At 63.4% G+C, this 53,739-nt stretch carries 57 protein-coding genes, 2 tRNA genes and 1 pseudogene (2 of these 60 running past the window's edge); 29 read left to right on the forward strand and 31 right to left on the reverse strand.

What is annotated here, in order from left to right; genetic code table 11:
• Positions 1–152, forward strand: partial view of a hypothetical protein gene (locus tag NKH71_RS02830; protein ID WP_031194293.1) — the 3' portion only. The gene continues 49 nt to the left of window position 1, outside the view; the window shows 152 of its 201 coding nt (coding positions 50–201); its start codon lies beyond the left edge, outside the window; the stop codon is at positions 150–152.
• A 132-nt stretch (positions 153–284) separates the two neighbouring features.
• Here the strand turns inward: NKH71_RS02830 and NKH71_RS02835 are convergent, their stop codons facing one another.
• On the reverse strand, positions 285–737 hold the full coding sequence (locus NKH71_RS02835; protein WP_023720000.1) for an Lrp/AsnC family transcriptional regulator: 453 nt from the start codon (positions 735–737) through the stop codon (positions 285–287).
• Between the two features lie 162 nt (positions 738–899).
• On the opposite strand from NKH71_RS02835, the gene putA reads away from it, so the two are divergent.
• Positions 900–4,511: a bifunctional proline dehydrogenase/L-glutamate gamma-semialdehyde dehydrogenase PutA gene (gene putA, locus NKH71_RS02840; protein WP_352852292.1), complete on the forward strand. Its 3,612-nt coding sequence runs from the start codon at positions 900–902 to the stop codon at positions 4,509–4,511.
• Between the two features lie 61 nt (positions 4,512–4,572).
• Here putA and NKH71_RS02845 read toward each other — a convergent pair whose 3' ends face one another.
• From NKH71_RS02845 to NKH71_RS02855, 3 genes are read right to left on the reverse strand one after another with little or no spacing between them, the layout of a single operon-like run.
• Positions 4,573–5,859, reverse strand: a complete 1,287-nt coding sequence (locus NKH71_RS02845) for an energy transducer TonB family protein (protein WP_352495976.1) — start codon at positions 5,857–5,859, stop codon at positions 4,573–4,575.
• A gap of 47 nt (positions 5,860–5,906) precedes the next feature.
• Complete coding sequence (locus NKH71_RS02850; protein ID WP_031194295.1) at positions 5,907–6,341, reverse strand: hypothetical protein; 435 nt, start codon at positions 6,339–6,341, stop codon at positions 5,907–5,909.
• A gap of 2 nt (positions 6,342–6,343) precedes the next feature.
• On the reverse strand, positions 6,344–8,503 hold the full coding sequence (locus tag NKH71_RS02855; RefSeq protein WP_352791376.1) for a TonB-dependent hemoglobin/transferrin/lactoferrin family receptor: 2,160 nt from the start codon (positions 8,501–8,503) through the stop codon (positions 6,344–6,346).
• A 255-nt stretch (positions 8,504–8,758) separates the two neighbouring features.
• Between NKH71_RS02855 and hemP the strand changes: the two genes are divergently transcribed.
• From hemP to NKH71_RS02880, 5 genes are read left to right on the forward strand one after another with little or no spacing between them, the layout of a single operon-like run.
• The gene (gene hemP, locus NKH71_RS02860) at positions 8,759–8,965 is read left to right on the forward strand and encodes a hemin uptake protein HemP (protein WP_352495978.1); all 207 of its coding nucleotides are present in this window, start codon (positions 8,759–8,761) and stop codon (positions 8,963–8,965) included.
• A 9-nt stretch (positions 8,966–8,974) separates the two neighbouring features.
• Positions 8,975–10,036 carry a hemin-degrading factor gene (locus NKH71_RS02865; RefSeq protein ID WP_023720006.1) on the forward strand — a complete coding sequence of 354 codons (1,062 nt, stop codon included), beginning with the start codon at positions 8,975–8,977 and terminating at the stop codon, positions 10,034–10,036.
• A gap of 11 nt (positions 10,037–10,047) precedes the next feature.
• The gene (locus NKH71_RS02870; RefSeq protein ID WP_352791377.1) at positions 10,048–10,956 is read left to right on the forward strand and encodes a heme/hemin ABC transporter substrate-binding protein; all 909 of its coding nucleotides are present in this window, start codon (positions 10,048–10,050) and stop codon (positions 10,954–10,956) included.
• Positions 10,957–10,961: 5 nt separating this feature from the next.
• Positions 10,962–12,065 (forward strand): FecCD family ABC transporter permease, encoded by a 1,104-nt coding sequence (locus NKH71_RS02875; protein WP_352484214.1) that lies wholly within the window; start codon positions 10,962–10,964, stop codon positions 12,063–12,065.
• A gap of 10 nt (positions 12,066–12,075) precedes the next feature.
• On the forward strand, positions 12,076–12,864 hold the full coding sequence (locus NKH71_RS02880) for a heme ABC transporter ATP-binding protein (protein WP_023720009.1): 789 nt from the start codon (positions 12,076–12,078) through the stop codon (positions 12,862–12,864).
• Positions 12,865–12,877: 13 nt separating this feature from the next.
• Here the strand turns inward: NKH71_RS02880 and rirA are convergent, their stop codons facing one another.
• A complete protein-coding gene (rirA, locus tag NKH71_RS02885; protein WP_023720010.1) occupies positions 12,878–13,339 on the reverse strand; it encodes an iron-responsive transcriptional regulator RirA in 462 nt (153 codons plus the stop codon).
• 191 nt (positions 13,340–13,530) lie between these two features.
• Between rirA and NKH71_RS02890 the strand changes: the two genes are divergently transcribed.
• The 3 genes from NKH71_RS02890 (at position 13,531) to NKH71_RS02900 (ending at position 15,984) form a co-directional block, all read left to right on the forward strand.
• Entirely contained in the window at positions 13,531–14,835 is a 1,305-nt protein-coding gene (locus NKH71_RS02890) for a DUF445 domain-containing protein (protein ID WP_023720011.1), read from the forward strand.
• A gap of 84 nt (positions 14,836–14,919) precedes the next feature.
• Entirely contained in the window at positions 14,920–15,348 is a 429-nt protein-coding gene (locus NKH71_RS02895; protein ID WP_023720012.1) for a phasin family protein, read from the forward strand.
• Between the two features lie 138 nt (positions 15,349–15,486).
• Entirely contained in the window at positions 15,487–15,984 is a 498-nt protein-coding gene (locus NKH71_RS02900; RefSeq protein ID WP_023720013.1) for a MaoC family dehydratase, read from the forward strand.
• Positions 15,985–16,229: 245 nt separating this feature from the next.
• On the opposite strand, the gene NKH71_RS02905 is transcribed toward NKH71_RS02900, so the two are convergent.
• A complete protein-coding gene (locus tag NKH71_RS02905) occupies positions 16,230–17,633 on the reverse strand; it encodes an aminotransferase-like domain-containing protein (RefSeq protein ID WP_352484216.1) in 1,404 nt (467 codons plus the stop codon).
• Between the two features lie 104 nt (positions 17,634–17,737).
• Here NKH71_RS02905 and NKH71_RS02910 point away from each other — a divergent pair, with 104 nt between their 5' ends.
• Both NKH71_RS02910 and NKH71_RS02915 read left to right on the forward strand, forming a co-directional pair.
• The gene (locus tag NKH71_RS02910) at positions 17,738–18,646 is read left to right on the forward strand and encodes a DMT family transporter (RefSeq protein WP_352484217.1); all 909 of its coding nucleotides are present in this window, start codon (positions 17,738–17,740) and stop codon (positions 18,644–18,646) included.
• Between the two features lie 181 nt (positions 18,647–18,827).
• The gene (locus NKH71_RS02915) at positions 18,828–19,685 is read left to right on the forward strand and encodes an alpha/beta fold hydrolase (protein ID WP_023720016.1); all 858 of its coding nucleotides are present in this window, start codon (positions 18,828–18,830) and stop codon (positions 19,683–19,685) included.
• Here NKH71_RS02915 and NKH71_RS02920 read toward each other — a convergent pair.
• Positions 19,654–21,090, reverse strand: a complete 1,437-nt coding sequence (locus NKH71_RS02920) for an MFS transporter (protein WP_502900336.1) — start codon at positions 21,088–21,090, stop codon at positions 19,654–19,656. The genes NKH71_RS02915 and NKH71_RS02920 overlap by 32 nt on opposite strands.
• A 140-nt stretch (positions 21,091–21,230) precedes the next feature.
• Between NKH71_RS02920 and NKH71_RS02925 the strand changes: the two genes are divergently transcribed.
• Entirely contained in the window at positions 21,231–22,124 is an 894-nt protein-coding gene (locus tag NKH71_RS02925) for a LysR family transcriptional regulator (RefSeq protein ID WP_352792007.1), read from the forward strand.
• Positions 22,125–22,144: 20 nt separating this feature from the next.
• Here the strand turns inward: NKH71_RS02925 and NKH71_RS02930 are convergent, their stop codons facing one another.
• The 4 genes from NKH71_RS02930 to NKH71_RS02945 all read right to left on the reverse strand — a co-directional run bounded on the left by NKH71_RS02930 (position 22,145) and on the right by NKH71_RS02945 (position 25,765).
• Entirely contained in the window at positions 22,145–23,185 is a 1,041-nt protein-coding gene (locus tag NKH71_RS02930; protein WP_352792005.1) for a zinc-dependent alcohol dehydrogenase family protein, read from the reverse strand.
• A gap of 34 nt (positions 23,186–23,219) precedes the next feature.
• Positions 23,220–23,870 (reverse strand): maleylacetoacetate isomerase, encoded by a 651-nt coding sequence (maiA, locus tag NKH71_RS02935; RefSeq protein ID WP_352792004.1) that lies wholly within the window; start codon positions 23,868–23,870, stop codon positions 23,220–23,222.
• Positions 23,871–23,874: 4 nt separating this feature from the next.
• Positions 23,875–24,585: a fumarylacetoacetate hydrolase family protein gene (locus NKH71_RS02940; protein ID WP_023720019.1), complete on the reverse strand. Its 711-nt coding sequence runs from the start codon at positions 24,583–24,585 to the stop codon at positions 23,875–23,877.
• Positions 24,586–24,778: 193 nt separating this feature from the next.
• A complete protein-coding gene (locus tag NKH71_RS02945) occupies positions 24,779–25,765 on the reverse strand; it encodes a methyltransferase (protein WP_352484221.1) in 987 nt (328 codons plus the stop codon).
• A gap of 479 nt (positions 25,766–26,244) precedes the next feature.
• Between NKH71_RS02945 and NKH71_RS02955 the strand changes: the two genes are divergently transcribed.
• Entirely contained in the window at positions 26,245–27,267 is a 1,023-nt protein-coding gene (locus NKH71_RS02955; RefSeq protein ID WP_352791762.1) for an acyltransferase family protein, read from the forward strand.
• Positions 27,268–27,284: 17 nt separating this feature from the next.
• Here NKH71_RS02955 and NKH71_RS02960 read toward each other — a convergent pair whose 3' ends face one another.
• Both NKH71_RS02960 and NKH71_RS02965 read right to left on the reverse strand, forming a co-directional pair.
• Positions 27,285–27,782, reverse strand: a complete 498-nt coding sequence (locus NKH71_RS02960; protein ID WP_023720022.1) for a GNAT family N-acetyltransferase — start codon at positions 27,780–27,782, stop codon at positions 27,285–27,287.
• A 23-nt stretch (positions 27,783–27,805) separates the two neighbouring features.
• Positions 27,806–28,570 (reverse strand): copper homeostasis protein CutC, encoded by a 765-nt coding sequence (locus NKH71_RS02965; protein WP_352791764.1) that lies wholly within the window; start codon positions 28,568–28,570, stop codon positions 27,806–27,808.
• 226 nt (positions 28,571–28,796) lie between these two features.
• Here NKH71_RS02965 and NKH71_RS02970 point away from each other — a divergent pair, with 226 nt between their 5' ends.
• Together NKH71_RS02970 and NKH71_RS02975 are read left to right on the forward strand one after the other, a co-directional pair.
• On the forward strand, positions 28,797–29,240 hold the full coding sequence (locus NKH71_RS02970) for an SRPBCC family protein (RefSeq protein WP_023720024.1): 444 nt from the start codon (positions 28,797–28,799) through the stop codon (positions 29,238–29,240).
• 119 nt (positions 29,241–29,359) lie between these two features.
• A complete protein-coding gene (locus tag NKH71_RS02975) occupies positions 29,360–29,815 on the forward strand; it encodes a carboxymuconolactone decarboxylase family protein (protein WP_023720025.1) in 456 nt (151 codons plus the stop codon).
• Positions 29,816–29,842: 27 nt separating this feature from the next.
• On the opposite strand, the gene NKH71_RS02980 is transcribed toward NKH71_RS02975, so the two are convergent.
• Entirely contained in the window at positions 29,843–30,751 is a 909-nt protein-coding gene (locus NKH71_RS02980) for a LysR family transcriptional regulator (protein ID WP_352484223.1), read from the reverse strand.
• A 127-nt stretch (positions 30,752–30,878) separates the two neighbouring features.
• Between NKH71_RS02980 and NKH71_RS02985 the strand changes: the two genes are divergently transcribed.
• The 4 genes from NKH71_RS02985 (at position 30,879) to NKH71_RS03000 (ending at position 33,552) form a co-directional block, all read left to right on the forward strand.
• Positions 30,879–31,382 carry a nuclear transport factor 2 family protein gene (locus NKH71_RS02985; RefSeq protein WP_023720026.1) on the forward strand — a complete coding sequence of 168 codons (504 nt, stop codon included), beginning with the start codon at positions 30,879–30,881 and terminating at the stop codon, positions 31,380–31,382.
• Between the two features lie 59 nt (positions 31,383–31,441).
• Positions 31,442–32,425, forward strand: a complete 984-nt coding sequence (locus NKH71_RS02990; RefSeq protein WP_023720027.1) for an alpha/beta hydrolase — start codon at positions 31,442–31,444, stop codon at positions 32,423–32,425.
• Entirely contained in the window at positions 32,422–32,976 is a 555-nt protein-coding gene (locus NKH71_RS02995) for a nuclear transport factor 2 family protein (protein ID WP_031194303.1), read from the forward strand. The genes NKH71_RS02990 and NKH71_RS02995 overlap by 4 nt, the downstream gene beginning before the upstream one ends.
• Before the next feature lie 129 nt (positions 32,977–33,105).
• Positions 33,106–33,552 carry a nuclear transport factor 2 family protein gene (locus NKH71_RS03000; RefSeq protein WP_023720029.1) on the forward strand — a complete coding sequence of 149 codons (447 nt, stop codon included), beginning with the start codon at positions 33,106–33,108 and terminating at the stop codon, positions 33,550–33,552.
• A 55-nt stretch (positions 33,553–33,607) separates the two neighbouring features.
• On the opposite strand, the gene NKH71_RS03005 is transcribed toward NKH71_RS03000, so the two are convergent.
• Positions 33,608–34,039: a cupin domain-containing protein gene (locus NKH71_RS03005; RefSeq protein ID WP_352791766.1), complete on the reverse strand. Its 432-nt coding sequence runs from the start codon at positions 34,037–34,039 to the stop codon at positions 33,608–33,610.
• 70 nt (positions 34,040–34,109) lie between these two features.
• Complete coding sequence (locus NKH71_RS03010; RefSeq protein ID WP_352894270.1) at positions 34,110–34,940, reverse strand: AraC family transcriptional regulator; 831 nt, start codon at positions 34,938–34,940, stop codon at positions 34,110–34,112.
• A gap of 90 nt (positions 34,941–35,030) precedes the next feature.
• Between NKH71_RS03010 and NKH71_RS03015 the strand changes: the two genes are divergently transcribed.
• Positions 35,031–36,218 carry an amidohydrolase gene (locus tag NKH71_RS03015; protein WP_023720032.1) on the forward strand — a complete coding sequence of 396 codons (1,188 nt, stop codon included), beginning with the start codon at positions 35,031–35,033 and terminating at the stop codon, positions 36,216–36,218.
• 113 nt (positions 36,219–36,331) lie between these two features.
• Here the strand turns inward: NKH71_RS03015 and NKH71_RS03020 are convergent, their stop codons facing one another.
• The 4 genes from NKH71_RS03020 to NKH71_RS03035 form a co-directional block, all read right to left on the reverse strand.
• Positions 36,332–38,554, reverse strand: a complete 2,223-nt coding sequence (locus NKH71_RS03020) for a xanthine dehydrogenase family protein molybdopterin-binding subunit (protein WP_352547296.1) — start codon at positions 38,552–38,554, stop codon at positions 36,332–36,334.
• Positions 38,551–39,540 (reverse strand): FAD binding domain-containing protein, encoded by a 990-nt coding sequence (locus NKH71_RS03025; RefSeq protein ID WP_023720034.1) that lies wholly within the window; start codon positions 39,538–39,540, stop codon positions 38,551–38,553. Before NKH71_RS03025 ends, NKH71_RS03020 begins: the two co-directional genes overlap by 4 nt.
• A complete protein-coding gene (locus NKH71_RS03030) occupies positions 39,537–40,022 on the reverse strand; it encodes a (2Fe-2S)-binding protein (protein WP_031194306.1) in 486 nt (161 codons plus the stop codon). Before NKH71_RS03030 ends, NKH71_RS03025 begins: the two co-directional genes overlap by 4 nt.
• Before the next feature lie 284 nt (positions 40,023–40,306).
• Entirely contained in the window at positions 40,307–40,561 is a 255-nt protein-coding gene (locus NKH71_RS03035; protein ID WP_352791768.1) for a hypothetical protein, read from the reverse strand.
• Between the two features lie 371 nt (positions 40,562–40,932).
• Between NKH71_RS03035 and NKH71_RS03040 the strand changes: the two genes are divergently transcribed.
• Positions 40,933–41,358: a hypothetical protein gene (locus NKH71_RS03040; protein WP_023720037.1), complete on the forward strand. Its 426-nt coding sequence runs from the start codon at positions 40,933–40,935 to the stop codon at positions 41,356–41,358.
• 598 nt (positions 41,359–41,956) lie between these two features.
• Here NKH71_RS03040 and NKH71_RS03045 read toward each other — a convergent pair.
• Positions 41,957–42,847, reverse strand: coding sequence for a LysR family transcriptional regulator (locus NKH71_RS03045; protein ID WP_352894272.1), 891 nt, complete (start codon positions 42,845–42,847; stop codon positions 41,957–41,959).
• 103 nt (positions 42,848–42,950) lie between these two features.
• On the opposite strand from NKH71_RS03045, the gene NKH71_RS03050 reads away from it, so the two are divergent.
• The 5 genes and pseudogenes from NKH71_RS03050 (at position 42,951) to NKH71_RS03070 (ending at position 45,991) form a co-directional block, all read left to right on the forward strand.
• Positions 42,951–43,814, forward strand: coding sequence for an SDR family oxidoreductase (locus NKH71_RS03050; protein WP_352894273.1), 864 nt, complete (start codon positions 42,951–42,953; stop codon positions 43,812–43,814).
• A 35-nt stretch (positions 43,815–43,849) separates the two neighbouring features.
• A pseudogene (locus NKH71_RS03055) lies at positions 43,850–44,127 on the forward strand (AtaL-like protein); the annotation flags it as partial.
• 928 nt (positions 44,128–45,055) lie between these two features.
• A complete protein-coding gene (locus NKH71_RS03060) occupies positions 45,056–45,187 on the forward strand; it encodes a hypothetical protein (RefSeq protein ID WP_280940424.1) in 132 nt (43 codons plus the stop codon).
• 49 nt (positions 45,188–45,236) lie between these two features.
• The gene (locus NKH71_RS03065) at positions 45,237–45,491 is read left to right on the forward strand and encodes a DUF982 domain-containing protein (protein WP_023720040.1); all 255 of its coding nucleotides are present in this window, start codon (positions 45,237–45,239) and stop codon (positions 45,489–45,491) included.
• A gap of 209 nt (positions 45,492–45,700) precedes the next feature.
• Positions 45,701–45,991 carry a DUF982 domain-containing protein gene (locus NKH71_RS03070; RefSeq protein WP_352894274.1) on the forward strand — a complete coding sequence of 97 codons (291 nt, stop codon included), beginning with the start codon at positions 45,701–45,703 and terminating at the stop codon, positions 45,989–45,991.
• A 1,651-nt stretch (positions 45,992–47,642) separates the two neighbouring features.
• Here the strand turns inward: NKH71_RS03070 and NKH71_RS03075 are convergent.
• Positions 47,643–48,284, reverse strand: a complete 642-nt coding sequence (locus NKH71_RS03075; protein WP_023720043.1) for a peroxiredoxin-like family protein — start codon at positions 48,282–48,284, stop codon at positions 47,643–47,645.
• Between the two features lie 334 nt (positions 48,285–48,618).
• Positions 48,619–48,693, reverse strand: a tRNA-Asn gene (locus NKH71_RS03080).
• A gap of 220 nt (positions 48,694–48,913) precedes the next feature.
• Here NKH71_RS03080 and NKH71_RS03085 point away from each other — a divergent pair.
• Together NKH71_RS03085 and NKH71_RS03090 are read left to right on the forward strand one after the other, a co-directional pair.
• A complete protein-coding gene (locus NKH71_RS03085) occupies positions 48,914–49,174 on the forward strand; it encodes a hypothetical protein (RefSeq protein WP_023720044.1) in 261 nt (86 codons plus the stop codon).
• A 491-nt stretch (positions 49,175–49,665) separates the two neighbouring features.
• Positions 49,666–49,739, forward strand: a tRNA-Cys gene (locus NKH71_RS03090).
• Positions 49,740–49,742: 3 nt separating this feature from the next.
• Here the strand turns inward: NKH71_RS03090 and NKH71_RS03095 are convergent.
• The 8 genes in view from NKH71_RS03095 to NKH71_RS03130 are tightly spaced (at most 14 nt apart) and all read right to left on the reverse strand, a layout consistent with a single transcriptional unit that may run on beyond the window.
• Positions 49,743–50,960, reverse strand: a complete 1,218-nt coding sequence (locus NKH71_RS03095) for a tyrosine-type recombinase/integrase (RefSeq protein WP_352894276.1) — start codon at positions 50,958–50,960, stop codon at positions 49,743–49,745.
• Positions 50,960–51,217, reverse strand: coding sequence for a hypothetical protein (locus tag NKH71_RS03100; protein WP_352853541.1), 258 nt, complete (start codon positions 51,215–51,217; stop codon positions 50,960–50,962). Before NKH71_RS03100 ends, NKH71_RS03095 begins: the two co-directional genes overlap by 1 nt.
• On the reverse strand, positions 51,214–51,570 hold the full coding sequence (locus NKH71_RS03105; RefSeq protein ID WP_352894279.1) for an HNH endonuclease signature motif containing protein: 357 nt from the start codon (positions 51,568–51,570) through the stop codon (positions 51,214–51,216). Before NKH71_RS03105 ends, NKH71_RS03100 begins: the two co-directional genes overlap by 4 nt.
• On the reverse strand, positions 51,570–52,076 hold the full coding sequence (gene ssb / locus NKH71_RS03110) for a single-stranded DNA-binding protein (protein WP_352894282.1): 507 nt from the start codon (positions 52,074–52,076) through the stop codon (positions 51,570–51,572). Before ssb ends, NKH71_RS03105 begins: the two co-directional genes overlap by 1 nt.
• The gene (locus NKH71_RS03115; protein WP_352894284.1) at positions 52,076–52,321 is read right to left on the reverse strand and encodes a hypothetical protein; all 246 of its coding nucleotides are present in this window, start codon (positions 52,319–52,321) and stop codon (positions 52,076–52,078) included. Before NKH71_RS03115 ends, ssb begins: the two co-directional genes overlap by 1 nt.
• Positions 52,321–52,578, reverse strand: a complete 258-nt coding sequence (locus tag NKH71_RS03120; RefSeq protein ID WP_352894286.1) for a DUF2312 domain-containing protein — start codon at positions 52,576–52,578, stop codon at positions 52,321–52,323. Before NKH71_RS03120 ends, NKH71_RS03115 begins: the two co-directional genes overlap by 1 nt.
• Before the next feature lie 14 nt (positions 52,579–52,592).
• Entirely contained in the window at positions 52,593–53,738 is a 1,146-nt protein-coding gene (locus NKH71_RS03125) for a DNA polymerase III subunit beta family protein (RefSeq protein ID WP_352894288.1), read from the reverse strand.
• Positions 53,735–53,739 carry the 3' end of a hypothetical protein gene (locus NKH71_RS03130; RefSeq protein ID WP_352894291.1) on the reverse strand. 250 nt of this gene lie beyond the right edge of the window, so 5 of the gene's 255 nt are visible here — the last part of the coding sequence; its start codon lies off the right edge, out of view; it ends in the stop codon at positions 53,735–53,737. Before NKH71_RS03130 ends, NKH71_RS03125 begins: the two co-directional genes overlap by 4 nt.

Genomic DNA, 53,739 nt, shown 5'->3' on the forward strand with positions numbered 1-53,739 from the left:
CCGCCAAGACCGCAGTTCTCGTCGTGGACATGCAGAATGACTTCGGCTCGAAAGGCGGGATGTTCGACAGAGCCGGAATCGACATTTCCGGGATTCAGCGGGCTGTCCGCCCCACCGCCCATCGCGTCGGATGCACCCAGGAGCAATCATGACGCCTCGATTACGCTCGTGCAGATACTCTTTGGATGGACATCGACGTCCGACCATTTCCTGAGGGCGATCGAGGAGCAATTTCAGGAGCGTCTTGAACGAGCCGGATGAGCTGACGAGATATCAGTGAGCGCCTACCGATCCTTCACCGTCTCCATCGCCACGAAGGTCGAGGTCTGGGCGACGTGCGGCAAGGCCGAGATGCGTTCGCCGAGCACGCGCCGGTAGGCGGCGATGTCGGTGGTGCGGACCTTCAGCAGATAGTCGAAGCTCGATGCCATCATGTGGCACTGCTCGATCTCCGGCACCGTCTGCACGGCGCGGTTGAAGGCGTCGAGCGCGGCCGAGCGGGTGTCGGACAGTTTCACCTGGACGAAGGCGACATGGCCTTCGCCCATGCGCTCGCGGTCGACGATCGCCTGGTAGCCCCTGATAAAGCCGTCCTTCTCCAGCCGCTTCACCCGCGCCTGCACCGGCGTCTTCGACAGGCCGACTTTTGCCGCCAGTTCCGACATGGAAAGCCGGCCGTTGCTGCCCAGGGCCGACAGGATGTTTCTGTCGATGCGGTCCAATTGGTCTTCTGCCATCGGATTCCTGGTCGAATTGGAGGTGATTGGCCATAATGATAGATCAATCGACCTGTCCTGTCGATTTCTTTGGACCGGACGAAATCCCTACTTATGTTAGCTTGCGCCATTCGGTCCGGTGACCGCCGGCCCGCTTCCTTATGCTCGCTCTACAGGACCGCCATGCCAGCGCTCGACACCATCCGCCAGCAAATCCGTGCCAATTATTTGCCCGACGAAGACCAGGCGGTGAAGCGGCTGGCCGAGGCGGCCGGGCTGTCCGTGCACGATCGCAAGGCGATTTCGGCCCGTGCCGCCGATCTGGTGCGGGCGGTGCGCGGCTCGTCCGATCCGCGGCTGATGGAAGTGTTCCTGTCCGCCTACGGCCTCTCGACCAAGGAGGGCGTGGCGCTGATGTGCCTGGCCGAAGCGCTGCTGCGGGTGCCCGACACCGAGACGATGGACGACCTCATCGCCGACAAGATTGCGCCGCACGACTGGTCGGCGCATTCGGGCGGTTCGAGCTCGATCTTCATCAATGCATCGACCTGGGCGCTGATGCTGACCGGCCGCGTGCTCGACGAAGGCGAGGGCGGCATCGAAGGCACGCTACGCGCCATGGTGCGCCGGCTGGGCGAGCCGGTCATCCGCAAGGCAGTCGCCGCCGCGATGCGCGAGATGGGCGAGCAGTTCGTGCTCGGCCGCACCATCGCCGAGGCCGTCAGGCGCGGCCGGCCGATGACGCAGAAGGGCTATCTCTATTCCTTCGACATGCTGGGCGAAGCGGCCCGCACCGAGGCCGACGCGCTGCGCTATCTCAAGGCCTATGCCGACGCCATCTCTTCGCTCGATGCCGGCGCCAACGGCCCCGACATCCGCCAGAACCACGGTATTTCGGTCAAGCTGTCGGCGCTGCATCCGCGCTATGAAGTGACCCAGAAAGAAAAGATGCTGCCGGTGATGGCCGAGCGGCTGTTGTCGCTGGCGCTGGCGGCGCGCCATTCGCGCATGGGGCTCAACATCGACGCCGAGGAAGCCGACCGCCTCGATTTGTCGCTCGACGTCATCGAGCGGGTGTTGGCCGAGCCGGAGCTTGCCGGCTGGAACGGTTTTGGCGTCGTCGTCCAGGCCTATGGACCGCGCGCCGCCTTCGTCATCGACTGGCTCTACGCTCTGGCCAGGAAATACGACCGCAGCATCATGGTGCGGCTGGTCAAGGGCGCCTATTGGGACACCGAGATCAAGCGGGCGCAGACGCTCGGGCTCGACGGCTATCCGGTCTTTACCCGCAAGGCCAACACCGACGTCTCCTACTTGGCCTGCGCGAAGAAGCTGTTGTCGATGACCGACCGTATCTATCCGCAATTCGCCACTCACAATGCCCACACCGTCGCCGCCATCCTGTCGATGACGACGGAGCGCGATACATTCGAGTTCCAGCGCCTGCACGGCATGGGCGAAGCGCTGCATGAGACGGTGCGGCGGGCCGAAGGCACGCGCTGCCGCATCTATGCGCCGGTCGGCGCGCATTCCGACCTGCTCGCCTACCTGGTCCGCCGGCTGCTGGAGAACGGCGCCAATTCCTCCTTTGTCCACCAGCTCACTGACGAGGAGGTCGAGCCCGAGGACATTGCCCGCGACCCGCTCGAAACGGTGGAGAAACAAGGCCCCGCCGCCAATCCGGCGATCGTGCCGCCGTCGGCGATCTTTGGCCCCGGCCGGCGCAACTCCAAGGGTTTCGATATCACCGACACGCTGACGCTGGCGGCGATCGACAAGGCCAGGGCCGAGTTCGCCGGGCCGGAGCGCTGGCACGCCAAGCCGGTCAGCCGCGCCGCCGGCTACGGCAAGCAGCGTCCGGTGGTCAATCCGGCAAAACCTTCGGAAGTGGTCGGCACGGTCAGCGAGGCCGGCGCCAAGCAGGTCGAGACCGCCGTGCGCATCGCCGTCGAGGCACAACCGGTATGGGCAAGACGCCCGGTCGCCGAGCGCGCCGCCATCCTCAACCGCGCGGCCGATCTCTATGAGGCGAACGCCGTCGAGTTCTTTGCGCTCGCCGCCCGCGAGGCCGGCAAGTCGCTGGCCGACGGCGTTGCCGAGGTGCGCGAGGCGGTCGATTTCCTGCGCTACTATGCGGCCGAGGCCGCCAATGCCGAGGCGGGCACCGAGGCGCGTGGCGCCATCGCCTGCATCTCGCCGTGGAACTTTCCGCTTGCCATCTTCACCGGCCAGATTGCAGCGGCACTGGTCACCGGCAATTCCGTTATCGCCAAGCCGGCCGAGCAGACGCCGCTGATCGCCTTCCGCGCCGTCCAGCTGCTGCGCGAGGCCGGCGTGCCGGAAGACGTCATCCAGCTTCTGCCCGGCGACGGTCCCTCGGTCGGCGGCCCGCTGACCGCCGATCCGCGCATTGCCGGTGTCTGCTTTACCGGCTCGACCGAGGTCGCCAAGCTGATCGAAAAGCAGCTGGCCGAGACCGCCGCGCCCGACGCCATGCTGATTGCCGAGACCGGCGGCCTCAACGCCATGATCGTCGATTCCACGGCGCTGCCCGAACAGGCGGTGCGCGACATCCTCGCCTCCGCCTTCCAGAGCGCCGGCCAGCGCTGCTCGGCACTGCGCATTCTCTACGTGCAGAAGGACGTCGAGAAGAAGATGCTGGAGATGCTGAAAGGCGCTATGGAAGCGCTCAGCCTCGGCGACCCCTGGCGGATCTCGACCGATGTCGGCCCGGTCATCGACGACGAGGCACAAGCGTCGATCCGCGACTATTGCACGAAAATGGGCCTGCAGGGCCGGCTGATCGCCAAGCTCGAAGCGCCGAAGGACGGCCGCTTCGTCGCGCCGCACGTCTTTCGGGTCAAGAGCATCGAGGAGTTGGAACGCGAGGTGTTCGGCCCGGTGCTGCACGTCGCCACCTTCGATGCCGACGAGATCGATGCGGTGATCGCCGCGATCAACCGCAAGGGCTACGGCCTGACCTTCGGCCTGCACACCCGCATCGAAGGCCGCGCGCAGCATTTCGTCGACGGCATCCATGCTGGCAACATCTACGTCAACCGCAACCAGATCGGCGCCGTCGTCGGGGCGCAGCCCTTCGGCGGCGAGGGGCTTTCCGGCACCGGACCGAAGGCGGGCGGGCCACATTATCTCCGGCGCTTCCGCAAGGGGCCGGAGGCCGGCACCCATCTTGCCGAAGGCCGCAAGGTGACGGCGACCGAGCTCGCCGACAATCTGCCGGACCCGGCCTTTGGCGGCTGGTCGACGCGGCCGGATCGCGTCGCCATCCTGAGGAAACATCTGCGCGGCAAGGGTGCCGCGGCCATCGGTGCCGCCGCCGGCATCGATTTCGGCCAGGTCGACCTGCCCGGGCCGACCGGCGAGGCCAACACGCTGTCGCTGTCGCCGCGCGGGCGCGTGCTGTGCCTCGGTCCCGACGCGGATACCCTGCTTGCGCAGACGATCCAGGCGCTGGCTGCCGGCAATGCCGTGCTCGCCGTCGCACCTGGCGCGCCTGCGGCACTGTCGGCGCTGACCGGCAAGGGCCTGCCGCTGGCGGCGATCGACGGCCGTCCGGACCCGGTCGAAGCGCGCTCGCTGCGGGTCGATGTCGTCGCCTTTTCCGGTATGCCCGAGGCCGCGCGCATCGTGCGCAAGGTCATCGCCGACCGCGCCGGCCCGATCGTACCGCTGGTCAGCGAAGTGTATTATCCGGCCGCCTATGCGCACGAGCGCGCCGTCTGCGTCGACACCACGGCGGCGGGCGGCAATGCCAGCCTGCTGGCCGCGGCATAGGGTTTCGCCAGGGCTCGCTCATCGCGGGCAGGGCGGCGCCGACTCTGCGTGGGGAGGGTCGCTACCTGATACCGAGCGGCACCTCGAACTGCCAGGCCGAGCGACCGGCTCCGTCTGGAATCGGGGGAAACGGAGAAGCCCGGCGGACCGCGTCGAGAGCGGCCTTGTCCAGCGCGGCAACGCCTGAACTGCCCGTCAGCCTGGCCGACCGGACGCTGCCGTTCGAACCGACGGTAAAGGCAACCGTGGCTGTGCCCGTGGCGCGCGTGCGTGTCGAATTGAAGGCCCGCACCAGCTTTGATCGGATCTTGCCGGGGTAGTTTGTGACGGCTGCATTGCCGATGCCGGACTTGCCGCCCCTGCTGGCAGTCAGGATCTTGCCGTCCTTCTTGCCGTCGGCCGTGCCGCGCGCGACATCCATTTCGTCACGGCCGCCGGAGCCGGTCTTTTTCTTCTTGGAATCGGCTTTGGCAAGTGCCTTGCCCGCCTTCTTGCGCGAGACCGGCTTTTCAGGCTCGTTTGGTTCGGCTTTCCTGGCCGGCTTGTTCTTTGCGGTTGCCTTCTTCGGCTGCTTGGGCTTCGGCCTTTCCGGCTTCGGTTCTTCCGCCGCGACGACGGTCTCGACCGTCTGAACCGTTTCGGCCGGCGCCGGGTCGGCTGGTGCCGGAGCACTCGTCTCGGCAGGATCGGCCCTTTCGACCGTGCTGACTGGCGGCGGCACGGCATTGTCGTCAGTGGGCACCAGCCTGTCGGTCGCGAGAATGTCGGGCGATGGATCCGGGCGCGCCGGCTCGACAGGCTGGGCAGGCGCGGGCTCGGGGCGATCGGCAAGAGGAGCAGTTTCCGTGACGGCCTCGCTAACCGGCTCGACCACATCTTTTTCCGATGCTTCCGCCACATCGGTGACCGGCTGGAGCGCCTCCTCTGCCGCGGTTGCCTGCGCCTCGACCGTTTCGACGGGCTTGGCGTCGAGCATGGTCACCATCGTTACGTTGGTCACTTCCGGGTCGTCTCCGACATCGCCGGCCGCCTGCTGCGGATCGGCGCCGAGCAGCATTTCGCCTTGCTGGTCGGCACCTTCGATGCTTGGCCTGTCGTCCGGCAGGGTGAGAAAGGCCAGCGCCACCGCTGCGTGAAATGCGCAAGAGCAGGCGATCGCCACCGTCCAGTTGTGGCGCCGCTGCATCTGTCGTGCCTGCCGCAATGGCTCCGCCGGCACCGCAGTCAATTCGCCGTCGGCATCGGCGATGCAACTGTCTTCCGGTCTGTCGCGCGGCGAAACATGCAGCACCCCGCGAGGGATGGCGAAATCGGGATCGTCCGGTTCCGGCGGCAGGAAACCGGCCAATGGCCACGCCAGGGTGTTTCGCGCGAATGCCGGTTCCAGTCCCAAATTCAGACCCCGAAGGCGATGCCGGTCCTGGTCTGCGTCTTCAGCCCGCGCATGCAGGCATTCGGCTCGGCGCCGGCGCATTCCGTGGCGCTGTTGATCAACACGCGGCTGACCTTGCCGCAATCGGTGCCGGCAAGGTCGAAACGCGTCACCTTGGTCTTGCCTGCAGGCAGCTCCTTGAAATCGAGCACGGTCAGCCGGTCGACGACGCCGGCCTCGTTGAACAACGCGATCTCGAACGCCGCCTTGGAAAGACCGGCGCCGAGATTGTTGGTGACCACGAAGGTTAGGCGGCAGCCCTTGTCGGATGGCTGCGCGCCGTTCAGCTCGAGGATCAGCGCCGGCGCTTGCTGCTGTGTCCATGCCGGAGCCGCCGCAAGCGACATAGCCACCGCCGCGGCCAACAGACGAAGGGATGCTGTCACGCCTTGCCTCATCGTCAGCCTCCAAACCGCATGGTCGCCGCCAGCTTCAGGGTGACGCCGGGCTCGTAGACGATACTCGTGGTCGACGCGTTCAGTGGGTTGGCGTATTTGACGTCGAACAGATTGTCGGCGCGGAAATCGACCTTGAAATTGTCGGTCGCCTGGTAGCTGGCGAAGGCATTGACCAGCGTATAGTCCTTGGCCACCGCGTTGCCCTGCGGCTTGCCGTTGTATTGCACCTCGCCGCCGACAGTCAGCCTGTCCTCGAGGAAGCGAAAGCCGAGTTGCCCGGTGACCTGGGAGGAGGGGACGGTGACAAGGTCCGCCCGCTCGCCTTCATAGGAAATCGTGTGGCCATCGGTGAACGACGCCGAAAGCCCGGCAAAGCCCCAGGCTGCGTCATAGACGCCCTCCATCTCGAAGCCGTGGATCTTGGCCTTGGCGAAATTCTGATACTGGAAGCAGATCGGGATGCCCGGACCGAACGGGCAGCCGCTGGTCGGGTCGAACGCCGATAGCGTCACGCCGTCGATGTAATCGTCGACATTGTTGTTGAAATAGGCCGCCTTCAGCCGCAGCGCGTCGTCGGCCTCGATGACGCCGTTGGTGCTGTAGTTGACGCCAAACTCCACGGTCTTGCCGGTTTCGGGCTTGAGATTGGGATTGGGGAGGAACGGGAAGCTGACGCCTGCCGGATGATTGCCGCTGATCAGGGTCTCCGATAGCGAAGGGGAGCGGTAGCCTTCTGCGTAAGTGCCGTAGAATTGCAGGCCGGAAAGGCTGGCGCTTGCGAAGGGCGAAATGCCCACTGTGATGCGTGGCGACAGCCGGTCGCCAGAGGTTTCGCCGACATCGCTGTCTAGCTTGTAGCTGTCGTAACGCAGCCCGGCGATGACCTCGAGCCAGTCCCAGGTGAGCTTGTCCTGGACGTATGCGCCGGAGACGTTTCTATCGCCCGAGGGCGTGTAGAAACTGTCGCCGCCCGCCGTGCCGCCTGTCTCGACATCGTCGCCAACCCAGTCGCCGCCATAGGTCAGCTCATGCGCGATCCCAACGGTCTCGTATCTCGACGTGTTCCAGATGTCGATGCCGGAGGTGCCGATGTCGAACATCGATTTCGAACCCGCCGGCAAAACCACGGGCAGACCGGTGACCGGATCAAACCGGTTTTGCGCCACAAGGGTCGTCAGATCGAGCTTGGTCTTGTTGTAAGAGGCGTTGATGTGGAGATCGAGCCAGCTCTTGTCTTCGTCGGTGATGTTGTAGCGGGCCGTGAAGGTATTCGCCTTCAGGTCGGCGTCGTTCACCGGCGCGCTGCCGCTGGTCTCGGTCCATCCGTCGTTCGAGCCGATCCAACCGAGCTTCAGCTCGCTGTTTTCGCTGGGGCGGATGGTCGTCTTGAGGAGGCCGCTCAAGACGTCGAAGCCAGTGCCCGCTACAGTGTCGCCGCCGCCATGCTTGTAGTCGTCATAGTCGCGGTAGACGATGTTGCCGAGCACGTCCCAGTTCTCGTTTATCCGGTAGGCGCCGGTGGCGCTGGTGGTCCAGCCTTCACCGTTGGTTTCGTAACGCCCGGTCGCGGATGCCGCCCAGGTCTCGTCGGGCTTGAGGAAATCCTGAGCATCCTTGGTATCGAAAAAGACGACGCCGCCGATCGCCCCGGAGCCGTAGGTATTGGCGACCGGACCGCGGATCACGTCGACGGATTTGATCAATTCGGGATCGATGTAGAAGGTCGATTGCGTGCCGTGATCCGAGCGCTGGAAATTCTGGCGGGCACCGTCGACGATGACGGAGACGCGGCCGAAGTCCTGCAGGCCGCGGATGTTGATGCTGGAGCTGACACGCCTTGCGTCGGCCTGGACGGCGACACCCGGCACACCGAACAGCATGTCGTTGGGCGTCGTCGCCATGCGGCGCTCTAGCTGTTCCTCGTCGACATGGCTGGCTGAAGCAAGCGACTCGATCGCCGTCTCGCCGGTGCGGCTGAGGATCAGGATCTTGTCGAGCAGCGTGGCACCCGCCGGGGCGGGCTTTGCCTGTTCTGGCGGTTGAGACGGGTCAGTCTGCTGCTGGTCGGCTGCCGGTTGGGCAGCCTGCTGGGCGCCGGCCGGTGCGGCGAGCAGCGGGATCGCCGCCGCGCCGGCCAGCAACGCGGCCATTTTGCTTGTCATAGAACAGTGTGCCAGGCCGCTGCCCGCCGGCCGTCCCCAATTCGCCAACCCCATGCTGCAACTCCAAGAATCCATGTTCGATGCTGGCTGGCTTGGGGCTCGCTGGCATTTTTCATCGCGTCCGGCGTCTTAAATGTTGACTCATTTACTCCGGTATTGCACTGCTAGATAACATGACCATTCGAGTCAAGAATTGAATCGGCATTTCACGCAGGCGCCGAGCCAGATGCCCGGCACAGAACAGGGAGCGAACCCATGAACACGCACAATCCCAGCGACTTTCGCCATCGCGTCCGCCGTTCCGACGAAAATTCCGTCCGTTTCGAACGGGTCCAATCGGCCGTGAGAACGCTGTCCAGCAACACGCTGTTCCAGGGCGAGCACGAGATCGGCATCGAACATCACGGTGCGCTGTATCGGCTGAAGATCACCCGGCAGGGCAAGCTCATCCTCAACAAGTAGGTGGTGGAAATGGACCAGCGCGTAAAACCCGCCCCGCACGAGATCCGACGGGCACGGGTAGACAATCCGAAAATGCGCGAGCGCGACCTCGCCGCCCAACTCGGTATTTCGGAGGCCGAACTGGTCGCCGCGCATTGCGGCGACGGGGTCGTGCGGGTCGAGCCGCGTGTCAACGACCTTTTGACTGGTCTCGAAGCTGTCGGTGAGGTGATGGCGCTGACCCGCAACGAAAGCGCGGTGCACGAGAAGATCGGCGTCTACGACAAGGTCGTCACCGGCAATCACAATGCCATGGTGCTCGGCGAAAACATCGACCTGCGCATCTTCCCGAAAGTCTGGGCGCACGGCTTTGCGGTGGAAAAGCGCGACGGCGCCGACATCCGTCGCAGCCTGCAGTTCTTCGACGCCGCAGGCGAGGCGATGCACAAGGTGCATCTCAGACCCGCATCCAACCTCTATGCCTATCAGAAGCTGGTGGCCGGGCTGGAATCACCGAACCAGGAACCGACGGTGGCGATTTCAGCGGGCGCGGCTGACGACGAGATCGAGACTGCGGACAATTCGGCCAGCGTCGAGCATCTGCGCGACCGCTGGAGCCAACTAACCGACGTGCATCAGTTCTTCGGCATGCTGAAGACACTGAAGCTCAGCCGCCGGCAGGCGGTGCGCTTGGTCGGCCAGGATTATGCCTGGCTGGTCGATAACGATGCGGTGAGCGCCATGTTCAACCACGCCGCCGCTGGCGCCATGCCGATCATGTGCTTTGTCGGCAATCGCGGCTGCATCCAGATCCATTCCGGCCCCGTCGCCTCGATCAAGCCGATGGGACCATGGCTCAATGTGCTCGACGAGACCTTCCATCTGCACCTGCGGACCGACCACATCGATGAGGTCTGGGCCGTGCGTAAGCCGACCAAGGACGGCCATGTCACGTCGCTCGAAGTCTATGGCACCGACGGCAAGATGATCATCCAGTTCTTCGGTAAGCGGCATGAGGGCGAAAGCGAGCGCGAAGACTGGCGCTTTCTGGCCGAAAACATGCCGCGTATCCCAAGCCCGACCGCAGCCTGAGGAAAACGACGATGGTTCTTTTCTCCAGGCTGCCATCGGTCTCCAGGTCGGCGCTTGGTCCTGCGGCCGCTGTTTTCCTGGCGTTCGCCGCGCTGATGCCCGCTCAGGCCGCCGAAGGCATCGCGACTTTTGCCGACCGCTCGAGGATCGTGGCCATCGGCGGCTCGATCACCGAGATCGTCTACGCGCTCGGCGAACAGCATCGCCTTGTCGCGCGCGATTCGACCAGCCGCTATCCGCAAGCGGCGGCGGAACTGCCCGATGTCGGCTACATGCGCCAGCTGTCGCCGGAGGGTGTGCTGTCGGTCAATCCGTCGGGCATATTGGCCCTGCACGGCAGCGGACCGAAGGAAGCCGTCGACGTCTTGAAGAAATCAAGAATCCCGTTCATCGAGGTGCCCGAGCGCTATGATAATCAAGGCATTCTCGAAAAGATCCACATCGTTGGCAAGGCGCTCGGCGTCGACGCCAAGGCCGATGCGCTGGCAGCCGAGATTGACGCCAAGCTGAAGGCAGCCGAAAAGCAGACCGCCTCGATCAAGGAGCGCAAGCGCATCCTGTTCGTGCTGTCGATGCAGGGCGGCAAGCTGCTTGCCGCCGGCAGCGACACCGCAGCCGACGGCATCATCAAGCTTGCGGGCGGCATCAACGCCATCGACGGCTTTGCCGGCTACAAGCAATTGTCGGACGAGGCAGTCATCACCGCCAGGCCGGACGTGATCCTGATGATGAACAATGCCGGACCGGCCACCGCGGATGACGAATTGTTTTCGAACCCTGTCGTGGCTTCGACGCCGGCGGGTGCCGCCCGCAAGCTGATCCGCATGGACGGCGGCTATCTGCTCGGCTTCGGCCCGCGCACGGCCGACGCTATCCACGATCTCGCCGTCTCGCTCTATGGCGGCCAGGGCACGGATTGAGCGCGATGGCCGATCATTCGATCGCTGATGCGGCGGGCATCATGGCGACGGCAGCCGAGGGTGACCGTTCGCGGCGCGCCCGCCTCGTCATCGTGCTGCTCTGCGTCGGGCTGGCTATCGCCGTGCTGTTGTCACTGACCTCCGGCGCATCCGATGCCTCGGCCATCGGCGTCATGCACGACTGGCTGTTCGGCGCGTTGCCCGGCGACGCGGCATTGAGCGCCCGCGACCATGTGATCATCCATGACATCCGTCTGCCGCGCGTCATTCTGGGCGTACTGGTCGGCGCATCGCTTGCCGTCTCCGGTGCCGTCATGCAGGGTTTGTTCCGCAATCCGCTGGCCGACCCCGGCCTGATCGGCGTTTCGGCCGGATCGAGCCTCGGTGCGGTCGCCGTCATCGTGCTTGGCTCGACCATGCTGGCGCCGCTGACCTCGGCGCTCGGCACGCTGGCTCTGCCGCTGGCTGCGTTCTGCGGCGGGCTGGCGACGACATTGCTGCTCTATCAGGTCGCGACACGGCAAGGCCGGACCTCGGTCGCCACCATGCTGCTCGCCGGCATCGCGCTGGCGGCGCTTGCCATGGCGCTGACCGGCATCCTGATCTTCATGGCCGACGACCGGCAATTGCGCGACCTGACCTTTTGGCAGCTCGGCTCGCTGGGCGGCGCAACCTGGCAGAAGATCGGCTCCGTCGGGCCGATCATCGTGCTGGCGCTGGCGGCAATGCCGTTCCTGGCGCGCGGCCTCAACGCGCTGGCGCTTGGCGAGGCGACGGCCGGCCATCTCGGCATTCCGGTGCAGCGGCTGAAATACACCGCGATCGTCGGCGTCTCGGCAGCGGTCGGCGCGTCGGTCGCCGTCAGCGGCGGCATCGGTTTTGTCGGCATCGTCGTGCCGCATTTGCTGCGCCTGCTGATCGGCCCCGACAACCGTTACCTGCTGCCGGCATCGGCGCTGCTCGGCGCCGCGCTGCTGCTGTTGGCTGACGCCGTTGCCCGCACCATCGTTGCCCCGGCCGAATTGCCGATTGGGATCGTCACCGCGGTCGCCGGTGCCCCGTTCTTCCTGTGGATACTGCTGCGCAAGCGCGGCGTCATCGACCTGTGAAAGTTTGCCTATGATCGAAGCGCGCGATGTCTCGGTGGCGATCGGCGGCAAGCGCATTGTCGCCAATGTCGATTTCGAGGCGCGGCCGGGCGAAATCGCGGCCATTGTCGGCCCCAACGGTTCGGGCAAGACGACCTTCCTCAGAGCACTGTCCGGCGATCTTGGCTATTCGGGAGAGGTCACCATCAACGGCCGCAATCTATCGGCGATGAAGCCGGTCGAGGCGGCGACGGTGCGCGCGGTGCTGCCGCAGGCGACGACGCTGTCCTTCCCGTTCACTGTGCGTGAGATCGTCAGGCTGGGCCTGGTCGGCGGGCGCTCCGGCGCGCTGCCCGGCGAGGACCAGCGCCTGCCCGAACGCGCGCTGGCGCGCGTCGACCTCGACGGTTTTGCCGGCCGCTTCTACCAGGAATTGTCCGGCGGCGAGCAGCAGCGGGTGCAGCTTGCCCGCGTACTCTGCCAGGTCTGGGCGCCGGTGCTCGACGGCAAGCCGCGCTATTTGTTCCTCGATGAGCCGGTGTCCAGCCTCGACATCAAACACCAGCTGATCATCATGGACATCGCGCGTGATTTCGCCAGACGGGGCGGCGGCGTGGTCGCCATCCTGCACGACCTCAATTTGACGGCGATGTATGCCGACCGGATTTTCGTCATGCATCGCGGCAGGCTCGCCGCTACAGGTTCGCCGCAACAGGTACTCAGCGACGAGCTGATCGAAAAGGTCTTCGATTGCCGGCTGAAGGTCGGCGTGTTGCCGGCAGGAAACATGCCGTTCGTTTTGCCGCAATCGGCAGCTTAGGCAATCAGAAAAATCAGGCGGCCGGCGCCCGTTGCACCAGCATGTCGATGCCGAGCAGGTGTCGCACATTCGGGCGCGCCGCCACCAGATCGGCGATCGTGTAGCGCGACAGCACGGCGAAGAAGGCGTTGAGCGCTTCGCGCAATGCCGAATTCAAGGCGCAGCTGTCGACCAGCGGGCATTCGGCGGCGTCGTTCTCGAAGCACTCGGCCATGGCAAAGCTTTCCTCCGTCACCCGCACGACATCGAACAGGCTGATCGTTTCGGCCGCGCGACCGAGCCTGACGCCGCCATTCCTGCCGCGCACCGTTTCGATCAAGCCGTTTTCGACCAGTGGCTGCAGGATCTTGAACAGGAAAAGTTCCGATACCGAATAGGCGGCGGCGATCTCGGGGATGCGGCTCAGCCGTTCGGTATTGGCGGCGCAATACATCAGAATGCGCATGGCGTAGTTGGTCTGACGGGTAAGCCGCATTGTGTCCTCACATAGCAGTGGTTGGGGTCAATATGGCCTATAGTTTGGAACAATTCCAGACTGGCGCTGCATAATAGATGAATTCAGGCGTCAAGTTTGCATGCGCGATTGCGCGCACCGGGATCAGCGGCGCGCTTTCTGTGGGAAGCGACATTAGATAAGTTCGCATGATCGATCAGGAGCGGCCCACCATGTCACGACCAGCCCCGGTTCTTGCATCCGTCGCGTTCGCCCGGTTCGACACCGACGCCGATGCCAAGCTTTCGGCGCTCAGGCGCACCAAGTTCGCTGCCACCGCAGCACTTGCGTTTTGCGTGCTGATCTTTGCGGCGGCGAAATCGTTCGAGAGCCGGCATGCGTGGTTGGGCTTTGTTGCCGCTTTCGCCGAGGCGGCGACGATCGGCGGGCTGGCCGACTGGTATGCGGTGGTAGCGCTGTTTCGGCGGCCACTCGGCCTGCCGATCCCGCATACGGCTATCATCCCGGAGAACCAGAACCGAATCGCCGACAATCTCGGCCGCTTCATCGAGGTCAATTTCCTGGCGCCGGAGCCGGTGCGCGAAAAGCTCGCCGAAGTCGATTTTTCCGCGCTGGTCGCGGACTGGCTGGCCGACCCGAACCGCGCCGCCGACCTGTCGCGTTTTGTCGGCCGGCTGGTGCCGCAGACGCTGGCGGCGGTCGAGCAATCCGGACTGCGCGGCTTCGTCACCAGCCGTATGCTGGAGCAGATCGAAAAGGTGCCGCTGGCGCCGCTCGCCGCCGAGTTGCTGTCGGCGCTGACTGACGATCGCCGCCACCAGAAACTATTCGACGAGTTCACCAAGGTGGTCGGCCGCTTCTTGAGCGACGAGCAGGCGCTGGCGACGATGCGCGAGAAGATCCGCGAGGAACTGCCGTCGCTGTTCAACCTGTTTCGCGCCGACGCCTATCTGTTGAAGAAGATCGTTGCGTCGGCCGGCTCGCTGCTCGATGAAGTGCGCGCCGATCCGCACCATCCAATGCGCGCCGAATTCGACCTTTTCGTCGCGACTTTCGTCGAGCGGCTGAGGACATCCAAACAATATGCCAGGCGCGCCGAAAAGCTGAAGCGAGATTTCCTCGCCCGGCCGGAACTCAGCGCTCTGGCCGGCGACATGTGGGAGAGCCTGCGGCTGTTCATCGAGCAGGACGCCAAGGCGCCGAATTCGATGATCCGCGACCATCTCGCCACCATGTTCGTCGAGGTCGGCCGCCATCTTGCCGACGACGCGCAGATCAGGGCCGACATGAACCAGGGGTTCATCGTGGCGCTGGCATCCTTCGTCGAAAGCCAGAAGAGCGGCGTGTCCAAATTCATCGCCGACCAGGTCAAGCGCTGGGACCTCGCGCAACTGACAAGGCTGATCGAGATGAACATCGGCAAGGACCTGCAATATATCCGCTTCAACGGCATGATCATCGGTGGCCTTGCCGGGCTCGTGCTCTACACCGCCGAACGGCTGTTTCTCGTCGGCTGACCTCGTCCGAATGGACCGCTGAGCTTCGCTGCACTATCTTCCGTGCAGTGGCGGCGTTCACGGCAACAGGGGGAGAGTACCAGCATGGCAAAACGACCGGATTCCGAGTCCTTTATCGACATGTTCGGCAAGTTCGGCCGCGACCTGAAGCTGCCGAATGTCGATGTCGAGGCGATCCTCGCCCACCACGCCAAGAACCTGGAAGCGCTGGAGAAGTCGGCCAGGGCGAGTGCCGCCGGAGCGTCGGCGCTGTTGTCCAGGCAACGCGAGATGCTACAGGACACGCTGCGCGAAATCACCGACATGGCACAAAACTACAGGGCGCCCGGCAATCCCCAGGAAATGATGCAGAAGCAGGCGGCGTTCGCCAGGAGATCCTTCGAGACCGCGCTGAAGAATGCCGGCGAGATGGCCGAACTGGCGAGGGCGTCCGGCACCGAATCCATCGAAATCCTGCGCAGCCGCATCAAGGAGGCGATGGAGGAGATCCGCGCCGGCCACGACAAGAAATAAGCTGTTCCCCAGCAGCACGCTTGCCGGCGGCGAAGACTGGCGGTTCGCGGCCGAAGATTATGGGCTGGAATCGCACTGGCGAATTGACAGGGGCGGCCCGTCGTGGTCCGGAACAGGCAAGCGATCGGGAAAGCAGGAATGACGCAGATACGGCCCACGACGCCGCCGACCTTCGAGCAACTCAGGGCGATGGCCGGGCAGGAATTAGGCGTCTCGGACTGGACGCTGGTCGATCAGCACCGCATCGACCAGTTTGCCGAATGCACGGGCGATCATCAATGGATCCATGTCGATCCCGAGCGGGCGAAGCGGCAAAGCCCGTTTCGCACCACGATCGCGCATGGCTATCTGACCCTGTCGATCATCGGCGCGCTGGCGCTTGAGATGGGCATCGTACCCGAAAACACGCAGGCCGCTTTCAACTACGGTTTCGACAAAGTGCGTTTCGTGGCGCCAGTCAGGGTCGGCTCGCGAATCAGGCTGCGCACCACGCTGTTGTCGATGGAAGACAAAGGCCCGGGGCAATATCTGATGAAGGCTTCCAATACGGTCGAGATCGAAGGCGAGCAGAGGCCGGCGCTGACCGCCGAGACGCTCGTCATGCTTTACGCACGCCGCAAGCGGGCCGGCACCTGAGAGACCGTTTGGAAACTCTACTCTGGCGGCCATCTGATCGCGTTTTCTGCGCTTCCGGCCTTCGCCGGCCGAAGCACCGATCAGCGGTCGTGGCAGTTAAGGCTACGGCCGGCGTAGGCCGGTGCTCACGGACCTAAATGTCCGCTGCGCTCCGGTTCTCGAAACCACCACCATATGACTCGCCAGAGCGAATTTCGAAACAGTCTCCGAGGACACGGGCTCAGACAGGCGTGCGGCGGTGCAAATCAGCGCGACATCGCCTGTTCAAGCGCCCTGAAAATCCGGTCGTCTCCGGACTGGGCGACGTTGAAGCGCATGAAACGGCTGGCCGACCGAGACAGGCTGAACGCATTGCCGGGCGCAAGCACGACGTTGGCCGACAAAGCGTGACGGGCGACATCCGCGGCATCTATCCCCTCCGGCAGCCTGCACCACAAAAACATGCCGGCCGGCTGATCTATCCATGGCACGATGCCGATGGCCTTCAGGCGGGCGCTGGTTTCTTCCACGGCGCGCGAGAGCCGCGCGCGCAGCAGATCGACGTGCTTGCGATAGAGGCCGTCCTTCAGCAGCGTCAGCACCAGTTCGGATGCAAGCCGCCCGCTGCCAAAGGACGTGGCGATCTTGAGATCGGTCAATCCTTCCATCCAGTCGCGAGGAGCGGCGATGAAGCCGCAGCGCACCGATGCCGAAAGCGTCTTGGAGAAGCTTCCGATATGGATGACCCGGCTGAGACCGTCGAAGGCCGCCAGCCGGGGCGCGGGCGTATGTTCGAAATCGGCGAAGATATCGTCCTCGATAATCGTCAGCCCCGACTGGTCGGCGAGCTTCAGCAGCCGATGGGCGGCGACGGGCGACAATATCGCGCCGGTCGGATTGTGGAGCGCGGAATTGGTGATGTAGAGGCGCGGCCGGTGCTCGTTCAGCGCTTGCGCGAACAGCTCGATGTCCGGCCCCGAGCGTGTGTAGGGAACGCTGATCACCTTGGCCCGATGGGCGCGCAACAGGGCATGGAAGTTGAAATAGCAGGGATCGTCGACCAACACGGTGTCACCCGGTTCGAGCAGAAACCTACACAGCAGGTCGATCGCCTGGGTGCCCGATTCCGTCAGCATGATCTGGTCCGGGGAGGCTTCGATACCGTGCTCGGCCATGCGCCGCGCCAGCAGATGGCGCAGCGCCGGCAAGCCGAGCGGCGTGCCGTAATCGGTCAGCGCGGCATCGTCGGCGCGGGCCATGGTCCGCAGTGCGCGGCGCAATCCGGCCTCGGGCATCCATGCGGCCGGCAACCAGCCGCAACCGGGTTTGAGCACATTGTCGCCAGCTTCCAGCGATTGGCGCGAGACCCACAGCGGGTCGACAGCACGGTCAAGCCTGGGGCCGATCTCGGCCAGTGACAGCGGAGCCAGCGATCCGGCGGCATAGAAACCCGAGCCCGGCCGCGAGCGGATCATGCCTTCCGCCGCAAGACGCTCATAGGCTTCGACCACGGTGGATTTGGAAACCTGCATGGCCTTGGCGAAAGCCCGGATCGAAGGCAGCCGCATTCCCGGTGTCAGGCTGCGCGCGGCGATCCTGTGCCTGATCGTCGCCATGACGGTTTCGACAAGCGTCCGGCTGCCCTCATCTGTTGTCGTCTGCTCGTCCATCCGTACTGCTCAGCCTACCATGACGGTTTTGTCGAACTGTACCTCATTGTCTCTGGCGGAGCCATACGCCCGGCCCGATAGAGGGCGAAACGAGCGGGGCATCGATGGACAAGGTGGCAAGTGGCTGGGCGGCGAGTGGTTGGGCGGCGAGTAGCTGGGCGGCGAGCGGCTGGGTCAACGGGTTCATAGGCGTGCTGATCTTCAGCGGTTCGCTTCCGGCGACGCGCGTGGCGGTGATGGATTTCGATCCGGTGTTCGTGACGGTCGCCCGTGCGGCTTCGGCGGGCATTCTCGGCCTCGCGCTGCTGCTCGTTTTTCGCCAGAAGCGACCGGAGCGGCAAGATCTGTTCTCGCTGGCGATCGTCGCGCTTGGCGTCGTGGTCGGCTTTCCCCTGCTGACAGCGCTGGCGCTCAAGCACATCAATTCGGCTCACTCGATCATTTTCGTCGGCCTGTTGCCGTTGGCGACCGCGATCTTCGGCGTGGTTCGAGGCGGTGATCGCCCGAAACCGGCGTTCTGGCTGTTCTCGTGTCTCGGCAGCGCCCTTGTTGCCGGTTTTGCAGTGACGCATGGCCTCTCGGTCTCGCCGCTCGGCGACATCTTGATGCTGGCCGCCATCATCGTGTGCGGATTGGGCTATGCCGAAGGAGCGGCGCTGTCGCGCAAGCTCGGCGGCTGGCAGGTGATCTCGTGGGCGCTGGTGCTGTCGCTGCCGGTCATGCTGGCGCTGACGTTCATCACCATGCCGCCGTCGCTCGAAAGTGCCGGCAGGGGCGCGTGGATAGGTTTGGCGTATGTGTCGCTGTTCAGCATGCTGATCGGTTTCGTGTTCTGGTATCGCGGCCTGGCGCAAGGCGGCATCGCCGCGGTCGGGCAGCTGCAACTGCTGCAGCCTTTCTTCGGCCTTGGGCTGGCGGCAGCGCTGCTGCATGAGCAGGTCAGTCCCGCCATGATCGCCGTCACCGCCGCCGTCGTGCTTTGCGTCGTCGGCGCCAAGAGATATGCGAGATAGGTGCGCCGGCGCAGTCTTGAACTCGATACAATCGCGTCCAGTTGATACCAAGAGCTGCCGACCTGGCGGAACGGCGTCTCCGAGGCGCCGAATCGGCCAGCGTGGCGCAAGGCGCGAAGTGGGCCTTGCGCGGCGTGGAGAAAAAGGGGCAATTTTGGTGCCTGGGATCCAGAAGATACGCTTGTCCTCGGGTGGCGAGGTGGCCGTCCGGACGGCTGGTGATGCTTCCGAACCCGCGCTCGTGCTGCTGCACGGCTTTCCTAGCTCGTCGCGGACGTTTCGCGACGTGATCGCGCCGCTCTCCGGCAGCGTCTATGTCGTGGCGCCGGACCTGCCGGGCTTCGGCGCATCCGATCTGCCGCCCGAGCCGTCGTTCGACATGCTGGCCAGCGCGATTGAAGAGCTGCTCTCGCGTCTCAACGTTGGCCGCAGGTTTCTCTATTTGCATGATTTCGGAGCCCCGGTAGCGCTTCATCTCGCCATGCGCGCCCCGGAACTCGTCGAAGGCCTTGTCGTCCAGAATGCCAATGCCCACCGCTCCGGCTTTGGTTCGCAATGGGCAGACACATTGGACTTCTGGGCTGAGCCGAATGCGGCGAATGAGCAGGCCGCCACCGCCCATCTCACCCTCGAGGGAACCCGCGACCAGTACGTCGCCGGCCTGCCAGCCGAGATCGCGGCGCAGATCGATCCAGGTGGTTGGATTGAAGACTGGCGGGTCATGTGCCTGCCGGGACGACTTGATCTGCAGAAGGCGCTCATTGCCGACTACGGCCGATATGTCGACCGGTTCGCGGCGGTGGCTGATTATCTGGCGAAGCGTCAACCCCGAGCGATGCTTCTTTGGGGTCGCCACGATGCCTTCTTCGACATTGCAGAGGTTCAATCGTGGCTTATGGATCTTCCCCGGATGGAGGCCCACGTCTTCGACGCAGGCCATTTCCTTCTGGAGACGCATGCGCTCAGGGCTGCTGAACTGATGCTGGAGTTCGTCGCTGGCGGCTCAGCTAAGCGCGCTGGCCGCGGCGACCAGAAATAATCGCAATGATCAAAGCCGCCACCACCAGGGCCGTCGCGACCTGGAAAGTGACCTGCATGCCGCGTGCGGCTGCCGCAGATGCCAATACCTGCCGACCGGTGCCTTCGCCTCCGCCAGCCGATGCGAAGGCAAACACCGCGCCCATCACCGACGCACCGGTGATCAGGCCGAGATTGCGCGACAGATTGAGCAGGCCGGAGACGACGCCGCGCTGGTCGGACGCGACGCCGGTCATCACGGCTGAATTGTTGGCGGTCTGAAACAGGCTGTAGCCGGTGCAGACGATGATGATTGGCACGACATAGCCGGCAATACCGAATTCCGCCTGCGACAGAATGAAGATACCAATGGCGAGATCGAGCAGGCCGACGATCATCATCCGGTGCGCCCCGAAACGATCGACCAGGCGTCCGGCCGGCAGCGCCGCCAAGGCCGTAACCAGAGGGCCGGCCGACAGAACCAGCCCGACCATGGCTGCGTCCAGCCCAAGCGCGCGCGACAGATAGAATGGCGCGACCACCAGCGTCGCCATCATCACGGTGGCGACGACCAGGCTCATGGCGAGGCTTGCGTTCAAGGCGCTATCGCGGAACCTCGCAGGCTGGATCAAAGGGTTCTCGGCGCTTGTCTGCGCAATGACGAACAGCAGGCCACCCACGGCAGCGGCAATCAGCAAGCCGACATTGAGAGAACCAAAACTGCCGCGCCCAAGGGTCATGGCGAGCGCATAGGCGGCTAGCGTCAGCGCGAGCAAAGCCGTGCCGATGCCGTCGAAACCGCGGCGATCCGGTTCCGCTGACTTTTTTCCAGCCGGCAGGACGCGACGGGCGAGCGCGAAGGCCAGCGCCCCCAACGGCAGATTGATGAGGAAGATCGCTCGCCAGCCGAGACCGGCGATCAGCAGTCCGCCAAGCGAGGGGCCAAGCGTGGTGCCGATCGCGGACATGGCGCCGAGCAGGCCCATGGCGCTGCCGGTTTTTTCCCGGGGAACCGTGTCGGCGATAAAGGTCAGCGTCAGAGCCATCATGACGGCCGCGCCGAGCCCCTGTGCCGCCCTTGCGGCAATCAGCAGCCAGAGCGTCGGCGCGAGCCCGCAAAGCACCGATGCGAAGGTGAACAGGCCAATGCCGCCGAGCAATAGCGGGCGGCGGCCGAATATATCGGCGAGTCGCCCGGCGCTGACGATCAAGGTGGTGATGGCGAGCAGATAGGCAAGAACGACCCATTGCACGAGCTGGAACGATGCGCCGAATGCCTGCATCAGCGATGGCAGCCCGACGCTGGCGATGCTGGTGGCGAGCGACGACAGCAGCGTGGAAAGCGATAGGCTCGCCAATGCCCATCGAAGCGAGCGGGCGCCGATCGGGGCAACCTCGTCCCAGGTCTTTTCAGTGGTCGATGCCAAGGTGAACTCCTTTGCCGGCAACCCCAGGATCGGAGCTGCTGGAAGCTATTCCCCCGCTTGATGTGGCGGAAGGCGCAGCATTTGCATGTTATTCGTGCATGGGACGCTACATCATGGCCGAACCGTGCTACGGTCCTTCCATGTCGTCACCCGATCTCAATCTGCTTGTCGCCCTCGATGTGCTGCTGAGCGAGGGCAGCGTCGCCCGTGCTGCCGCGCGGCTGCACCTCAGTCCGTCGGCGATGAGCCGGACGCTGGCGCGGCTGCGCCAAGCGACAGGCGATCCATTGCTGGTCCGGGCCGGCCGTGGCCTGGTTGCGACACCGCGCGCGCAGGAATTGCAGCAGCAGGCAGGCCGCGTCGTCCAAGAAGCCGAAACGCTCCTGCTTCCCGCCAGGCTCCTCGACCTCTCAGGTCTCGACAGGGTTTTTACGCTGCGCGCCAATGAAAGCTTCGTCGAGGAGTTCGCGCCGCGTCTCGTCGCCCGTATCGAAGCGGATGCGCCTGGCGTGCAGCTGCGTTTTGCGCCGAAATCCGACAAGAACGACATGTCGCTGCGCGACGCAGGGATTGATCTCGAAATCGGGGTTGCCGGTGAAACGAGCCCTGAAATGCGTATTCAGGCGCTGTTTCGCGACCGCTTCATCGGTGCGGTGCGAATGGGCCATGAGCTGAGCGAGGGTCCGGTGACGCCGGAACGCTATGCGGCCGGCCGCCACATCAGCGTTTCGCGGCGTGGTCGCGAAAAAGGCCCGATCGACGAGGCCTTGAAACTGCTGGGTCTCCAGCGGACAGTTGTGTGCATGGTTTCCAGCTTCTCGGCCACGCTCGCCATGGCGCGCGCCTCCGATTTGATCGCCAGCGTCCCCGAGCGGCACACGCTAGGCGCGCGCACGGGCATGTTCAGCTTTCCGTTGCCGGTCGATGTTGCCGAGGTCACGATCTCGATGCTCTGGCATCCGCGGCTCGATGCCGATCCGGCGCAACGCTGGTTACGCGCCTGCGTGCGGGAGGTCTGCGCCTTTCTCCGCTAATCCAGACTCGGGTCGCTGATCTAGAATCGGGTCACCACGCCGATGCCGATGCCTTCGAAGCCGCCCATCGCCATCAATGCGGCCGGCGCCTCCTCGAGGCTGATCTTCTTGCCGACCAGCAGTTCGGGCTTAAGCTTGCCGGTGCGGATCATCTCCATCATCGCCTGGTAGCGAAAGGCCTGCATGCCGTGGCTGCCGCGGATCTCGAGCTCGAAGGCGATCACCTTGTCCATCGGTATCTGCGGCCTGGCATGCTCGCCGAGCATCAGGCCGACCTGCACATGGCGGCCGCGCCGGCGCAGGTTCGCGATCGAGTTGAACGACGTCGTCGGATGGCCGAGCGCGTCCATCGACATATGGGCGCCGCCATTGGTGATCTGCTTGACCGCCTTGACCACGTTCGGCGTCTTTGCCGCGTTGATCGTCGCCACCGCGCCGATCGTTTTGGCGAAGTCCAGCTTCTCGTCGGTGAGGTCGATGGCGACGACATTGGCGCCCATGGCGCTGGCGATCATGATCGCCGACAGGCCGACGCCGCCGCAGCCATGCACGGCCACCCATTCGCCGGGCGTCACCCGGCCCTGGTCAACGATGGCGCGGAACGAGGTGACGAAGCGGCAGCCGAGGCTGGCGGCGGTGGCGAATTCCATCTCGTCGGGCAAGCGCACGAGATTGGTGTCGGCATGGTCGATGGCGACATATTCGGCGAACGACCCCCAGGCAGTGAAGCCGGGCTGGAACTGGTGCTCGCAGACCTGGTGGTTGCCCGAGGTGCATTCGAAGCAGCGGCCGCAGCCGACGGCGAACGGCACGGTGACGCGCTCGCCGGCCTTCCAGCGGCTCACCTGGCTGCCTGTGGAGACCACGACGCCCGCCAGTTCGTGGCCCGGCACATGCGGCAGGCGGATACCGTCGTCATGGCCCATCCAGCCATGCCAATCGCTGCGGCAGAGGCCAGTCGCCTCGACCTTGATGACGACGCCTTCCGGCGAAGGCGTCGGATCCGGCACCGTCTGGATCGTCGGCGCCTCGCCGAATTTTTCGAAGACGACGGCTTTCATCGGCAGTTCCTCATCACTTCACGCAATTTGCGGTCTATTCGGCATCGATCTGGTTCTCCGGCGCGGCCTTCTGGAACGCCGGCAGCGCCATGCAGGCGGCATTGACGCGCGAGATCGTCGGGTAGGGCGTCATGTCGACGCCGAAGCGGGCATTGCTGGTGACCTGCGCGACCAGGCAGATGTCGGCCAGCCCCGGCGTATCGCCATGGCAGAATGTCTTGGTCTCGGGCGAGGAAGCCAGAATCTTTTCAAGCGGCTGGAAGCCTTCGTTGACCCAGTGCCGGAACCAGTTGACGACATCCTGGTCGCCGGCGCCGAACAGCGTGCGCAACGAGGTCAGCACGCGCAGATTGTTCACCGGATGGATGTCGCAGGCGACCATCTGCGCCAGCATCCTGACGCGGGCGCGGCCAGGCGCATCCTTGGGCAGCAATGGCGGCTCGGGCGTGGTCTCGTCGAGATATTCGATGATCGCCAGTGATTGCGTCAGCAGCGTGCCGTCGCCCAGGATCAGAGCCGGCACCAGACCTTGCGGATTGACCGCGAGATAGGCGGGTTCGAGATGCTCGCCGTGGCGCAGATGATGCGGCACGTATTCGTAGGCGAGGCCCTTCATCTCCAGCGCGATCCGCACCCGGTAAGACGTCGAGGAGCGGTAGTAATTGTGAAGGACGATGTCGCTCATCGGATCACGGGCCCGGTTGGCCGATGGTCAGCTCGATTTCGCCGATGCCGTCGACGCCGCCGGTGATCTTTTCGCCCGGCCCGACCGCGCCGACGCCGGCCGGCGTGCCGGTGAAGATCAGGTCGCCGGGCTTAAGTTCTACCGCCTCGCTGCAAATCGAGACGATGTCGGGAACCGGCCAGATCAGTTCGGCGAGGTCGCCGTCCTGCCTGATCTTGCCGTTGACGGCGAGCCAGATACGGCCCTTTTCGGGATGGCCGGATGTTTGTGCCGGAACCAGCGGGCCGCAGGGCGCCGAACGGTCGAAGGCTTTCGACCAGTCCCACGGTCGTGCCGCCTTCTTCGCCTCGTCCTGAAGGTCGCGGCGGGTCAGGTCGACACCGACGCCGTAGCCCCAGACATGGTTCAGCGCCCGCTCGCGCCGGATGCGGAAGCCGGCTCCGCCGATCGCGACGACTAGCTCGATTTCGTGATGCAGGTTTTGGGTCAGCGGCGGGTAGGGGATGATCGTGCCCGAACCGACCGCCGCATCGACCACTGCGTCGCCTGGCTTGGTGAAGAAGAAGGGCGGGTCGCGCTCATCATTGCCGAGCTCGCGGGCATGGGCGGCGTAGTTGCGGCCGACGCAGAAGATGCGACGCACCGCAAAACGCTGCGGCGAGCCGGCGACGGCCACCGACGGGGTTGCGGGCAGGGGGAGGGCGAAGTCTGTCATGCACTGTCTCTGCTTCAGTGAATCTGTCGCCGGCACATTCGGCCGATTTGGATCACCGGGCAAGGCATTGCATTTCAGAAGAGCTACGCCCCGCCGCGCGGCGCGGCCTGAATTTAGTCGCTCGTGTCCTCGTCCGTGCCCTGGCGGGCGGGCTCGGAGAGCCTTGCGTCCGAAACCAACCACTCAGCCACGATCAGCCCGTGAGGCGCGCACGAAACAACGTGGAGCCGTCCGTCAGGCGCGACCTGGAGATATCCCGGAATCCAGCCTCGGTCATCCATGCGCGATACTGACCTTCAGTGTACGATTCGCCGTGGCGATAGAGGTTCAAGAAGGTGAGATTCAGAAAGACACCCTCAGGCGGGCCGAGGCGGTCGTCATCGACGACACCCCACCCCGCAATTGCGATCTCGCCTCCGGGTGTGAGGCAACGCGCCGCGTTCAGGATCGAACTGCGCGCCTGGTCCGGCGGAAGGACCTGGACGACGGCCTTCAGGATCGCCAGGTCGTGCCGACCGATCGATGGTGCGACAGTTATGTCCCCCTCTTCGACAACCACGTCGTCGGCACCGTATTCTGACAGGATATCTGGCGCGACCGCTGCCACCGTTGGGAGTTCCATCAGCGTCGCCGCAATCTGCGGCCGCCGCTCGCGAAGTCCGACGAGAATGGTCCCGGAGCCCCCGCCGATGTCGATCACCGAACCGATCGCAGAGAGGTCCATCTCCCGGGCCAGATGTCGGCCGAAAATCACCCCGCCCGGTGCGAGCAGGCGGCTGAAGGCCGCCGCGGCCTCGGGCCCCGCTTCGGAAAAGTCGTGCAGCGCAGCCGGCCGGTTCTGTCGCAGCGACTCTGCGGTCAGCAGGTCGGCTCCCCAGAGCTCGCGCAGGAGCGCATGATCGCCGCCGCGGTAGGTCGGTTTGGACGCGTCGAGGAAGGCCGACGCTTCGGCTCCATTGCGAAATTGACCATCCTTGACTTCGAGGAGACCGATGCTGGCGAGCGCGTAGAGGAGCCGCGACAGACGATCGGGCTCGACTTTGAGCGCGGCCCCAAGGCTGTCGGCAGTCACCGCGCTGCCGCCGAGCCGGGTGAAGATGCCGAGGTCCAGCCCGGCGCGAAGCGCCAAGGCGGGGGGCACCGCTGCGATCAGGTTGTCGATCCGATCAGAATCCACCATGCCACATTCCCTTCCGCGATCCAGAACCGACTTTGAGCTCAACTTGCTGGTTACACCGCATATGTGACACTTCCGTTCGGCATGTCCGTCCACCAGTTTGGTGACAGACCCTCTCTTTATCGAAGGAGAAACACAAGGCCTTCCACCGGCGCCGGCGACAATGGCCTCTTCCGTTCGAAGGAGATCGAGGCGGCGCTCGCCGGAAGCTTCGTGGCCTCGGCACTGGCCGGCGTTAAAGTCGCGGCGGATAATTTGATGAGCGACATGAATGGTCGGCCGACTACCGCGCCAGTCTCGTGGCTGCCGCCAACGCCTGAGACCACCGACCTTCGGTTTTGGGAAAGGGGCCTTAACGGCCCTTTTCTGTCCGTCCCGTACTTCGGGCGTGTCGTTATCTCGCACTTGCACAAAGTTCTGGTGCGCTGCAATATAGCTGGAGGAATGCGGCCTCCAGCCCGCCTTTCGCAGAAGGGACCGGCATGACGGACATCTCCGCGGCGCGTCTTGTCGTGTCCAGGCCTGTCGCCGATAGCTCGGCAAGAACCAGGCTTGCCTATCTCGACGGCTGGCGTGGCCTGTCGATCGCGCTGGTGCTGATCGGCCATTTCTTCCCCGTTCCCGGCATCAATCTCGGCGTCCTGGGCGTCGAATTCTTCTTCGTGCTCAGCGGCCGGCTGATGGCCGAGATCCTGTTCGTCGAACACTATCCGCTGAAGAAATTCTTCAAGCGCCGGTTCTCCCGCATCTACCCGGCACTGATGGTTTTCGTCGTCGCCGCGGTGGTTGCCTTGTCCGGCACATTCATCGCCTTCAAGTGGAAGGCGGCGCTGACGGCGCTGACGTTCACTTACAACTACGCCGGAATTCTCGTCACCCGCGCCGGCGCGCTCGACCATATCTGGTCGCTCTGCGTCGAAGAGCACGCCTATGTCATCCTGGCGCTGATCGGCGTCGTCGTCTCGGGGCAGTCCCGGGTCATCGTGCTGCTCGGCGCATTGTCGGTGCTGGCCATGGCAAACGGCGCCATCTCCTACTGGGTGCTCGGAATAGGCTACGAGTCCACCTATTGGCGCACCGACGTGCACATCGCCTCGATCCTGCTGTCAGCGGTGATATGCCTGCTCAAGGCCGACGACAGGCTGCCGGCGCTGCTCAAGGGCCCACATGTCGCCCTGGCGGCCGCTGTCGTGGCGGTTCTAGTGTTCATGGCTGCCGTGCCAACCCCGATCCACTATCTGGTCGCGGTGCCGCTGTTGGCCCTCGCCGTCAACTCGCTCGACTTCAGCAGTTGGTACCTGACCGGGTTTCTATCCTCCCGGCCGATGACGATGCTGGGGCTGTGGTCGTATTCGCTCTATCTTTGGCAGCAGCCCTTTTATCAATTCGTCGACATACAAGGCAGTTCGCCGTTGCTGATGCTGGCGGCGGCGTTCGCTTGCGCTCTGTGCAGCTACTACATCGTCGAAAAGCCGACCCGCTCCTGGCTGAACCGCAATTGGTAGGGCGAGGCGGCTGCCGTTCAGCCGGCGATCCGTCTTAGATAATACCGCACGGCTTTCTTGCCGCCGTGGATTACCGCGTCGCCCACTTCCATGAAGCCGAGTGCCGCGTGGAAGGCGTCCGAAGCCGGATTGGGTGGCTCGGCATTGACCTCGCAAGTGACGATCGCCTGGCCGGCGCGTGACGCCTGCTCGAACAGATCCTCGTACAGCCGGCGGGCATGACCCCGGCCGCGCGCATTGGCGCCGACCACGACGCGATCGACATAGACGAAGCGCGGATAGCGCTCGCGAAACCACAGGAAATTCGGGCTGTCGTAGCTTGCGTCCTGGTCGAAGGTCATGATGAAGGCTTCGAGTGCACCGATACGGCGCGCGTAAAACGCTTCGCCAAGCAGGAAGGAAAGGCGCTCAGGTTCGAGCCATGATAATTCCGCAGCGTGCTCGTTGTTGAGCGCGAGGATTGCGGGCTCATCCCGCGGCAAAACCAGCTCGATCGGCAATCGCGTTTCAATCATTTTCTTTCTTCTGTCATCCGGCATCATGTCCGGGCAGCGGCGATGGTCGCCGCCACCAGCGCCTCGTCGGTCACGGTGTTGCGGTATTCACGGTCGAGGTCGGTGCCGCCCATGCCGACTTTCGGATTGCGGTAGCGCATGGCGCTCGGCACGTCCTTGAGCGCGGCGAAGTGCATTTCGCTCACCCCGGTTTTCCTCCGCACCTCGGCAATGTTCTGCGGGTCAAGCCCGCCGCAGCCGAGGATGATGATGCGGTCGCCAGCCTGCCTGACCAGATCGGCGAGCAGGTCCGCGCCCTCCAGCGCCGTGTCGCGCTGGCCGCTGGTCAGCACACGGCCGACCTTGCAGCGGATCAGCGATTCCAGTGCCTCGGTCGGGTCGCGGGTCATGTCGAAGGCGCGGTGGCAGGTGACGTTCAAGCTCCCCGCTGCCTGCGCCAGTTCGCTCATGCGCTGCTCATCGATCGTGCCGTCGGCAGCGAGGCAGCCGATAACGACACCGGCGACGCCAAGCTCGGCAAGCGCTCGGACATCGGCGAGCATCGAACGATATTCGGCCTCGCTATAGAGAAAATCGCCGCCACGCGGCCGCACGATGACGTGGAACGGGATCGTCGCTAATTCAAGCGCCGTGCGCACGGTGCCGAAGCTCGGCGTGATGCCGCCCTCGACCAGGCTGGCACAGAGCTCGACACGGTCGGCACCGGCGGCTTGCGCGGCCAGCAGGCCGTCTATGCCTTCGACGCAGATCTCGATCAGCGGCAGGCGAGGGCGTTCGGTCTCGGTCATGGGCGATCCGTTGATGATTTCAGCTGGCCAGCGGTAGCATCGGGCACGGTGCCTTGAAAGCCGGAAGTGTGGGCTCAATGTGCTTGCGGGCGTGCCTGCCATTCCGCCGCTTGACACATTCATAACTTAAGCGTTATACGTAACTCATAGCTGATGGGTTATTGGTTCTCATGGAGAGCGCGTTGTTGAATAGCCCAGCCAAACCGCAAACAACGGGTCCCAAGTCATGACTGAAGCAACCACAATCGAAACCAAATCCATTGTCGTCGAGCGTCTGATCCCGCATGCGGCTGAAAAGATATGGCGCGCACTGACCGTGCCGCATCTGGTTGCCGAATGGCTGATGGAGAACGACTTTGCGCCTGAGCAAGGCCATCGCTTTACCTTTCGCGCGACGCCGGTGCCTGGCTGGTCCGGCGTGACGAACTGCGAGGTGCTGAAGATCGAGCCGCCACGCCTGCTCGCCTACAGCTGGGGCGACGGCACCGAATCCGACAGCGGTCTGAAGACCGTGGTGACATGGTCGTTGACGCCCGAAGGTAAAGCGACGCGGGTGCGCATGGAGCATTCCGGGTTCCGGTCCGAGGACGAGCGCGGCTACATCGGCATGGGAAGCGGTTGGCCGCGCATTCTCGAGCGGCTTGAGCGGGTGACTGCCTGGCAAAGCTGAATATCCCGGCGCTCGCCTTGCCGCAACGCGGCGGCCGGCGAACTGACAGAACCAAGAAATATCGAGACCCCGGATGTTCGTCGTCCGGGCTTGAGAAAACACGCCCGAAGGAGACCACTATGCAAGCACGATTGAAAAACCCGGTGATGCTCATTCCTGGCGCTCTGCAGGCGCTGCTCGCGCTGGACAAGTCGACGGAAACGGCCGATCTGTCCTATGTGACGCGCAAGCTCGTCCATTTGCGCGCCAGCCAGATCAACGGATGCAGTGTCTGTATCGATATGCATGCACGCGAATTGAAGAAGGCCGGTGAAAAGGATGAGCGCGTCTTCACCGTGTCGGCCTGGCGGGAAACACCTTACTTCACCGACGCCGAGCGCGCCGCGCTGGCGCTGACCGAGGCGGCGACCCGGTTAGCCGACCGGCCAGACCCGGTGCCGGATGCGGTCTGGGATGAAGCCGCCCGGCACTATGACGAAAAGGCGCTTGCCGCACTGGTCGTCCAGATTGCCCTGATCAATGCGTTCAACCGTCTCAACGCAACCACCAGACAGATGGTCGGCGCCTGGGGCTGAACGGGGCCGGGTTCTCGCAAAGCCACATCAGATCCGCAGCTTGTGAGAATTCGCGCGCACGAAGTCGATGAAGGCCCGCAGCTTCGGCGGTACCAGGCGGCGGCTGGGATAATAGAGGTGGAGCGGCTCGTAAGCGGGACAGAAAGGCTCCAGCACCTTGACCAGCGCGCCTGAGGCAAGAAGCGGCGCGGCGAGCCCCTCGACCGCGAAGGCGAGGCCAAGCCCTTGCGCGGCAGCAGTAATGCACAGCGGAAGCGTGTTCACGACCAGACATGCGTCCGGTGTGAAAGCGACTTCGCGTTCATCCACGGTGAACTCCCAGGGCGAGATCGCGCGGGTGCGGGTGAGGGCGAATGCGATGCAGCGATGGGCGGCGAGGTCGGCCGGCCGCTTCGGCGTGCCGTTGCGCGCCAGATAGTCCGGGCTGCCCACCACGACCATCTGCAGGGGCCCGCCCAGGCGCGCGCCGATCATATCTTTCTCGAGAAGCTCGCCGATGCGCAGGCCGGCATCGAACCCCTCGGCGGCGATGTCGACGAAGCTGTCGTCGAAGATCAGATTGAGCCGCACTTCTGGATAAGCATCCATGAACGGCCGCATCAGTGGCTCGATCAGCAGCGGGGCGGCGATCCAGGGCAGGCTGAGGCGCAGCGTGCCGGCAGGACGATCGCGGGTCTCGCGCAGCGCCGCACCAGCCGCCCAGATGTCTTCGGCTGCCGGGCGCACATGGTCGAGGTATTGGGCGCCAGCTTCGGTCAAGCCAACGCTGCGGGTCGTGCGGTTGAGCAGCCGCACCCCCAGGCGCTCCTCAAGTCCTTTGACCGCCTCGCTCAACGAGGCCGGAGCGACGCCGAGCTCGGCGGCGGCGCGGGTGAAGCTCCTGGCCTCCGCAACTTTTACGAAGGCGACGATGCCGCTGAATTGGTCGAGGCGCATTGTAAGGTTTTTCCAAATAGCCCTGTCGAACTCTACTGGTTTTTCCGGTGAACAAAAGGCGTCATGTTGGGCTCGACGAACGGGCCTCGCTGTTGCGAGGGCCCGAACGGGCAAGGAGACAGGACCGATGACCAGGCTCGCTTCACTCGCCGCCGGCGCTCTTCTGGCGGTGTCTGCCGCCCCGGCGAATGCCGGGCCGCTGGAGGACAGCAACATCCAGCTCATCAAGGACTACTACGCAGCTTACGCGACCGGCAATCCTGAGGCCGTGCGGCCCTTCCTCGCGCCCGACATCGTGTGGCGCATTCCCGGTCATCATCCGCTCGCCGGCGACAAGCGCGGGCCGGACGAGGTGGTCGCCTTTTTCCGCGGCCTGGCCGATGGCAAGTTCAAGGCCGAGCCGATCTTCTTCCAGGCGCAGGGCGACCTCGTCGTCGATGTCCATCGCGGCTGGTCGAATGTCGGCTCAGGTCCCGAGATCGACCAGCTCTATGCGCTGATGTTCCGCATCAAGGGCGGCAAGATCGCCGAGGCACAGAATTTTTTGACCGACATGTATCAGTCGGACGCCTTTTACTGGGCGCATTACCCGCTGAAGCCATTGCCCGGCCGACTGGCTGGCGAGCGCTGAGACGGCGGTCTTTCTTGCAACGCGCCGCGCTTCTCACTCCAAGCCAAAGGAGACTTGCGATGCTTAAAACCCTGACACTTGCTGCAGCAACCGCCGTGGCGCTCGCCGCCTCCAATGCCTTCGCCGCACCGCGCATCGAGCGCGTCGCTTTCGCCTCGAACGGTGAGCAGATCGTCGGCGAGCTCTATCTGCCGGAGGATCTGGACGCGGCGAAACTTCGGCCCGCGCTGGTCGTGACCGGCGCCTGGATGACGGTAAAGGAACAGATGCCGGCCCGCTATGCCCGCGAGATGGCCGACCGCGGTTTCATCGCCTTGACCTTCGATTTTCGCGGCTGGGGCGAAAGCGGCGGCGTGCGCCGCCAGTACGAGGATCCTAACGCCAAGATCGCCGACATCGAAGCGGCGGTCGCCTATCTCGCGACCCGGCCCGAGACCGATCAGGACCGCATCGGCGGGCTCGGCATTTGCGCCAGCTCCGGCTACATGGTCACCGCTGCGGCCGAAAACGTCGCGATCAAGTCGGTCGCCCTCGTTGCGCCCTGGTTGCAGGATGCCGAAGGGGTCGAGCAGACCTATGGCGGCGGGGACGGTGTCGCCAGGCTCGAGGCCGCGAGCGATGCGGCCGAGGCGGAATATCGCCGCACCGGCAAACAGGCATTCCTGCCCGCTGCTAGCTTGACCGACGAGCGCGCGGTCATGTTCAAGGTGCCTTACTACACCGAACCCGATCGCGGCATGCTCCCGGCCTGGCGCAACGAGGCCGATCCCGCCTTCTGGCGCGGCTGGTTGAGGTTCGATGCAATCCAGGCTGCTCCGCGCCTGCACCAGCCTTTTCTGATGGTGCATAGCGAGGCGGCTGCCATTCCGCAGGGCGCGCACAAGTTCTACGCGCGGCTGACCAGTTCCAGGCAGGAGATGTGGCTAGACAATGTCACCCAGTTCGATTTCTACGATCGTGCCGCGCCGGTGAAGGCGGCGAGCGATGCCGTCGCCGCGCACTTCCGCGCAACGCTGGGCGGTGCAGGGGAGGCGGGACAATGAGCCTCGTCACCCGCCGGTATGTCTTGGCCTCGGCGGTTTCAGCCGCGATGATTTCCGCCGTCTCGGCGCCCGCCTCGAGCGCTCCGGGAGATGCGCTGACGGTCGAAGACAGGATCGTGATCGCCGAGGCAGTTGCCGGGATCGGCCTCTATGCCGATCTGCGTGAATGGAACCGGGTCAAATCCTATTTCGCGGCCCGTGTCACGACCGACTATACCAGCCTCTTCGGCGGCGAGGTCACGACCAGCGGCCGCGACTCCCTGATCGCCCAATGGCAAGCGCTGCTGCCGGGCTTCGACGCCACCCAGCACCTCATCACCAACGTCATTGTCGAAGGCGCGGATAAGCATGCGGTTGCACGCAGCCATGTCCGCGCGACCCACTGGATCGGTTCCCGGTTCTGGACGGTCGGCGGCAGCTATCTACACCGGCTGGTGCGGACGTCGGAAGGTTGGCGCGTCAAGGCAATCTCCATCCGCCGCTTGTACGAAGAGGGAGATCGCGCCCTTTTGACCGCCGCTGCCGACCGGGTGAAGGCGGAGGCCAAATGAGTGTTCGGATTTGCGCATGCCCAGTCGCGCGGCGAGGTTGCTCGGAGCAACGGCAACGTGAATATTGATCGAATGTCGGGGCAGGCTTGGCGCATGCGGCATTAGTGCCGCCAACCGCGGAGACAGGACATGACCCTTTCACTGCAGGAGGTTTCCGATCGGCTTGAGATCGAACAGCTGCTTGCTCGCTATTGCTACGCTGTGGACGATCGCGACTGGGAAGCCTATCGGAAAATATTCACGCCCGACGCCGTGCTTGACGACACTGTAACAGGTGGAATCAGGAGCGGTGTGGATGAGCATGTTGCTTATATGAAAGGCGCCCTATCGAAGATATTGATCTCGCAGCACGCCATTTCAACAATCCTTCTTGATCTCCGAGGGGATGAGGCCAGCGCGCGCGTGCATTGTTCATGCCCGATGGTGGTCGACCTCGGCGAAGGCAAAAGGCAGGTCTTCTTCCAAGGGCTCTGGTATCGCGACCGCGTCATACGCACGTCCGAGGGCTGGCGCATAAGTGAACTTGTCGAGGAAGGCTATTGGAATCACAATTTGCCGGAGGGGTTCACGTTCTGACGTCTGTTACGCGCTGTGCTGGATCCGCCACGGACGCTGTTTTCAGACGTGGCAGCTACTGGCGCAACACGGTGTTCTTGGTGCCTTCTTCGACCTGGTCGATGACCAGCAGCTTGACCGGATCGGCGCCGACATTGGTGGCCTGATGCCACTGCCCGATCATCTCGATGATGAAATCACCTGATTTGTAGGTGTTGCTCTTGCCGGTTTCGACGTTGGTGACCTGAAGCGTGCCGGCCTCGACATAGGCATAGCGCGGAAACGGATGCTTGTGGACCGGCAAAGTGGCGCCCGGCGCGATCTGATAGGCCGAGACCAGGACCTGCACGTTCTTCTGCGGCAGCGTGATCGGCTGGCCGGACGCAGTCTCGGTGCGAGAGGCAAGCGGGGCCACGACAACCGGCGTCCCGCTGGCGTCCAGCGCCTGGGCGTTGTTTGCAAACAGTGCAGCCGCGAGCAGCAGCGTCGGCGCCAAGATTATTCGCATGATTCCCCCCGAGCTGCGTCAGCATTGCGCAGCACGCATTGGCGCGCAAGCTTGTCTGTTGAGGAGCGCCTTATCCAGCTCTTCTAAACATGCCCGGCGTCATGCCATGCATGGCCCGGAACGTACGGGAGAGATGGCTCTGGTCGGCGAAACCTGCCGCGATAGCGGCGTCGGCGAGGCCAAATCCCTGTTCGATCAGCGCGCTCGCCCGGCGCAATCGCCGGTCGCGGATATAGGCCACCGGCGTCAGGCCGATCGCCTTGTTGAAGTCGCGGATGACCTGGAACCGGGTCACGCCACCCGCACCGGCAAGCCGCTTGAGGTCGAGCTGCGAGCCGAGCTCGCTTTCGACAAGGTCGCGATAGAGCGAAAACCTCCGCTGCGATCCGGAGCTTTCGACCTCCTCGGCCTGTCCGCTCGAGTCGCCATGCCGAACGATCAGCCGTCGCAGCGCCACGAGCAGGGACGTCTCGGCCGTCATTGTGTCTGGGGATGTCGAGCCCTGGTGTGCGGCCGTCAACGCTGCGGCGAGATTGTTGTCTTCGATAGTCGCGCGCGAAAACACCGGAGCGCCGTGCCAGCCGAGTTCGCGGACAAGTGCGGTCATCAGCGGCACCGAGGGATAAAACGTCCGGTAGGCCCAGCCTTCGTCCGCCCCGCGTTCGCCGTCATGCCACTCCTCTGGATTGACGACGGCAATGGCGCCTGCCGGGGCGAGAACGCTTTGACGGCCGATGCGAATCCGCTCGCAGCCGGAGGTGATCAGGGCGATCACATAGGTCGGGTGTGTGTGCAAGTCGTAGCGGTGCCGGGTGAAGCGCGCTTCGAACAGGCCAAGGTCGGGGAAGCACGGATGGCGCCAGTATTTCCCGGTCTCCGCCGCTTGGTTTGTCTTTGCCATAGTCAATCCGGTTCAAGACGCTTTTCGTCGGGCCTTCTATGGCAGCAGGATCAAGCCACGCCGCCCATTGCCGGTGTGAGAGGAGGTATCATGTTGCATAATGACCCCATCGCCGCGCTGACACCAGAGGTCATAGGCTGGCGGCACCATATCCATGCCAATCCGGAGCTCGGATTCAATGAATACGAAACGGCGCGTTTCGTTGCAGAGAAACTGCGCTCCTTCGGCCTCGACGAGGTGCATGAAGGGATCGGCGGCACCGGGGTCGTCGGTGTCCTGCGCAGCGGTGGCGGCACACGCGCCATCGGCCTTCGCGCCGAGCTCGACGCGCTTCCGGTGCTGGAGAAAACCGGCTTGCTCTATGCTTCGAGGAGAGAGGGCGTGATGCATGCCTGCGGCCATGACGGCCACACCGCCATGCTGCTCGGCGCTGCCAAATTGCTCAGCGAGTCGCGCACCTTCGACGGCACCGTCACTTTCATCTTCCAGCCGGCCGAGGAAAACGAAGGCGGCAGCATGCGCATGATCGAGGACGGCCTGTTCAGGCGCTTTCCGGTCGAGGCGGTCTATGCGGTCCACAACTGGCCGGGCGTCAGGCTGGGGACGATCGCGGCCCGTGCTGGTGCGCAGATGGCGGCCGTCGACAATTTCGAGCTGACTTTCGAGGGTCTTGGCGCGCATGCCGCGATGCCGCAGCTCGGCGATGACCCGATCCTGGCAGCGGGCGCCTTCGTGCAAGCCGTCCAGCGCATCGTCAGCCGCACGGTCGACCCGCAGAGCGCGCTTGTCGTCAGCATCACGCAGATCCATGGCGGCAATGTCGGCAACATCGTGCCGGGCAAGGTCTGGCTGCAAGGCACCTGCCGCTTCTTCGAGCCCGGCCTTTCCAACCACTGCGAGACGCTGATTGGCGAGATCGCACAAGGCATCGCCGCCGCGCATTCGCTCAAGGCAAGGTTCGACTACCGGAAGGGCTATCCGCCACTGATCAACACCGCGGACGCGACGGCCCGCGCCGTCGAGGCGGCGGCATCCGTCGTCGGCCGGGAGAATGTCATGACCGAGTTCAGTCCCAGTCTCGGCTGCGAGGATTTCGCTTTCATGATCCGTGAGGCGAGCGGCTGCTATGCGTGGATCGGTGCCGGCGAGGTCGGCCCGGGCGAAGGCCTGCACGGCGACCGCTACGTCTTCAACGACGAGATCGTGCCGACGGTGATGCGCTACTACGTCAACCTCGTCGAGCAGACGCTTGCCGGCAAAGTATCTGAGCTGAAATGAAGACGTCGGTCTGGGGGCCGCAGGTATTTCCCAAGTCTCGGCAAGCTTTGCAGAGGAGATAATCGACTACGTCAGAGACCCGCTATCGCAGGGCAATAGCGGGCCTAGTCCTTCTACAGCAGTTTTTCCGGCGTGATCGGCAGCTCCCGGATCCGCTTGCCTGTAGCGTCGAAGACGGCATTGGCAACCGCTGCGGCAACGCCGGTGGCGCCGAGCTCGCCGATGCCCTTGCCGCCAATCGGGCTGGCATGCTCGTCCACCTCGTCGACGAAGTGGATAATGATGTCGCCGGGAATGTCGGCGTTGACCGGAATGGCAACCCCTGAAAGGTTCTTCGACAGGAACCGCCCGAGCACCGGTTCGTGCCTGCTCTGCTCCATCGCCGCCATGCCCCAGCCCCAGATGATGCCGCCCGTCATCTGGCTGCGTGCGGTGCGGGGATTGACGATGCGGCCGGCGCTGTAGCTGCCGACGGCGCGACGAAGCCTGAGCAGGCCGAGCCCCGGATCGACGCCGACCTCCATGAAAATCGCGCCGAAAGTGCGCATGGCGAGGCCTTTGCCATGCTGCGCCGGATCGAACGAGCCGGAGCCGATGATCTCGCCGATGTCGGTATGACTCATCACGTCGGCGATCGTCTGACCGCCGGCAGCGCCTTTGCGGCGAATATGGCCGTCTTGCATCTCGACCTCGTCGGGCGGCAGATTGGCAAGACGGGCAAGCTGCGAACGTGCATCTTCGGCGGCTGCAAGCACCGCCGCGCCCACCCCCATGGTCGACGATGAGCCATAGGTCGGACCCGCCTCCGGCAGCTGTGTATCGCCCATTTCCAACTCGATCCTCTCCATCGGCAGGCCCAGGACATCGGCTGCGATCTGCGGAAAGATGGTGAGTGTTCCGGTCCCTATATCCTGGGTGCCGGTGCGGATGAGCACCGTGCTGTCCCTGTGCAACCTGACCTCGGCTGCAGGCGTCGGGTGGCGGAAACAGCCCATGCTACAGGTCGCCATGCCGTAGCCGATCAGCCAATCGCCATCGCGTTGCGGCTTGCGCGGGCGCTCGCGCCAGCCGAACAGGCGGGCGCCTTCCTCATAGGCCTCGCGCAGCTTCTTCGACGACCAGGGCTGGCCGGTGGCCGGATCCGTGTCCGCATGGTTGATCAGACGCAGGTCGAGCGGATCGATGCCGAGGCGGTGGGCGAGCTCGTCCATCGCGCTTTCGAGGGCCCAGGTGCCGGGACCCTCGACCGGCGCGCGCAGCGCCGTCGGCATGGCGACGTTCGCGCGCTCGACGCGCTGGCTGAGACGCATGGCCGGCGTGGCGTAGAGACCCTTCGAGGCTTCGGTGGCGAACTCGACGAAATCGTCGGTGACGGTGGTCAGGTTGACCACGTCCTGTTGCACGGCGGTCAGCTTGCCCGACTTGTCCGCCGCCAGCACGATCTTCTGTGCCATGCGCGGCTGATAGCCGAGACAGGAATAGGCATTGGCGCGGCTGAGCGCCAGCCTGACCGGGCGCTGCATGATGCGCGCCGCGGCGGCGGCCAGCACCTGATGCGGCCAGATCCAGCCCTTGCCGCCGAAGCCGCCGCCGGTATGGCGGGAAATCACGCGGACCTTCTCGGCCGGGACATTCATGCGGGCCGCAACCACCTGGCGGACACCGTAGACGTGCTGCGTGGCGTCGTGCAGCGTCAGCTCTCCGTCGTTCCACTCGGCGAGCGTCGCCGAGGGCTCCATGGCGTTGTGATGGCGCGACGGCTGCAGGTAGACGGCTTCGACCATGGCGGCTGCGTTGCTAAGCCCGCGGTCGACCTCGCCCTTCGTAAACGTCGGCTCCAGGAACAGAAAGCCGCTCTCCCTCGGCACGACCGCAGCCTTGTCGATTGCGGTCCATTCGGGTGGTGCCGGCAATTCCGGCTCGGCGAACTCGTAGCGCAACGAGACGCGGCGGGCGCCGGCTTCCGCCGCCTCCAGTGTCTCGCCCAGCACAATTGCAAGCGGCTGGCCCTCGTGACGTATCTCGTCGTTCTGCATGGGCATGAAGCTCTGCGCCGCCGGCGGACCTTCGGCGTGCTGCGTCTGCGTATCCGGCTCGGCCCTTGGCGATGCGAACCGGCCGAATTTGGGCATGTCCTCATGCGTGAGCACGCGCACGACGCCTTCCTCGGCGAGCGCGTCGTCGACCATGATCGACGTCACGCGGCCGGCGGGAGCGGGCGCGGTCACCAGCACTGCATAGAGCAGGTCGGGGGCAAAGTAGTCGGCCGCATAGCGGGCGCGGCCGGTAACCTTGACGCCGCCGTCAGGGCGGGCAACAGGCTGGGTGATCATCATGACGGCATCCTCGCTGCTCTTTCGATCGCCCGCAAAGCGGCGGTCTTGGCCAGTTCGATCTTGTAGGCGTTCTGCAACAAGGGACGCGCTTCGGCGAAGGATTGCTCGATAGCGGTGCTCAACGCCTCGCGATCGCCGACATCGGCACCGGCGAGCCGCTCCTCGGCGGCGCTCAGCCGCCACGGCCGCAGCGCGACGGACCCCAGCGCCAGGCCAGCCCGACGAATGGTCCGGCCGTCCATCTCCAGCACCGCGGCGGCGGAGACGATGGCATATTCGTAGGATTCGCGCTCGCGCACCTTGAGGTAAGCCGATCGCGGCGCCGGTGCCGGCAGCTCGATTGCCGTGATCAGTTCGCCTTGCTGCAACACATTGTCTGCCTCGGGCCGCGTGTCGGGAAGCAGGTGGAATTCGGCTGCCGGAATGCGCCGGCCGCCGCTGCGGTGCGCGGTGACGATGACTGCATCAAGTGCTGCCAGTGCCACCGCCGGGTCGGATGGCTGGGTGGCGATGCAATCCTCGGTCCAGCCGAATATCGCGTGATTGTCGTTGATGCCATGCAATGCCGAGCAACCGGAGCCGAGCCGACGTTTGTTGCACGGCAACTGCTCTTCGGCACGGAAATAGGCACAGCGCGTCTTCTGCAGCAGATTGCCGCCTATCGTTGCGAGGTTTCTCAGTTGCGGCGACGCCGCGTTGAGGATCGCCTGGCTCAACACCGGATAGTCGCGCATGACCAACTCGTGCTGCGCGACGTCGTTGAGATGCGTCAGCGCGCCGATCCTCAAGCCGCCGCCGGGCAGTGCCTCGATCTGATCCAGCCCGTCGAGGCGGGAGATATCGATGATCCGCGCCGGCCCGGCAATGCCAAGGCGCAGCCAGTTGAGCAATTCGGTGCCGCCGGCGAGAAAAGCGCTGTCCGGCGCCGCTCCGGCCGCGATCGTTTCGCCCAGGCTATCGGCGCGCGCATAGACGAATGGGGTCATTGGCTCGCCCTCCCAGCCGCTGCGCGCACCGCCTCGACGATTTGCGGATAGGCCGAGCAGCGGCACAGATTGCCGCTCATCCATTCGCGGATCTCGGCGTCGGAGCCGGTATGTCCCTCCTCGATCAGCGCCGCCGCCGACATCACCTGCCCGGGCGTGCAGAATCCGCACTGGAAACCATCATGATCGATGAACGCCTGCTGCACGGGATGAAGCGCATCGCCGTCCGCCAGGCCCTCGATCGTCGTGACCTCGCGTCCCTCGGCGGACACGGCCAGTATCATGCAGGCATTCACACGCCGTCCGTCGAGATGCACGGTGCAGGCGCCGCACTCGCCGAAATTGCATCCCTTTTTCGTTCCGGTCAGATGAAGCCGCTCGCGCAACAGGTCGAGCAGCGTGACGCGGGGATCGAGATCGGAAAGGCTGTGGTCCTCGCCGTTCACCCGCAACCGCAGTAGGTGCCGATCGTGGAAGTCCATTGGGGTACCTCGAAGCACATGCCGTCCTAGTCGCAGGGACTCGTCCAGCAATCAGCCGCCCACCTGTCGAGGCGAAATAGGGCGGTCGATTTCGGGGGAAAGGCACTGCCGGTCACGGAAGGCGAAAAACGTTTGGGACCCCGCACGGGATGGGCTGAGAATGCCACGCCGCAAAAAGTGCACCGTCACCGTAGTTCAATACCGGCGCTCGCCTTCGTGGCCGCCTGTGTATCCTGCTGGCCACCTGTGCTGCATTCAAGTTAGCGAAACACGCAATCAACGAGCTAAAAGATTGATATGATGCCAGGGTTAACCGTTTCGTAGCCTAGGCGCGGCTCAAACTTGTCTTTGGGGATTGCGCCGGAGACAGTTCCGGTTGAACGGTAATCCACCTCTGTCTTCTTCTTTTTCTTGATCGTGCCTGACAAATCGGCACAGAGTTGCGCTGTCCCTTTTCTGGCTACCACCTTTTTCTCGTGCGCAACGGCGGCGGTGGATCCGGCAATCACAATTGCCGCGCACACGATGGCCAATCTCATCGAATTTCCTCCCCCAAGCGCCGGCCTAAGCCGCGGTCGATCTACCGACGCTGGGGCCGAAGCTCAGGTCGGCATCTTGGCCGAAGCGCATTATCACTGAGCCGATTGGCTCTGGCGCGTTATCAGCCTCTTTCAGGTAAAGCGTCTTCCTTCATTTGAGTGAAATCGAGCGATGGTTTCCCTTCGAACGCAGAATTACGGTGACAGTGCGCTTTCGCTACATTGGCCCGCTGCGGGCCTCAGCTGGGTTAACCAGCTTCCTGGGCGGAGCATGGGCCTGCTCAATTGTGTTTTGACTATTTGGCTGCACGGGCGCGTAAAATATCCGGTTCGCCCAGTTGTGGGCGGACTAACTCAGGGAGGATAATGTTATGAAGATGAATCGACGTAATGCTCTCGCCCTTGGTGCCACCTCGTTGTCGACCCCGCTATTGGTTGCATTGCCGACTCCGGCAGCGGCCAAGACCTACGGTCCGACTGATGGCAAAGAGATTTTTCCCGGCGTTCGGCTCGTCGAACTGGGAACACGAGACTCCCATATCAAGGGGTACAAGAAAATCGCGATGGAAGACGTCGTGTATCAGCCAAAGGGATCTAGCCCGCTGGGGGATGTCATGGCCGACGACATGGTCTGCACGGTCACTGAAGGCGAGCTGCAGGTCACGGCCGGGGATATGCAGTTCACAGCCAAGGAAGGCGATGTATGGAGCTGCGGCAAGGGTAGCACGAAGGAGGCTGCTACGAACAACGGGACAGTGGTCGCCGTGATGCGGGTGATTAACCTCAAGGCTGAATAAAGCCAAGTTGGCGATCGTGGGCGCAATCCGCGCCCGGGTGGAATCTTGCGGGTTAGCGATCTAACCGGCCAGCGCCATTCCAGTGCCAACGCCGATGGCAGAGGCCCATTAGAAGCTTCCCGGCCAGATCGATGGCCAAGACGCGGATGGCTCCCCAAACGTCTGCACGGGGGGCCTTATCGCGCTGGCAAGATCGTCAAACGTCGTTTCCATTCCTGGAGTCTAGATCAACACCGGGAATCTCTGAATTCCCCTGTTTGTTGTCCGCTAATTCAGCATGTCAACGCAGCGGCTTCTTGCGCTTCGGCGGCCTGTACTTCTCGACCAGCCTGACCTTATCAATATCGCAAGCATCATTCGAACGAACACTTTTCGTCCACGAGGAGGGAAGGGAATGCGGTCGGTGGCGCTCTCAATACCTACACATAGCCGGCCGTCAGCAGTGGTGACGATGGCACAGTTCGCGGAGCCGGTTGCCGTTAAAAAATGTCGCGTTCGCGGAAGATATTTCGGATAACGCACCCACCTAGAAAGTACGGCAACTGCTTTCCTTGTGCCTCGCATAAGGCCTCAGCTGGGTTAACCAGCTCCCTGCGCGTCATTTGCCGATATAGGCGGCCAGCTCGTCAGGCGTCCCCATGGGAAAGGCCTGTTTCAGATGGTCGAGGAATGCGGAGACGCGGGCGCTCAGCAGCCGCCGAGAGGGATAGAGCGTCCACAGGGCGATGTCGGGTCGATCGAGATCCCCCCAATGTACCAGTGTTCCGTCCGCCAGATCATGGCTCACCAGCGACACAGGTACGCGCGCCGCGCCGACGCCCGCTCGTACCGCATCCCGGACCATGATGAGTGACGACAGCGCAAGGACCGGCTCGATCGCGATTGTTGACCGGCCAGTGGGCGTCTTCACGTCCCAAGCCCCTCGATCGGCTGTCGAACGCATGACGGCCGGGGTCGCCAGACCGTCCGCCGGCCGGGCGAGGTGAGGACTTGCCACGACCACCAGTCGATCACGCAGAAAGGCTCGCCCAACGAGGCTCTCATCCGGATCCGGATTGACCCGGATCACCAGGTCAAATCCCTCTTCGATCATGTCGACGGCGCGGTCTTCGGTCGTGACCTCGAGCCTTACCTCCGGGTATTTCAGGGCGAAGCCGGCAGCGATCTTCCCCATCGCGGTCTGTGAGAACAGCACTGGGGCGCTGATCCGCAACCTGCCTCGCGGCCTTTCGCCGCCTGAGGCGATCGCGGCCGCTGTCTCTTCGAGCTCGGAAAGCAACCGGCCCGTGCGCTCGAAAAGCGCACGTCCTTCTTCCGTCAGCTTCAACGCGCGGGCGCCACGCTCGAACAGCCGTAGATCCAGACTGGCCTCCAGCTCCGCCACGCGTCGGGACAAGGTTGCCTTCGGGCGCCCGGCAGCGCGGGCGGCCTTACCGAAGCCCCCGTGGCGGGCGACCAGATTGAAATCGGCAAGGGCAAGTAGATCCATATGTTCCACCAATGAGACGGCGTGTCCAAATATAACGCCTACCGACACAAATGTGGATCACTAATTTCTGAGCAGCCATCCGGCTCAACTCAGGAGTAACCCCATGACCATTCTCGTTACCGGCGCGACCGGCAATGTCGGCCGCAACGTAGTCGAACAGCTCGTGAAGCGTGGCGCCCATGTGCGCGCTTTGGTTCGCGATCCCTCCAAGGCCAATTTCGCCGCTGGCGTAGATGTCGTGCAGGGCGACCTGCTCGATGTCGATTCCCTACGCAAGGCCTTCTCCGGCGTCTCCACCCTTTTCCTGCTGAACGCGGTAGTGGCCGACGAATACACCCAGGCGCTGGTAGCGCTGGCCGTTGCCCGCGAGGCCGGCATCGAGCGGATCGTCTACCTGTCGGTGATCCACAGCGACCTCTACGTCAACGTGCCGCATTTTGCGGGCAAGTTCGGCGTCGAGCGGATGATCGAGCAGATGGGGCTCAACGCCACCATCCTGCGGCCCGCCTACTTCATGAACAACGACATCACAATCAAGGACGTGGTGACCGGCTACGGCATCTATCCTATGCCGATAGGAGCCAAGGGCATCGCCATGATCGACGCGCGGGACCTGGGCGAGATCGCCGCGATCGAACTCCTCCGCCGTGAGCAGGCCGCCGCGCCGCTCCCGCTCAATCGCATCAACCTGGTCGGCCCCGACACGCTGACTGGCACGGACGTCGCAGCGATCTGGACGGACGTCCTCGGTCGACATATCGCGTATCCCGGCGACGACACCGCCGGCTTCGAGCAGAACCTGCGGCAGTTCATGCCGAGCTGGATGGCGCTCGACATGCGCCTGATGGCCGAGCGCTTCCTCACGGACGGCATGGTCCCCGATGCCGGCGATGTCGATCGGCTGACCGCGCTGCTGGGCCGGCCGTTGCGCTCCTATCGCGACTATGCGGCCGCAATTGCCGTCTGAGCCCCATCACCGACGTTCTGTCCAGGAGACATATCATGATTTACTCGACCGCTACCGTTCCGGTGAATCCCCGAGGCGAGACCAAGCTGACCCGTGCGCAGATATGGCAGGGCCTGGAACTCAAGGCGCGCGACGCCCGCCTGTTCCTGCCCGCAGGCCTCTGCACCCGTTGCGACGTCGTGGAGGAGAGCGCGACCCACTTCGTGCGCGAAGCTATGATCGCCGGTACTGATCTGCGCGAGATCGTGACGCTTGAGCAGGAAGCAAGGTCACCTTCTTCCAGGCGACCGGTCCGCGCGAAGGCGCGGAAATCGCCTTCATAGCTAGTGGTCGGGTCATTCACATCAGTTGCGCCAACGGCAATTGCAACCAGCTGGTGAGCGAGCTGCTTTATAAGCACGGACGAAACGCAAAGCCAGTCCGTCAAAACGCGGGTGTAGATGACGTACTGCTTCACGGCTTTGTCCAGTTCAAGCGTTGTGCCTGACAAGGTGGTGGCCGAAGCATTGTCTAACGTCAACGTTCGTTGTGCTTGACAAGAACCGCAAGATTGAATGGAGGGGCACTGTTTGGTCTGACGGCGAGCCGAGTAGCGACGAGCCTCGCATGGGCCTGGTCCATCCCGCCAAAGTCGAAAGTAGGGTGTTCGTTGCGGGAACGGAAGGTCGACGCTGCGGAAGGGGGCATGGGGGTCTTCGCGCGAGCGGGTTATCCGATCCCCCGCTCAGAAATTTCTACCAAACATTCCTGACGGTTACGGCCCGAGCATTGTACGGTTCTTACATCCTGTTGATGTCGGTCAGGGAGAGAGTACTGTCGTCTCTTCGGCGTGCCCCTCGGGGATGGTCGGATGAGTGTCGTTCAAAGTGTCAGTCCAATTCTACATCAGGCTATTGCTGCACTCCTGAACGGGGCGGCTCGCGGAGACATTGTCTCGATCAAGGCTGCAATAGAACGAGTCCGCGTGACTGCGCCTAATCTGCGGGCATCTGACGAAGAGCTAACTGAGGCTATCCTTGAGGTAGCTTCCGCCACTGGCCTGTTCGTGTGTTTCGACGGCCGGGAGTAGCTCTCAGCCACGCGCCTCACTAATCCGCCTAACGTTCCCCCCCAGCATTCCAGGAATTTTGCTCATTGTGGCCCCGCGAGAGGGGGCGCGCCGTCCTGCTTGATCTTCGTAATTAGCAGGAACAAATCCGCTCGCGGTGCAGTTCGGTCCTTTTAAGCATGCAGGCCCGAACATGGCTGAAATCGATAAAGCCAAACAGAAGGTTATTGCCGAAGTTGTGCGGCGGTGGATCACTTCAGAGGTAATCCGCAATTACCTTCGCAACCTGCTAAATCTGCCTGTAGAAAGGGGAACTGCCGGCTGAGCAAAGGTATTTGCTGGAGGAACTTGATAGGGCCGACAAAGAGTGACGTATGGCCCCCCACTGGTTCAACCCTCCGGTCCCCGTCAAGACACAGCGTACCGGGATCATTCGCAACGTCAACAACGCCGAGACAGCCGGCGAGGAGCTGATGAAGTGGACCAAGCGTGGCCCTTGCTGGGACCTCGCGGTGCGCGTTTGCATGGCCGTGATATTCGACGAGATGGAACCCGAGGAGGCCCGCAAAGCATTCCTGGCTGCCGCGATGGAGGAGGGGACGTTAATTCCCCCAACGACAAATAGCTAAATTGTTTTGCGGTATAAGGTTCTATGTGTCTCTGACCAACACCGCCTTCCAGAAAGGAGCCCGCCGCCGGTGAGGGACAGGCGACGGACCCCCCTCAGCGGCTGCATCCACGAAGACTCGACCGCTGCAAGTTCTAACCCCGCGAGGGCCTACATCGTTCCCTACAACCTGGGTTGGTCGGCAGGCTTGTGCCGCTCTAAGTTCCCCTTATGGCAACCCATTGGTTCTCCCCTCCGGTTCCTGTGACGACTGACCGTGCCGGTATGACCCGGAACGTGAACAACGTCGAGGCAGCCGGACAGGAGCTGATGAAGTGGACCAAGCGTGGCCCCAAATGGAACCAAGCGGTGCGCGTCTGCATCGCCTGCATTTCCGACGAGATGGAACCTGAGGAGGCACGAAAGGCATTCTTGGCTGCTGCCGAGGAGGAGGGGTGCTGCGCTCGTCTGATTAGGGCCGAATGTGTCAGTTACCCGAGCCCAGTACCCAAACATTCCTGATCCCTAATGCAACCATTCCCTGATCTCCGAGTTGCGCGACAGGCGGGGAAGCTCGGTCGACATGACAAAGCGCGACAAAGCTGGGCATAAGTCCCTTGCAGACGCCGTTCGGGAGTTGATCGGAACCGAAGACAATCGTTGTCATGTACACAAGCTGTTTGGGCCAGTCGAAACAGAGCTGACCCCAACCCTAGCTTCATTACTTGAGGCGATTGGTAAGGCCAGAGACGACGAAACTCCCTAGCCGCTCTAAGTTCAGCCTCATGGCAACCCTCGGCATTGGCGCCGACTTGCTGGAGCTTTTCATGAAGGCCCGCGATGCAGGCTGAGCCGGACGAGGAAGATCAGCGCCCTGACCTACCGTTCCAGGGCGGGCCTCGGGTAAGGCATTTCAAATTTAAAAGGAACGTCGGTTAATACCCCTCGGCGTCAGGCTTGACAGCGGTCCCATGTCGATTGTGAGTGCCGCCTTCCTCCTCTATGCGTGTGATCTCGCTGGCAAGCTCGATCTGCTGACCTCTCTTGATCTTGGACGTGCTGTCCACGATGGAATGCGGGAAGCCGTAGCTCGGAATCGAGACGCTTGCCCGGTCCTCAGTGACCCGCCTACGTATCGTGGCCGTGATCGCAACCAGTGCCCCGCGCCAGACGCTTGAGTCTGGAGCGGACGGCGCCTAGTCAAGATGTTGCTAATATACATCGGCCTGCAAGCTTCGCCGTTGGCGAGGCGGCCCAGCGGCTTGGTTGCGGGGGGGACGGCAGCTAGAGGCCGCTGGGCCTTGACGACCAGCGAGCTTAAGAGGAGGCCCTGTGCTGGCTGGTCAAAACCTTGCGCTTAGGGCAACGGAAAAGCATCATTCGAACGAACACTTTTCGTCAACGAGGAGGGAAGGGAATGCAGTCGGCGGCGCTTACCCATTACATAGCCGGCCCTCAGCAGTGGTGACGACTGACACAGTTCGTGGAGTGGCGAGCGGAATCGTCGCTCAGCAATCACATTCTTCCACGATAGGGAATCCCAGACGCAGTGACCATGGTCTTGGCGTTGTCAAAACCGTGGTGTCAGCCAAAACAATGAAAACGCCGGAGCCTTGAAAATACTGGCTCCCCGGGCCGGACGAAACCGCGAACTATGAGCTGCCGATTCCTCTCAAAACTGCGCCGCAGCCCGCCATCAAGACTCGCGAGCGTGACCGGGAGCGCGCCGAGCGCCTCCGATCAACCGGTGGGCCAAAACCATCTTTGAGGCAACGGGCAGTCGCACTCGCGAAGGAGGGCGTTGTGCGCACACACGATCTCACAGACATCGGCGTTCCCCCTGTTATCTAACCCGGATGTGCGAGGGAGGGGCCGCTAATCAAAGTTCGCTATGGAGTCTAGTGAGCAGCAGACGGGGAGGCGGCATAATTACCTTATGCGCGCCTGTCGGAACAACGTGATTGCGGCAAGGAGCGGACGTTGCCCCGCCTATGCGGCTTGCTCACTCTAGCGTCGGGGCGGTCCGCAGACCGTTGAATCGAAAAATCGCTACGAAGCCCACGGGCAGACCTTAGCCTCCGGCGCTGAGCATTTCGACGATTGTTAAATCCAAAGAATCACCACAGGACGGTGGCCGTCGAGCGAGTTTTTAGCAGCCCATTTCCGCAGCCTCTTAATGTGCAACTTGGGAAGCTGCCGACATCAATTCCTCGGGATTCGGCGCTCTGAAGGTGTTGAGGCCATCCTCCAGAACTTCAGTGAAGTTCCAGCGTACGATGCCCGCCCGGTCGATTAGGAACTGACCGACAAGCTGCGCCTGGCTGGAAGCCATCGCCTGCTGATCGACTTCCGTAATCTCATAACCTTCCTTCTTGTTAAGAAATTCATTCATTGCCATGACGTCCATAGGCTCGGGCAACTCGCCCGGAAGATGGAACGGTATCGCCATGACCGTGTCCATCCCGACCTCGCGCAAGCCGAAAGCACGGTGCGAGGCTCGCTCCGGGTCGGATGCGGCGAGAAGATCGGGTGCCGGGTGGTAACGGAAATAGAGCCGCGCCCGCTCGACCGGCGTATTGACCACAGCCAGGCATTCGACGCCTTTCTCCCGCAGGGCCGGCTTAAGTTGCGCCATCGCCGCGACATGGCGCCGGCAGAACGGACAGTGCAGGCCTCGGAACAAACCGATCAACAACGGGCTACGGCCTCGAAAATCATCGAGCGCGATCTTGCCTTCGCGTGAGATCGCATTGAGCACAACATTCGGTGCGCTGTCGCCCGGCTGCAGCGGGCGGTCAACACTACTCGTAGACATGGACAACCTCCTCGCCGCGATCAGTCAGGGAAAGCAGCACACCCAGCGGAGGCGATCAAGTGCTGGGGGCGAAAGCTTCCTGTGCCAAGGCAATAGCTTTCGACCTCTGCCATATTGCCGAGGTCGAGATTACGCGCGTTGCAAGCCCATCATAACACGAAAAAGCATCTGCGTCGCCAGTCCTGCGATCGGCTTGCGAAGAATAGGCGGGGGCGGGCCAGGCCGCTATTCTGCGCTTGATTTCATCTGTCCTCGATGCTCTGACACGAGATCGAAGCGTAGGGAAAAATCGCACGCCGGCGTGCAAAATCGCGACTTGGCGTAGAAAAGGCGATGGCTCCCCGGGCCGGATTCGAACCAGCGACCAACCGGTTAACAGCCGGTTGCTCTACCACTGAGCTACCGGGGAACAGAGGCTCTCATGTGAGTGGGGCAGCCTATAGCAAACCCGTTTCGGCTTTGCAAAGAAGCATTTCGCATTTTTTCGGTGCTTTTTGGCGCAGGGCTTTCTGGCAATGGCCGGCGAGCGCCCTCATATGAGCTGTCTCTCGCCTGTCGGGGAACGGAAAAGGCCGTTGCGGCTTTCTCCGGCTGATGGTGCTACTGATACAAACGGATCGACATTTCACATGACGGCAATGAGCGACGAACAGCCACCGGCCCGGAAAATCTCGGTCTTCGGCCGCCAGTTCACCATGCCGCGCTCGCGCGGCCTCAGGATTGCGATCGGCGTCGTGCTGATCATCGGCGGCATTCTCGGCTTCCTGCCGATCCTTGGGTTCTGGATGGTGCCGATCGGATTGCTGGTGCTCTCCTACGAATTCGCATTGGTGCGCCGTCACCGGCGCCGTTTCGTCGTCTGGTGGGAGCGGTGGCGGCGGCCGGACTGAGATTGCCCTGCTGACGGGCCGCTAGCCGGAAAATGCCGGAGGACGGCGTGCTCCGCCTATGCATTAGCTTCTGCATTACCGAGGTTGGTCGAAGCAGCTTTCCAGGCGTTCGCAAAGCTCCTTGAGGACGGCGGTAGCCGATGCGAGCCGCGCAGGGTCGCGCGGCGGCAGGCTGTTTGCGCCTTCTATGCTGAGGCGGTCGATGGCATAGCGCACAAGCTCTGCAGACTGCGACAATCCGCGCGGAGTGCCATCTTCCGTAGCTGCTCGACGCATGGCGGACCCTCCTATCTGCCCAACGTGGCCGCCGGTATCGGGTTCCTCTCGCCGAGAATCGTGCTTAACGATAAGCTAATATGTTGTTGCTAGCATGGTATTGCGTTGATAAGCAGCGCCTCGATGTCGGAAGAACCGTTGGGAATGCATGGTGGCCGCTTGACGGCATTTTCGCCGCAACCTATTGGAGCCGGGTGGAACGCCGGGAGCAATGAGGCCTCGTGGCGGAGTGGTTACGCAGAGGACTGCAAATCCTTGCACCCCGGTTCGATTCCGGGCGAGGCCTCCATTCTCAAGCGATGCGGACGCTTGAGGATTGTTTTTGTTCGGTAATTTCCGCAGGTGTGGCACTCGGAACCGAACCTCCCTCCGCAGGGTGTGGCAATATGTTCCCCATTTCGCCCCAGTCGATGCGCTCGACTGCCTGCCTGGCGAGCCGGGATTGCTGCTTTTTGGCGGTATAAATCTTCGAGGTCTTGCCGTCTTTCCAGGCGAACAGCCCGTCGAGCATCGAATCGGTAGCCTCGTTTTCCGCGAGATTCGTCGCTAGGCCCTTGCGCACCGAGTGCGCTGTGCAGTGCGTCAGGCCCGCCTGGTTGAACCATGCTGATACGCGCTGCGACAGGCCCTTGATTGAGTATGGCTGGCCATATTCGGTCATCAGGTAATAGAGGCCCGTGACCTTATGTAGCGACAGGACATGGCCCAGAATCGGGTGGATGGGTACCTGGAGCGTCGTCGGGTTGCGGTTGCGCCCCTTGAACACCCGGAAGATGAAAAGCTCCTCTCGGCGATGCCTTGGCCCGATAGCCTGCAGGTCGGACACGCGGAAGCCGATATACATCAGCAATGCCAGCGCCAGCACGGCTTTCGATTCTGTGCCATGGTGGCGGACATAGATGCCGATCTCATCGCTGGTGATCGTATGGTGCCCCTCGGTCTTACGGCGATAGGACCGGACCATTCGCGCGGTGTTGACCGGCATGATCGGCTCCGGTCTGCCGTCGCGGCCGGGGCGCGTAGCATCGAACACCTGGCGCAGGATCTTCAGCCGCTCATCCGCGGCGAACGGCGTGTCGGCCTTGCGATCACGCAGCTTGGTGAGATTGTCGACCGAAAGCGCCTTCAGCGGCATGTCGGCGAACAGATCGGTGCCGCCGATCTTGACCGGCTCGAGCAGCATGGCGTCGACGATCTGCCGTCGCTTAGCCTGGGTCGTCTTGTCGAGCTTCTGGAAGGCGTCAGACCTGAAATAGACCATGCACAGCCAGCGGAACGTGTTTGGCTGCGGATGGCCGGGGAAAGACTTTTTCGGCGCAGGTGCCGGTGCGCCCGATTTGTCGACCTGGTTGCGGGCTTTCCAATATTCGGTGGAAAAGCTTTCCGATTCGGAATCGTCGGGCAGGCGGCAGATGCGCACGCCTTCGAAGCGGAAATAATAGCGCATCGTGCCGTGGCGCGATTTGTTCTTCTCGATGTAAGGCAGGTCGATTGTCGCCAAATCCGCCATCAGTCGGCGTCCCACCGTCCCGGTTCGCCGTCTTCCCCTTGCTGCTCGCCGTCAGTAGGCCACTCGGCAAGGGCTGCGTCAATCTCGGCGACACGCCACAATTTGCGCCGGCGCCAGACGCGCGGCCGGGGCAGGAGGCCTTCTTCGACCATCTGCATGACGCTGGTCGGACTGACGTCGAGCGCGATCGCGACTTTGGTCAGCGACATGGCGAGGCGCGGCACGGTGACCGTGAGCGGCGACGTATCATGCTTCACAGCTTCGCCTTCCGACGCGCCTTGTCGCGGCGCTTCTGGTTTTGCTTGTGGGTAACCAGCTCCAGATGATCGTCGCGGATGCAGCGGCGCATCCGGCATTTGTGATCGAGCTGCTTCTTGCCCGGAATGATGCCGTGCTCGTTGGTCCAGGAAACCTTGTGGACGGCCATCGTCTGGCCGTCGAGCGCCATTCGGGGATAGCCGCCGCCGCGGCCATTGCCAGAATCAGGACCGGTCCACAGATGGCAGGGTGACTTGCGGCCCTTCTCGTCGACATAACCCGTGTCGACGATCTCGACACAGGCCATGATCCGCATACGGATCGCGTCGCGGCGGGAGAGCGGCGCATTCATCAGAACGGGATCTCGTCATCAACGTCGCGCGAAGTGCCGCGCCCGGCCTGCGCCTGGCGGGTGCGCTCCTCGATCTGGCGACGCTCGTCAGTCTCGCGAGAACGCTGCGTGCCGTAATCGTCAGCGCCTTCGGCACCGGGCGGGCGATTGGACGGCAGCTTGTCGAGCATCTGGATCTCGCCGCGAAAGCGGTTCAGCACCGTTTCTGTCGTGTAGCGCTCGATTCCGTCTTGGCCAGCCCACTTGCGGGTCTGCTGCTGACCCTCGACATAGACCTTCATGCCCTTTTTCAGGTACTTTTCGGCGACCTCGGCGAGCTGCGTGTTGAAGACGACCACCGAATGCCACTCGGTCCTTTCCTTGCGTTCGCCGCTGTCCTTGTCTTTCCAGCTTTCCGATGTCGCCATGCGAAAGGTGACGATCGGGTCGCCGGCATGGCTGCGGCGGATTTCCGGATCGGCGCCGAGATTGCCGACCAGGATGACTTTGTTGACGCTGCCGGCCATTACGGTTGAACTCCCATGTTGGTCAGCGCCGCATTGGCGGCGGCGATCTGTTGATCCAGCGACGTGGTGACATCGGCGATGATCTGGGCGAGGTAGGCGGCAGACAGGACGACCTCGCCGGCATCCTTGCCTTCGCCGACCATCAGAGCGACGCGCTGGCTGGTGACGCGGTCGCGCATGCGCTGGGCGATGTCGCGCTCGCCGAAGATCTTCTGCGCCCTGGCGAGGTCTGCCTTGGTCAGCATCAGACCATTCCCAGCGCGGCTTTGTAGAGGTCGAGGATCGATTCCTCTTCCTGCCGCTCGGCCTGGTCCTTGCGGCGCAAGGCGACGATGGTGCGCATCGCGTCGGTATCGAAACCGGTGCCCTTGGCCTCGGCATAGACTTCCTTGATGTCGGCGCCGATGGTGCTGCGCTCTTGCTCCAGGCGTTCGATGCGCTCGATAAAGGCGCGCAACTGGCCTGCCGCGACGGTCTGCGAAGTTTCGGTGATGTCGTCCATAAGATCCTCTGCGGCTACATGCGGCGCTGGCCGATGACGAACATCGCGCCTTCCGCCCCGGTGATGTGGAAGGGCATGCCGAAATCGGCCGGCGGGTGGATGGCGATCTGCTTGGCGCCTGCCGCCTCGATGGCGTCGCGCAGGAAGTTGGCGGCGAAGGTGATTTCCGTGCCGTCCTTGACGCCCTCATTGGTGATCTCGACGGCGTCTTCGGCATCGCCACCATCGCCGCGGGCGAACAGTTCGATCGCGTCCTCGCGCATGGTGATGCGCACGGTGCGCACCGTCTCGCGCTTGCCCTTGGCGTCGCTCTTCGGCACGACCAGCAAACCGTCCAGGGCGCGGCCGAGCGCGTCGGCCGACACCACGATGCGGCTTTCGGTGCGCTGCGGCACCATGCGCGGATAGTCGATATAGGTCGCGTCGATCAGCTTGGAGGCGATGCGCAGATGCTCGGCCTCGATCACCAGCAGCCGGTCGGTGCCCGAGACGGTAATCTCGCTCTCGTCGCCGGAGAAGATGCGCTGGATCTCCTTCGCGGTTTTCGGCGGCACGATGATGCCGGGTAGGATATCCGTGTTGCGCTGGGGTAGATCGCCGGTCATCTCCGGCCCGTCCAGGTCGATGACATGGACGCGGTGGCCGTCAGCGCCGATCAGCTTCAAACCGTCGCGCTGATGCAGGAACGGCCCGTGCAGCATGATGCGGTTGAGATCGGCCGACAGCGCCTTTTCGCAGCGGCGCAGGACCTCGCAAAGCTCATGCGCGCGAAGCTTCATCGTCCAGTCGAACTTCGTCGTCTCGATCAGATAGAAATCGCTGCCGGGCAGGATCTGCATGGTGACGCGGCCCTTGCCGTGGCGGGCGACGACCTGTTTCATGTCGGCGTCGAAATCAAGCGTGCCGGCATCGTCGCCACCGGTTCTGGCGATGAAGAATTCCAGCACCGCGCGCGGCACCGCCGCCAGCACTTCGCCCTTGACCTCGCAGGGGAAGGTGACATGCGCCTCGATGTCGAGGTCGGACATGGTCAGCGTCATCTGGCCCTTGCGCGCGTGCAGCCTGGCGTGGTCGAGGATCTCGATCTCACGCGAGGCGCCGGGGATGTTGCGGATGGCCTTGGCGGCTTCGGCGAAGCCGGCGACGGAGAACTTAATCATT

The sequence above is a fragment of the Mesorhizobium sp. M0983 genome (assembly GCF_040318975.1).
GTDB lineage: Bacteria > Pseudomonadota > Alphaproteobacteria > Rhizobiales > Rhizobiaceae > Mesorhizobium.

Coding starts and splice junctions, on each gene's coding strand:
- NKH71_RS03060 (WP_280940424.1), top strand. CDS start 45,056: ATGGCTGAAATCGATAAAGCCAAACAGAAGGTTATTGCCGAAGTTGTG.
- NKH71_RS03050 (WP_352894273.1), top strand. CDS start 42,951: ATGACCATTCTCGTTACCGGCGCGACCGGCAATGTCGGCCGCAACGTA.
- NKH71_RS02995 (WP_031194303.1), top strand. CDS start 32,422: ATGAGCCTCGTCACCCGCCGGTATGTCTTGGCCTCGGCGGTTTCAGCC.
- NKH71_RS02850 (WP_031194295.1), bottom strand. CDS start 6,341: ATGAGGCAAGGCGTGACAGCATCCCTTCGTCTGTTGGCCGCGGCGGTG.
- maiA (WP_352792004.1), bottom strand. CDS start 23,870: ATGAGCGACATCGTCCTTCACAATTACTACCGCTCCTCGACGTCTTAC.
- NKH71_RS02980 (WP_352484223.1), bottom strand. CDS start 30,751: ATGCGCCTCGACCAATTCAGCGGCATCGTCGCCTTCGTAAAAGTTGCG.
- NKH71_RS02925 (WP_352792007.1), top strand. CDS start 21,231: ATGTCGTCACCCGATCTCAATCTGCTTGTCGCCCTCGATGTGCTGCTG.
- NKH71_RS03020 (WP_352547296.1), bottom strand. CDS start 38,554: ATGATGATCACCCAGCCTGTTGCCCGCCCTGACGGCGGCGTCAAGGTT.
- NKH71_RS03085 (WP_023720044.1), top strand. CDS start 48,914: ATGACGGCAATGAGCGACGAACAGCCACCGGCCCGGAAAATCTCGGTC.
- NKH71_RS03125 (WP_352894288.1), bottom strand. CDS start 53,738: ATGATTAAGTTCTCCGTCGCCGGCTTCGCCGAAGCCGCCAAGGCCATC.
- NKH71_RS02880 (WP_023720009.1), top strand. CDS start 12,076: ATGATCGAAGCGCGCGATGTCTCGGTGGCGATCGGCGGCAAGCGCATT.
- putA (WP_352852292.1), top strand. CDS start 900: ATGCCAGCGCTCGACACCATCCGCCAGCAAATCCGTGCCAATTATTTG.
- NKH71_RS03045 (WP_352894272.1), bottom strand. CDS start 42,847: ATGGATCTACTTGCCCTTGCCGATTTCAATCTGGTCGCCCGCCACGGG.
- NKH71_RS02835 (WP_023720000.1), bottom strand. CDS start 737: ATGGCAGAAGACCAATTGGACCGCATCGACAGAAACATCCTGTCGGCC.
- NKH71_RS03065 (WP_023720040.1), top strand. CDS start 45,237: ATGGCCCCCCACTGGTTCAACCCTCCGGTCCCCGTCAAGACACAGCGT.
- NKH71_RS03040 (WP_023720037.1), top strand. CDS start 40,933: ATGAAGATGAATCGACGTAATGCTCTCGCCCTTGGTGCCACCTCGTTG.
- NKH71_RS02990 (WP_023720027.1), top strand. CDS start 31,442: ATGCTTAAAACCCTGACACTTGCTGCAGCAACCGCCGTGGCGCTCGCC.
- NKH71_RS03015 (WP_023720032.1), top strand. CDS start 35,031: ATGTTGCATAATGACCCCATCGCCGCGCTGACACCAGAGGTCATAGGC.
- NKH71_RS02875 (WP_352484214.1), top strand. CDS start 10,962: ATGGCCGATCATTCGATCGCTGATGCGGCGGGCATCATGGCGACGGCA.
- NKH71_RS03095 (WP_352894276.1), bottom strand. CDS start 50,960: ATGGCGGATTTGGCGACAATCGACCTGCCTTACATCGAGAAGAACAAA.
- NKH71_RS02865 (WP_023720006.1), top strand. CDS start 8,975: ATGGACCAGCGCGTAAAACCCGCCCCGCACGAGATCCGACGGGCACGG.
- hemP (WP_352495978.1), top strand. CDS start 8,759: ATGAACACGCACAATCCCAGCGACTTTCGCCATCGCGTCCGCCGTTCC.
- NKH71_RS02930 (WP_352792005.1), bottom strand. CDS start 23,185: ATGAAAGCCGTCGTCTTCGAAAAATTCGGCGAGGCGCCGACGATCCAG.
- NKH71_RS02910 (WP_352484217.1), top strand. CDS start 17,738: ATGGACAAGGTGGCAAGTGGCTGGGCGGCGAGTGGTTGGGCGGCGAGT.
- NKH71_RS03075 (WP_023720043.1), bottom strand. CDS start 48,284: ATGTCTACGAGTAGTGTTGACCGCCCGCTGCAGCCGGGCGACAGCGCA.
- NKH71_RS03070 (WP_352894274.1), top strand. CDS start 45,701: ATGGCAACCCATTGGTTCTCCCCTCCGGTTCCTGTGACGACTGACCGT.
- NKH71_RS03005 (WP_352791766.1), bottom strand. CDS start 34,039: ATGCGAATAATCTTGGCGCCGACGCTGCTGCTCGCGGCTGCACTGTTT.
- NKH71_RS02895 (WP_023720012.1), top strand. CDS start 14,920: ATGGCAAAACGACCGGATTCCGAGTCCTTTATCGACATGTTCGGCAAG.
- NKH71_RS03115 (WP_352894284.1), bottom strand. CDS start 52,321: ATGCTGACCAAGGCAGACCTCGCCAGGGCGCAGAAGATCTTCGGCGAG.
- NKH71_RS03025 (WP_023720034.1), bottom strand. CDS start 39,540: ATGACCCCATTCGTCTATGCGCGCGCCGATAGCCTGGGCGAAACGATC.
- NKH71_RS02975 (WP_023720025.1), top strand. CDS start 29,360: ATGCAAGCACGATTGAAAAACCCGGTGATGCTCATTCCTGGCGCTCTG.
- NKH71_RS02900 (WP_023720013.1), top strand. CDS start 15,487: ATGACGCAGATACGGCCCACGACGCCGCCGACCTTCGAGCAACTCAGG.
- NKH71_RS03030 (WP_031194306.1), bottom strand. CDS start 40,022: ATGGACTTCCACGATCGGCACCTACTGCGGTTGCGGGTGAACGGCGAG.
- NKH71_RS02855 (WP_352791376.1), bottom strand. CDS start 8,503: ATGACAAGCAAAATGGCCGCGTTGCTGGCCGGCGCGGCGGCGATCCCG.
- NKH71_RS02870 (WP_352791377.1), top strand. CDS start 10,048: ATGGTTCTTTTCTCCAGGCTGCCATCGGTCTCCAGGTCGGCGCTTGGT.
- NKH71_RS02890 (WP_023720011.1), top strand. CDS start 13,531: ATGTCACGACCAGCCCCGGTTCTTGCATCCGTCGCGTTCGCCCGGTTC.
- NKH71_RS03000 (WP_023720029.1), top strand. CDS start 33,106: ATGACCCTTTCACTGCAGGAGGTTTCCGATCGGCTTGAGATCGAACAG.
- ssb (WP_352894282.1), bottom strand. CDS start 52,076: ATGGCCGGCAGCGTCAACAAAGTCATCCTGGTCGGCAATCTCGGCGCC.
- NKH71_RS02970 (WP_023720024.1), top strand. CDS start 28,797: ATGACTGAAGCAACCACAATCGAAACCAAATCCATTGTCGTCGAGCGT.
- NKH71_RS02965 (WP_352791764.1), bottom strand. CDS start 28,570: ATGACCGAGACCGAACGCCCTCGCCTGCCGCTGATCGAGATCTGCGTC.
- rirA (WP_023720010.1), bottom strand. CDS start 13,339: ATGCGGCTTACCCGTCAGACCAACTACGCCATGCGCATTCTGATGTAT.
- NKH71_RS02955 (WP_352791762.1), top strand. CDS start 26,245: ATGACGGACATCTCCGCGGCGCGTCTTGTCGTGTCCAGGCCTGTCGCC.
- NKH71_RS02985 (WP_023720026.1), top strand. CDS start 30,879: ATGACCAGGCTCGCTTCACTCGCCGCCGGCGCTCTTCTGGCGGTGTCT.
- NKH71_RS02960 (WP_023720022.1), bottom strand. CDS start 27,782: ATGATTGAAACGCGATTGCCGATCGAGCTGGTTTTGCCGCGGGATGAG.
- NKH71_RS03035 (WP_352791768.1), bottom strand. CDS start 40,561: ATGAGATTGGCCATCGTGTGCGCGGCAATTGTGATTGCCGGATCCACC.
- NKH71_RS03105 (WP_352894279.1), bottom strand. CDS start 51,570: ATGAATGCGCCGCTCTCCCGCCGCGACGCGATCCGTATGCGGATCATG.
- NKH71_RS02940 (WP_023720019.1), bottom strand. CDS start 24,585: ATGACAGACTTCGCCCTCCCCCTGCCCGCAACCCCGTCGGTGGCCGTC.
- NKH71_RS02945 (WP_352484221.1), bottom strand. CDS start 25,765: ATGGTGGATTCTGATCGGATCGACAACCTGATCGCAGCGGTGCCCCCC.
- NKH71_RS03120 (WP_352894286.1), bottom strand. CDS start 52,578: ATGGACGACATCACCGAAACTTCGCAGACCGTCGCGGCAGGCCAGTTG.
- NKH71_RS03010 (WP_352894270.1), bottom strand. CDS start 34,940: ATGGCAAAGACAAACCAAGCGGCGGAGACCGGGAAATACTGGCGCCAT.
- NKH71_RS02905 (WP_352484216.1), bottom strand. CDS start 17,633: ATGGACGAGCAGACGACAACAGATGAGGGCAGCCGGACGCTTGTCGAA.